Here is a 55,556-nt window from a genome sequence, read left to right on the forward strand (position 1 = left end):
TGGAACCGTTCTTCGGAACGCTCACAGGGTTGACACCGACAGCCGATCACGTAGAATACGCCTTCCTCGCAGGGCGCCGACGAGGCCGCCGCGTCCATTGATGCGGCCGAGCACGACGGCAACAGCGAGAGCTCCGCGCTTCATAAGAGCCCGGAGACGCTCTTTAACAATCGATCAGGTAATTCATGTGGGCGCTTGTCGGGATGTCGGTGACCAGTCACTGAAACATTCAAGGCAAGCGACTCGTCAAGGATCTTCGGATCCTAATTGAGAACGTTTGACCCTTGAGCCAAGTTTGGTGCTCTTAAGGCACTGTATGATTTTAAACTGAAGAGTTTGATCATGGCTCAGATTGAACGCTGGCGGCAGGCCTAACACATGCAAGTCGAGCGGAAACGATGGAGCTTGCTCCAGGCGTCGAGCGGCGGACGGGTGAGTAATGCATAGGAATCTGCCCGGTAGTGGGGGATAACCTGGGGAAACCCAGGCTAATACCGCATACGTCCTACGGGAGAAAGCAGGGGATCTTCGGACCTTGCGCTATCGGATGAGCCTATGTCGGATTAGCTAGTTGGTGAGGTAATGGCTCACCAAGGCGACGATCCGTAGCTGGTCTGAGAGGATGATCAGCCACATCGGGACTGAGACACGGCCCGAACTCCTACGGGAGGCAGCAGTGGGGAATATTGGACAATGGGGGCAACCCTGATCCAGCCATGCCGCGTGTGTGAAGAAGGCTTTCGGGTTGTAAAGCACTTTCAGTGAGGAAGAACGCCTTGGGGCCAATACCCCTGAGGAAGGACATCACTCACAGAAGAAGCACCGGCTAACTCCGTGCCAGCAGCCGCGGTAATACGGAGGGTGCAAGCGTTAATCGGAATTACTGGGCGTAAAGCGCGCGTAGGCGGCTTGATAAGCCGGTTGTGAAAGCCCCGGGCTCAACCTGGGAACGGCATCCGGAACTGTCAGGCTAGAGTGCAGGAGAGGAAGGTAGAATTCCCGGTGTAGCGGTGAAATGCGTAGAGATCGGGAGGAATACCAGTGGCGAAGGCGGCCTTCTGGACTGACACTGACGCTGAGGTGCGAAAGCGTGGGTAGCAAACAGGATTAGATACCCTGGTAGTCCACGCCGTAAACGATGTCGACTAGCCGTTGGGGTCCTAGAGACCTTTGTGGCGCAGTTAACGCGATAAGTCGACCGCCTGGGGAGTACGGCCGCAAGGTTAAAACTCAAATGAATTGACGGGGGCCCGCACAAGCGGTGGAGCATGTGGTTTAATTCGATGCAACGCGAAGAACCTTACCTACCCTTGACATCTGCAGAAGCCGGAAGAGATTCTGGTGTGCCTTCGGGAACTGCAAGACAGGTGCTGCATGGCTGTCGTCAGCTCGTGTTGTGAAATGTTGGGTTAAGTCCCGTAACGAGCGCAACCCTTGTCCTTATTTGCCAGCGGGTAATGCCGGGAACTCTAGGGAGACTGCCGGTGACAAACCGGAGGAAGGTGGGGACGACGTCAAGTCATCATGGCCCTTACGGGTAGGGCTACACACGTGCTACAATGGCCGGTACAAAGGGATGCGAAGCCGCGAGGTGGAGCGAATCCCGAAAAGCCGGTCTCAGTCCGGATCGGAGTCTGCAACTCGACTCCGTGAAGTCGGAATCGCTAGTAATCGTGAATCAGAATGTCACGGTGAATACGTTCCCGGGCCTTGTACACACCGCCCGTCACACCATGGGAGTGGACTGCACCAGAAGTGGTTAGCTTAACCTTCGGGAGAGCGATCACCACGGTGTGGTTCATGACTGGGGTGAAGTCGTAACAAGGTAGCCGTAGGGGAACCTGCGGCTGGATCACCTCCTTAAACGACCCGTCATCGCACCCGGCAAGTGTCCACAATGAATTACCTGATCGAACGAGCAAAGACTGTTTGGGTCTGTAGCTCAGTTGGTTAGAGCGCACCCCTGATAAGGGTGAGGTCGGCAGTTCAAGTCTGCCCAGACCCACCAAATTTGGGGCCATAGCTCAGCTGCGTTACGCCTGCCTTGCACGCAGGCTATCAGCGGTCGATCAAGCGCCTTGGCTCGACCATAATTCCAGATGTGTTGAGAAGGGGCCTTAGCTCAGCTGGGAGAGCGCCTGCCTTGCACGCAGGAGGTCAGCGGTTCGATCCCGCTAGGCTCCACCATTTATGGCAGGAGGTCAGCGAATCGAGCGAATCGTCGCACCGCCCGCTAGGCTCCACCATCCAACAGTCCACGACCTGATCGAGTCTGCAGTCACAGTCATCGTCACAGCTGTACGCTGTTCAGCTTCGAACAGTCTGCTCTTTAACAATGTGAATCATGCTGACAAGTTTCTTCCGAGAGGAAGAGACACGAGATACGTTTCAAGCGTATCCGGCAATTGTCGATCGTCATCGCGGACCAGACCTCTTGGGGTTATATGGTCAAGCGATGAAGCGCATACGGTGGATGCCTAGGCAGCCAGAGGCGATGAAAGACGTGGAAGCCTGCGATAAGGCTCGGCGAGGTGGCAAACAACCTGTGACCCGGGCATGTCTGAATGGGGAAACCCACCCACGGTAACGTGGGTATCCTGCACTGAATCCATAGGTGTCAGGAGGCGAACCGGGGGAACTGAAACATCTCAGTACCCCGAGGAAAAGAAATCAACCGAGATTCCCCCAGTAGCGGCGAGCGAACGGGGACCAGCCCTTAAGCGTGTGACTGATTAGGCGAATGGCCTGGGAAGGCCGGCCATAGCGGGTGATAGCCCCGTAGCCGAAAATCTGATCACGTGAAATCGAGTAGGTCGGGGCACGAGAAACCTTGACTGAAGACGGGGGGACCATCCTCCAAGGCTAAATACTCCTGGCTGACCGATAGTGAACCAGTACCGTGAGGGAAAGGCGAAAAGAACCCCGGAGAGGGGAGTGAAATAGATCCTGAAACCGTATGCGTACAAGCAGTCGGAGCATGCACTTGTCATGTGACCGCGTACCTTTTGTATAATGGGTCAGCGACTTATATTCCGTGGCGAGGTTAACCGAATAGGGGAGCCGTAGCGAAAGCGAGTCTTAACTGGGCGACCAGTCGCTGGATATAGACCCGAAACCGAGCGATCTATCCATGAGCAGGGTGAAGGTTGAGTAACATCAATTGGAGGCCCGAACCAGGATCTGTTGAAAAAGATTTGGATGACTTGTGGATCGGAGTGAAAGGCTAATCAAGCTCGGAGATAGCTGGTTCTCCTCGAAAGCTATTTAGGTAGCGCCTCACGTAGCACCGCCGGGGGTAGAGCACTGTTTCGGCTAGGGGGTCATCCCGACTTACCAACCCGAGGCAAACTCCGAATACCGGTGAGTGACGCGTGGGAGACACACAGCGGGTGCTAACGTCCGTTGTGAAAAGGGAAACAACCCAGACCGTCAGCTAAGGTCCCGAAATCCTGGTTAAGTGGGAAACGATGTGGGAAGGCTCAGACAGCTAGGAGGTTGGCTTAGAAGCAGCCATCCTTTAAAGAAAGCGTAATAGCTCACTAGTCGAGTCGGCCTGCGCGGAAGATGTAACGGGGCTCAAACCAGGTACCGAAGCTACGGGTTCATCCTCTGGATGAGCGGTAGAGGAGCGTCGTGTACGCCGATGAAGGTGGATCGAGAGGTCTGCTGGAGGTATCACGAGTGCGAATGCTGACATGAGTAACGACAAGGGGCGTGAAAAACGCCCCCGCCGGAAGACCAAGGGTTTCTGTTCGACGCTAATCGGAGCAGAGTGAGTCGGCCCCTAAGGCGAGGCCGAAAGGCGTAGTCGATGGGAAACGGGTCAATATTCCCGTACCTCACTGTATTGCGATGGGGGGACGAAGAAGGCTAGGTGAGCCAGGCGTTGGTAGTCCTGGTGAAAGTCAGTAGGCTGGGGATTCAGGCAAATCCGGTTCCCCAAGGCCGAGAGACGAGACGAACAGCACCACGGTCTGGAAGTCATCGATGCCACGCTTCCAGGAAAAGCCTCTAAGCTTCAGATACAGTGGGACCGTACCCCAAACCGACACAGGTGGTCAGGTAGAGAATACCCAGGCGCTTGAGAGAACTCGGGTGAAGGAACTAGGCAAAATGGTGCCGTAACTTCGGGAGAAGGCACGCCGGCGTAGGGTGACGGGCCTCGCGCCTCGAGCCTGAACCGGTCGAAGATACCAGGTGGCTGCAACTGTTTATTAAAAACACAGCACTCTGCTAACGCGCAAGCGGACGTATAGGGTGTGACGCCTGCCCGGTGCCGGAAGGTTAAGTGATGGTGTTAGCCGCAAGGCGAAGCTCTTGATCGAAGCCCCGGTAAACGGCGGCCGTAACTATAACGGTCCTAAGGTAGCGAAATTCCTTGTCGGGTAAGTTCCGACCTGCACGAATGGCGTAATGATGGCCACGCTGTCTCCACCCGAGACTCAGTGAAATTGAAATCGCCGTGAAGATGCGGTGTACCCGCGGCTAGACGGAAAGACCCCGTGAACCTTTACTATAGCTTCACACTGGACGCTGATGTTGCCTGTGTAGGATAGCTGGGAGGCTTTGAACCCGTGACGCCAGTTGCGGTGGAGCCATCCTTGAAATACCAGCCTGGCATCATTGGCGTTCTCACTCAGGTCCGTTATCCGGATCGAGGACAGTGTGTGGTGGGTAGTTTGACTGGGGCGGTCTCCTCCCAAAGCGTAACGGAGGAGCACGAAGGTACCCTCAGCACGGTTGGAAATCGTGCATTGAGTGCAAGAGCATAAGGGTGCTTAACTGCGAGACAGACACGTCGAGCAGGTACGAAAGTAGGTTCTAGTGATCCGGTGGTTCTGTATGGAAGGGCCATCGCTCAACGGATAAAAGGTACTCCGGGGATAACAGGCTGATACCGCCCAAGAGTTCACATCGACGGCGGTGTTTGGCACCTCGATGTCGGCTCATCACATCCTGGGGCTGAAGTCGGTCCCAAGGGTATGGCTGTTCGCCATTTAAAGTGGTACGCGAGCTGGGTTTAGAACGTCGTGAGACAGTTCGGTCCCTATCTGCCGTGGGCGTTGGATGTTTGAGAAGGGCTGCTCCTAGTACGAGAGGACCGGAGTGGACGCACCTCTGGTGTTCCGGTTGTCACGCCAGTGGCATTGCCGGGTAGCTATGTGCGGACGGGATAACCGCTGAAAGCATCTAAGCGGGAAGCCCCCTTCAAGATGAGACATCCCTGAGGCCTTGAGCCTCCTGAAGGGCCCAGCGAGACCAGCTGGTTGATAGGCCGGGTGTGGAAGCGCTGCAAGGCGTTGAGCTAACCGGTACTAATGGCCCGTGAGGCTTGACCATATAACACCCAAGCGGTCTGCCGATGGCGACCGACAGCCGGATACGACGAAACGTATCAGCTCAGCATGATTCACCGCTTTTCGCCTGACGACCATAGCGTGCGGGAACCACCTGATCCCTTGCCGAACTCAGCAGTGAAACCGCTCAGCGCCGATGGTAGTGTGGGGTCTCCCCATGCGAGAGTAGGTCATCGTCAGGCATTTATTCAGAAACCCCGGCCATTGGTCGGGGTTTTGTCGTTCCGGGGGTCTCCCCATGGAGAATAGCGGAGCGCCGCCCCCCGGACGCCCGGCGCAGCCATCGTCAGGCACCTATCCCGAAAAAACCCCGAGTTCACCAGAGCTCGGGGTTTTTTATTTGGTACTTCGCTTCCTCACGCGAAAACGCGATGATGCTTGTGCTTCAGGATCCCGGTTTCATCGCGCACGGCAGCGACTTTCTTTCAGCACTGGGACTTTCGTCGGTGGCGTTCCCGGGAGCTGGCCGCATCCGCTAGAATGTCACATTTCCCGTCAGGGGCATGAGCATGACCATCGGTGACCTGATTCGCCTGTTAAGTGATGGCGAGTTCCACTCTGGCGAGCAGCTGGGCGAACGGCTGGGTGTGTCGCGGGCCGCCGTGTGGAAGCAGTTGCGCAAGCTGGAGACCCTGGGCATCTCCATGGAAGCGGTGAAGGGTCAGGGGTATCGTCTGGTCGAGCGCCTGGAGCTGCTGGATGGTAGTGCCATCGTGGCCGGCCTTTCACCAGAAGCGCGTCCTCATCTGACGCGACTGTTCGTCGAGGAGAGCCTGCCGTCCAGCAACGCCTACCTGCGGGAGCGTTTCTCGCAGGAGGCGGGGCACGGGGAGGTCTGCCTGGTGGAACAGCAGAGTGAAGGGCGCGGACGCCGAGGACGCCCTTGGGTGACTCCTTGGGGACGTACCCTCATGCTCTCGATCGGCTGGCGAGTCGAGGCGGGAGTAACGTCCCTTGAGGGGTTGAGCCTGGCACTGGGTGTGGCCCTCGCCAGGGTGCTCGAACGGCATGGCGTCAGACCTCGCCTCAAGTGGCCCAATGATGTGTTGTTGGAGGCCGAGGACGGGACGCTCGGCAAGCTGGCGGGCATTCTGGTGGAAATCAGCGGTGATGCCGCGGGCCCTTGTGAGGTGGTGGTGGGGATGGGCATCAATGTTGACCTACCGGCGACATTCCGTGAGGGTATCGATCAGGCCGTCGCGGCGGTTCATGATCAGGCGCCGGGACTCTCTCGCAATGCATTGGCCATCGAGCTGCTGGACGAGCTGCTTCCCCTGCTGGCGGATTTCGAGCGGCAGGGCTTTTCTGCTTGGCGTAACGACTGGAATGCCCGACATGCCTACTCTGGCTGCGAGGTGGAGGTCCTGCAGCGGGGAGCCAGTGAGCCGGCGATTGCCGGGGATGTGGACGATGGTGGGAATCTCTGGGTGCATCAGCAGGGGCGTCCGGTGAGACTTGCCGGTGGCGAGATCAGCGTGCGGAGTCGCGCATGATCCTGGACCTCGATATCGGTAATACCCTGTCTAAATGGCGCCTAAAGGATGCTGACAGCAGTGAGATTCGCTCTCGCGGTGCGGTCTGGACCCGGGAGGAGTGGCGCCCGGGGGCGGATATCCCAGACCTAGACGTGGTCGAGGCGGTGCGCATCTCCAGCGTCGCGCGCAAGGCGGTGCTGGAGGAGACGGTGGGGCTGTTGCGCCGCCGCGTCGGTACCGTCCACGTGGCGCGCTCGACGGCCGAAGCCCTGGGGGTTACCAACGGCTACGAGGAGCCCGGTAAGCTTGGGGTCGATCGCTGGATGGGGGCCTTGGCGGGCTACCAGCTGGCCGGTGGCTGCTGTGCCGTGGACTGCGGAAGCGCCATCACTGTCGACTTCGTGTTACCTGGCGGTCGCCACCTGGGGGGGTATATCCTGCCCGGGTTGCGACTGATGAAGGAAAGCTTAAAGCTCGGCACTCGCAATGTGGCCATCGATCCAGACAGCGAGGCCGAAGAGCTGCTGGAGCCTGGAAGGCGTACCGTCGAGGCGGTCAATCACGGCATCTATATGGCGGCGGTGAGCGCAGTAAATCGCATCTACAGCGAGGTGTGTGACCAGCATGGCGTAGCGCTGCCGATGATGTTGACCGGTGGTGACGCCCGGGTAGTATCTCGGGGCATCCAGGTACCCCATACGATCTGGCCGGATATGGTTTACGGGGGTCTGGAGGCCTGCTTCCCGTTGACCGCAGCCGAGCGGTCGGGACGCATGTCCGGAGCGCCTCGAGTGCCTGCCCCGGTGGCCCTGGAAAAGATACGGGCCGCGCTTGCATTCTCGATGCTGCTTTGACACAATGCGCCGCGTTCCGGAGAGATGCGGAAGTAAAATCCGTTGCTCCCGATCAAGAGCCAAAGAAAACAGGTACTTGACACCGGAATGAGAAGCGGTAGAATATACCGCCAGTTGGAGGGGTTCCCGAGTGGCCAAAGGGAGCAGACTGTAAATCTGCCGCGAAAGCTTCGAAGGTTCGAATCCTTCCCCCTCCACCAGGTTCAGCTGCACCCGATGTATCGAGTGATAGCAAGCAAGAGTGGGTCGGCGGGCATAGTTCAATGGTAGAACCTCAGCCTTCCAAGCTGATGATGCGGGTTCGATCCCCGCTGCCCGCTCCAGGCACCAGGATATGATGCCGCAAAATTGCGCTCATGTAGCTCAGGGGTAGAGCACACCCTTGGTAAGGGTGAGGTCGACGGTTCAAATCCGTCCATGAGCTCCAATATCGAGAAGGCGAGCTAAGGCTCGCTTTTTCTCTTTCTGTTCCGTATAGAAGTCATGCGGGGTAGGGGTTGCCAATAAAAGCGGAGTTCGCTATCATTGCGCCCGCTGTCGTACAGGTCGCCTGCAAAGGGCGGTCGCATAAGCAGATACAGGCCAGTAGCTCAATTGGCAGAGCAGCGGTCTCCAAAACCGCAGGTTGGGGGTTCGATTCCCTCCTGGCCTGCCAGTCTTCCCCAGGCTGGCGATATCTCATATACTTTAATGTTTCGATTGCCGCACCCTGAGGAGTCTCGTTTTCATGAAGCATAACGCCGAGGTGCAGGAGTCGCGCCACGACGGGCTCAAGTGGGCGGTTGTCGTCACTCTGCTGGTCCTTGCCGTAGTCGGCAATACCTATTTCGCCGACCAGGCGCTTCTCTATCGTGTGCTCGGTGTCGTCGTGCTCAGTGTAGCGGCGGCGCTGGTGGCGCTGACGACGACCAAGGGTCGTGATCTGGTCGAACTCGCCAGGAGTGCGAAGAAGGAAATTCAGCGTGTTGTCTGGCCGACTCGGCCCGAGACCGTGCAGACCACTGCCATCGTGCTGGTGGCAGTACTGGTGGTCGGGTTGATGCTCTGGCTGATCGACACCCTCCTTGGCTGGGCGATGTCCGGCGTCATCGGTTAGGAGTTTTCATGTCCAAGCGTTGGTATGTCGTCCACGCCTACTCCGGCTTCGAGAAGCATGTCATGCGCTCGCTCATCGAGCGCGTGAAGATGTATGGCATGGAGGATCGCTTCGGCGAAATCCTGGTGCCGACCGAAGAAGTCGTCGAGGTGCGTGACGGCAAGCGTCGCAAGAGCGAGCGCAAGTTCTATCCCGGCTATGTGCTGGTCGAGATGGAGATGGATGACGAGACCTGGCACCTGGTGAACGAGACGCCGCGTGTCATGGGTTTCATCGGCGGCACCAAGGAGAAGCCGGCCCCGATTACCCGCAAGGAGGCAGATGCCATCCTCAGCCGGGTCAAGGATGGCACCGACAAGCCGAAGCCCAAGACGCTGTTCGAGCCAGGCCAATCGGTACGTGTTGTCGATGGTCCTTTTGCCGACTTCAACGGGGTCGTCGAGGAGGTCAACTATGACAAGAGCCGAGTGCAGGTCAGCGTGCTGATCTTCGGCCGCTCTACGCCCGTCGAGCTGGAGTTTGCTCAGGTCGAGAAGGAATAACCTTTCGACCCGACTGTTTCATGGCAGCCACCCGAGGGTGGCTGCGTAACCCGGGGAGCCGCAAGGCGCTACTACCCAACTGGAGTCCAACATGGCCAAGAAAGTACAGGCTTACATCAAGCTGCAGGTGGCAGCTGGCAAGGCCAATCCGAGTCCCCCCGTGGGCCCCGCGCTGGGTCAGCACGGTGTCAATATCATGGAGTTCTGCAAGTCGTTCAATGCCGCGACTCAGGACATCGAGCCGGGTCTGCCGACCCCCGTGGTCATTACCGTCTATTCCGACCGCAGCTTTACCTTCATCACCAAGACCCCGCCTGCCGCGGTCCTGCTGAAGAAGGCGGCCGGCATCAAGTCTGGCTCCGGCGAGCCGAACAAGACCAAGGTCGGCACCGTAACCCGCGAGCAGCTCGAAGAAATCGCTCAGACCAAGGAGCCGGATCTGACGGCTGCCGATCTCGACGCAGCGGTGCGTACCATTGCCGGTAGTGCCCGCAGCATGGGCCTGAACGTGGAGGGTCTCTGATCATGGCCAAGCTTACCAAGCGCGCACAGCAGATTCGCGAGAAGGTCGACGCCAACCGGACCTACTCTCTTGACGAGGCCGTGGCTCTGCTTTCTGAGCTGTCTACCGTCAATTTCAAGGAATCTCTGGACGTCGCCGTCAATCTGGGCGTCGATCCGCGGAAATCCGACCAGGTCGTGCGTGGTGCCACTGTCATGCCCAACGGTACCGGCAAGGATGTGCGTGTCGCGGTCTTCACCCAGGGTGCCAACGTCGACGCCGCCAAGGAAGCCGGTGCCGATATCGTCGGCATGGACGACTTGGCCGAGCAGGTCAAGAAGGGCCAGCTGGATTTCGACGTGGTCATCGCCTCGCCCGACGCCATGCGTGTCGTCGGCCAGCTGGGTCAGATCCTCGGTCCTCGCGGCCTGATGCCGAACCCCAAGGTCGGTACCGTGACCCCTGACGTGGCGACTGCCGTCAAGAACGCCAAGGCCGGCCAGGTTCGCTTCCGTACCGACAAGAACGGCATCATCCATACCACTCTTGGCAAGGTCGATTTCGATGCCACTGCCATCCAGGGCAACCTGGAGGCTCTGGTCGCCGACCTGAAAAAGCTCAAGCCGAGCACGTCCAAGGGTATTTATCTCAAGAAGGTCACCCTGTCCAGCACCATGGGCCCTGGGTTGACCATCGATCATTCCGCCCTGGCCTGATCGGGCGGCGATCGAGACGATTGCAAGAACTTTGCGGTCCCCGTGCCGGGCTATCTCGCCGGCGGGGCATCGTCAAAGACCGCAGGCGCCGCGCCTCTTGCGAGCGTGGCTTAATCTTCCCCCGGGAAGGCCTGCGCAGATGGTGTAGCCGCCAGATATCTGGTGAGCACCATCACCTAGGACTCCCGACCTCCGGTCGGGAGAGATGGTAACCACCGGAATCCTCTCGCGAGGTTCCGGCACGAAGGAGTGATCACTGTGCCACTAGCACTCGAAGGCAAGAAGGCAATCGTTGCCGAGGTCAGTGAAGCGGCCAAGGATGCTCTCTCCGTCGTAGTTGCCGACTCTCGCGGCGTCGCGGTTAGCGCGATGACCGACCTGCGCAAGCAGGCCCGCGAGAATGGCGTGCAGATCCGTGTTGTCCGCAACACCCTGGCACGCCGCGCCCTGTCTGGAACTCCCTGGGAGATTCTGGACGAGACCTTCTCCGGTCCGACCATGCTGGCCTTTTCCTACGAGCACCCGGGCGCTGCCGCCCGTCTGTTCAAGGAGTTTGGCAAGAGTCAGAAGGAGTTTGAGGTCAAGGCGCTGGCCTACGAAGGTGAGCTGATCCCGGCTGCCGACATCGACCGTTTGGCTAACCTGCCGACCTACGATGAGGCGATCGCCAAGCTGATGTCCGTCATGAAGGAAGCTTCTGCCGGCAAGCTGGTCCGTACCCTCGCTGCGCTGCGTGACCAGAAGCAGGAAGAGGCCGCCTGACCGGCGAACTCTTGCGCTCAGCCCGAATCGAACATTGAATCCCGAGCCATCGCGATGCCGAGGCTCCCGCAAAGTTAGGAATTTAGACAATGGCACTGACCAAAGAAGACATTATCAACGCCGTCGCCGACATGTCCGTCATGGAAGTGGCCGAGCTGATCGAGGCCATGGAAGAGAAGTTCGGTGTCTCTGCTGCCGCCGCTGTCGTGGCCGGCCCGGGTGGCGGTGAAGCCGCTGTCGAGGAAGAGCAGACCGAGTTCGACGTCGTGCTGACCGGCGCTGGCGACAAGAAGGTCAACGTGATCAAGGCGGTCCGCGAGATCACCGGCCTGGGACTCAAGGAAGCCAAGGGTGCCGTCGACGGTGCACCGGCGACTATCAAGGAAGGCCTGTCCAAGGACGACGCCGAAGAAGCAAAGAAAAAGCTGGAAGACGCCGGCGCGAGTGTGGAGCTCAAGTAACCCTTGTGCCCATGGCTTCACGCGCTGCGTAAGCTTCCACGGCTGGTGGCGGGACACCCGCTGCCGGCCTTTTTCTGTTGTCACTAGTCGGTCGCCCTTGGGCAACCGCTAGCCGAATTTCGACGGCGAGCTTCCTGGTGGAGGCTTGCCGTCAGCGCCTGACGGAGCCGCATCCGTCGGGTGGCGCCGACACGCATCGGTCACCCATGGTGAACAAGCTGGGGAATACAGATGGCTTACTCATACACTGAGAAAAAACGCATCCGCAAGGATTTTGGCAAACTGCCCCAAGTGATGGATGTGCCCTACCTGCTGGCCATCCAGCTTGATTCCTACTACGAGTTTCTCCAGCAGGATCGCTCACCCGAAGAACGTCTGGAAATCGGCCTGCACGCCGCCTTCAAGTCGGTCTTCCCGATCGCGAGCTTCTCCGGCAACGCTGCCCTGGAGTATGTCAGCTACCGTTTCGGTACTCCGGCCTTCGACGTCAAGGAGTGCCAACTGCGTGGCGTCACCTATTCGGCTCCCCTGCGCGTCAAGGTCCGCCTGATCATCTACGACAAGGATTCGTCCAACAAGGCGATCAAGGATATCAAGGAGCAGGAAGTCTACATGGGGGAAATCCCCCTGATGACCGAGAACGGTACCTTCGTCATCAATGGTACCGAGCGCGTCATCGTTTCCCAGCTGCACCGCTCGCCCGGCGTATTCTTCGACCACGACAAGGGCAAGAGCCACTCCTCGGGCAAGCTGCTCTATTCTGCCCGGGTTATTCCCTATCGCGGCTCCTGGCTCGACTTCGAGTTCGATCCCAAGGACAGCGTCTTCGTGCGCATCGACCGTCGCCGTAAGCTGCCGGCTACGGTACTGCTGCGTGCCCTGGGCATGAGTGCCGAGGAGATCCTCGATGAGTTCTTCGAGCTCAGTACCTTCCACGTCGAGAAGTCCGGCTTCTCGGTGGAGCTGGTGCCGTCGCGCCTGCGCGGCGAGACCGCCACCTTCGACATCAAGGACGGCGACGGTAACGTCATCGTCGAGGAAGGTCGCCGGATCACCCAGAAGCACATCCGCCAGCTGGAAAAGGCCGGTCTCGAGCGCCTCGACGTGCCGATGGACTACCTGTTCGGCAAGACCCTGGCCAAGGATCAGGTCGACCCGAACACCGGCGAGCTGATCTGCCCCTGCAATACCGAGGTCACTCCCGAGCTGCTAGAGAAGATTGGCCAGGCGGGCATCACCACCCTCGAGACGCTCTACACCAACGATCTCGACTGTGGCCCCTTCATCTCCGACACCCTCAAGCTGGATACCACCGGGTCCCGTCTCGAGGCGCTGGTCGAGATCTACCGCATGATGCGTCCCGGCGAGCCGCCCACCAAGGAGGCCGCCGAGACGCTGTTCAACAATCTGTTCTTCAGCGAGGATCGCTACGACCTGTCGGGCGTCGGTCGCATGAAGTTCAATCGCCGCCTGCGTCGCGACAGCGACACCGGCTCCGGCGTCCTCGACCAGCAGGACATCCTCGATGTGCTGCGCGAGATGATCGCGATCCGCAACGGCTTCGGTGATGTCGACGATATCGACCACCTGGGCAACCGCCGCATCCGCTGCGTCGGCGAGATGGCCGAGAACCAGTTCCGCGTGGGCCTGGTGCGCGTCGAGCGCGCGGTCAAGGAGCGCCTCTCCATGGCCGAGAGCGAAGGCCTGATGCCTCAGGACCTGATCAACGCCAAGCCGGTGGCGGCAGCGGTCAAGGAGTTCTTCGGTTCCAGCCAGCTCTCGCAGTTCATGGACCAGAACAACCCGCTCTCCGAGGTCACCCACAAGCGTCGTGTCTCCGCGCTCGGTCCGGGCGGCCTGACCCGTGAGCGGGCCGGCTTCGAGGTGCGCGACGTCCACGCCACCCACTACGGCCGCCTGTGTCCGATCGAGACGCCGGAAGGCCCCAACATCGGCCTGATCAACTCCCTGGCCACCTACAGCCACACCAACAGCTACGGTTTCCTCGAGACACCGTATCGCAAGGTCGTGGACGGCCAGGTGACCGACGACGTGGTCCACCTCTCGGCCATCGAGGAGGGTGACTTCGTTATCGCTCAGGCCTCTGCCACCGTGGACGAGTCGAACAAGCTGGTCGACGATCTGGTGCAGGTGCGCCACCGTGGCGAGACGACGTTCATGCGTCCCGAGCAGGTCACGCTGATGGACGTGTCTCCGCGCCAGGTGGTCTCCGTGGCCGCCGCGCTGATCCCCTTCCTCGAGCACGACGATGCCAACCGCGCTCTGATGGGTGCGAACATGCAGCGTCAGGCCGTGCCGACCCTGCGTGCCGACAAGCCGTTGGTGGGTACCGGCATGGAGCGCTTCGTGGCGCGCGATTCCGGCGTCTGCGAGGTGGCTCGCCGTGGCGGGGTGATCGACTCGGTCGATGCCAAGCGCATCGTGGTGCGGGTCAGCGAGGACGAGATCATCGGCGGTGAAGCCGGCGTCGATATCTACAACCTGACCAAGTACCTGCGTTCCAACCAGAACACCTGCATGAACCAGCGGCCGATCGTGCGCCCGGGTGACCAGGTGCGTCGCGGTGATATCCTGGCCGACGGACCCTCCGTCGACATGGGTGATCTGGCGCTGGGCCAGAACATGCGCATCGCCTTCATGCCCTGGAACGGCTACAACTTCGAGGACTCCATCCTGCTCTCGGAGCGGACGGTCCAGGAAGATCGTTTCACCACCATTCATATCCAGGAGCTGACCTGCGTCTCCCGTGATACCAAGCTGGGCTCGGAGGAGATCACCTCCGACATTCCTAACGTTGGCGAGTCGGCGCTGGGTAAGCTGGACGAGGCCGGGGTGGTCTATATCGGTGCCGAGGTTGGTGCCGGCGACATCCTGGTGGGCAAGGTGACGCCCAAGGGCGAGACCCAGCTGACGCCGGAAGAGAAGCTGCTGCGGGCGATCTTCGGCGAGAAGGCGTCCGACGTGAAGGACACCTCGCTGCGCGCTCCGACCGGCATGACCGGTACCGTCATCGACGTACAGGTTTTCACCCGCGACGGCGTGGAGAAGGACTCCCGGGCGCTCTCCATCGAGCAGATGCAGCTCGACGAGGTGCGAAAGGATCTCCAGGAAACCTACCGCATCGCCGAGGACGCCACCTTCGAGCGTCTCAAGCGAACTCTCTCCGGCCAGGTCGTCAACGGTGGCCCCAAGCTGAAGAAGGGCGATTTGCTTTCCGACAGCTACCTCGAGGAGCTGCCGCGTCAGCAGTGGTTCAAGCTGCGCCTGCATGACGAGACGCTCAACGAGCTGCTGGCCCAGGCCGACGAGCAACTGGAGAACCGTCGCAAGGAAATGGACGAGCGCTTCGAGGACAAGAAGCGCAAGCTCACTCAGGGCGACGACCTGGCACCGGGCGTCCTGAAAATCGTCAAGGTCTATCTGGCGATCAAGCGTCGCCTCCAGCCGGGCGACAAGATGGCCGGCCGTCACGGCAACAAGGGTGTCATCTCGGCGATCATGCCGATCGAAGACATGCCTTTCGATGACAATGGCGAGCCCATCGATGTGGTGCTCAACCCGTTGGGCGTGCCCTCGCGGATGAACGTGGGCCAGATCCTCGAGACCCACCTGGGCATGGCGGCGCGCGGCCTCGGGGTCAAGATCGAGGGGTTGCTTCGCGATGCCCGCGAGCAACAGGTGGCCGAGATCCGCGACTTCCTGGGGCAGGTCTACAACAGCACCCTGGGGACCCACGTCGAAGATATCGACTCGCTTTCCGATGAGGAGGTCATCGCGCTGGCGAAGAACCTCAAGGGCGGCGTACCCATGTCAACACCGGTGTTCGACGGCGCCCAGGAGAACGAGATCAAGCACCTGCTGCGACTGGCCGACTTGCCGGATTCGGGCCAGATGACGCTCTATGACGGTCGCACCGGCGATGCCTTCGATCGCTCCGTGACCGTGGGTTACATGTACATGCTCAAGCTCAACCACCTGGTGGATGACAAGATGCACGCGCGCTCCACCGGCTCCTACTCCCTGGTGACCCAGCAGCCGCTGGGCGGCAAGGCGCAGTTCGGTGGTCAGCGCTTCGGCGAGATGGAGGTCTGGGCCCTGGAAGCCTATGGCGCAGCCTACACCCTCCAGGAGATGCTCACCGTCAAGTCCGACGACGTGGAGGGGCGCACCAAGATGTACAAGAGCATCGTGGACGGCGATCACTCCATGCAGGCGGGCATGCCGGAATCCTTCAACGTGCTGGTGAAGGAAATCCGCTCGCTTGGCATCGATATCGAACTGGAAAGCTGAGGCTGCACCGCCTGCGCTTCACAGAATGACGGTCCGCGGGGGTGGCAACGCCCCCGCCCATGACAACTCCGCAACGGAGCCGACCCCATGAAAGATTTGGTGAAAGTCCTCAAATCGCAGTCTCAGTCCGAAGAGTTCGATGCGATCAAGATCACGCTGGCGTCGCCGGACATGATTCGTTCCTGGTCCTTCGGCGAGGTCAAGAAGCCGGAGACCATCAACTACCGCACCTTCAAGCCGGAGCGTGATGGCCTGTTCTGTGCCAAGATCTTCGGCCCGGTAAAGGATTACGAGTGCCTGTGCGGCAAGTACAAGCGCATGAAGCACCGCGGCATCATCTGCGAGAAGTGTGGCGTCGAGGTCACCAAGGCGGCGGTGCGCCGCGAGCGCATGGGCCACATCGAGCTGGCAAGCCCGGTCGCCCACATCTGGTTCCTCAAGTCGCTGCCGTCGCGCATCGGCATGTTCCTGGACATGACCCTGCGTGATATCGAGCGTGTGCTCTACTTCGAGAGCTTCATGGTCATCGATCCGGGCATGACCACCCTCGAGCGTGGCCAGCTACTCAACGACGAGCAGTATTTCGAGGCCCTCGAGGAGTTCGGTGACGACTTCGATGCCCGCATGGGCGCTGAGGCCGTTCAGGCGCTGCTCAAGGACATCGATCTGGGCGAGGAGATTGACCGCCTGCGCGAGGAGATCCCGCAGACCAACTCCGAGACCAAGATCAAGAAGCTTTCCAAGCGGCTCAAGCTGCTGGAGGCCTTCCAGGGTTCCGGCAATGATCCGGCGTGGATGGTCATGGAAGTGTTGCCGGTGCTGCCGCCGGACCTGCGCCCGCTGGTACCGCTGGACGGTGGCCGCTTCGCGACCTCGGATCTGAACGACCTCTACCGTCGCGTGATCAACCGCAACAATCGACTCAAGCGGCTGCTCGACCTCAATGCGCCGGACATCATCGTGCGCAACGAGAAGCGCATGCTGCAGGAGTCGGTGGATGCTCTGCTCGACAACGGTCGCCGCGGCCGGGCCATCACCGGGTCCAACAAGCGTCCGCTGAAGTCATTGGCCGACATGATCAAGGGCAAGCAGGGTCGCTTCCGCCAGAACCTGCTGGGCAAGCGCGTCGACTACTCCGGCCGTTCGGTGATCACCGTGGGCCCGACCCTGCGCCTGCACCAGTGTGGCCTGCCGAAGAAGATGGCGCTGGAGCTGTTCAAGCCGTTCATCTACTCCAAGCTGCAGAGCCTTGGCTACGCCTCCACCATCAAGGCCGCCAAGAAGATGGTCGAGCGTGAGACGGCGGAGGTGTGGGATATCCTTGCCGACGTCATCCGCGAGCACCCGGTACTGCTCAACCGCGCTCCGACCCTGCACCGCCTCGGCATCCAGGCCTTCGAGCCGCTGCTGATCGAGGGCAAGGCGATCCAGCTGCACCCCCTGGTATGCGCCGCCTACAACGCTGACTTCGACGGTGACCAGATGGCGGTTCACGTGCCGCTGACCCTGGAAGCACAGCTCGAGGCCCGTGCGCTGATGATGGCCACCAACAACGTGCTGTCACCGGCCAACGGCGAGCCGATCATCGTACCGTCTCAGGACGTGGTGCTGGGTCTTTACTACATGACCCGTGAGCGCATCAACGACAAGGGCGAGGGCATGGTGTTCTCCGGCCTTGACGAGGTTGAGCGCGCCTTCGGCACCCAGAGCGTGTCGATGCATGCCCGCGTCAAGGTGCGCCTCGACGAGATGGACATCGACGAGGAAACCGGCGAGAAGAGCCATCATCGCCGGATCTATAACACCACCGTAGGCCGCGCGCTGCTGTTCCGTATCCTGCCGGAGGGCGTGCCCTTCGAGCTGGTCGACCAGCCGATGAAGAAGAAGGCCATCTCGAAGCTGATCAACGAGGTCTATCGTCGCGCCGGTCTCAAGCCGACGGTGATCTTCGCCGACCAGCTGATGTACACGGGCTTCCGTCTGGCTACCTGGTCCGGCGCCTCCATCGGCGTCAACGACTTCGTCATCCCGGACGCCAAGGCCGAGATCGTCGACGCTGCCGAGGACGAGGTTAAAGAGATCGAGGACCAGTTCTCCTCCGGTCTCGTCACCGCCGGCGAGAAGTACAACAAGGTCATCGACATCTGGGCCCGGGCCAACGATCAGGTGGCCAAGGCGATGATGGCCGGGATCTCCAAGGAGACCGTGGTGAACCGCGAAGGCAAGGAGGTCGAGCAGGACTCCTTCAACAGCGTCTTCATCATGGCCGACTCCGGTGCCCGGGGTAGTGCCGCCCAGATCCGCCAGCTGGCGGGCATGCGCGGGCTGATGGCTAAGCCGGACGGCTCGATCATCGAGACCCCGATCGTGGCCAACTTCCGCGAGGGCCTCAATGTTCTCCAGTACTTCATCTCGACCCACGGGGCACGCAAGGGTCTGGCGGATACGGCACTCAAGACGGCCAACTCCGGTTACCTGACACGTCGCCTGGTCGATGTGGCCCAGGATATGGTGATCACCGAGCCGGATTGCGGCACCGAGCGCGGCTTGACGTTGCACCCCGTTATCGAGGGCGGCGATATCATCGTCTCCCTGGCCCAGCGCGTGCTGGGTCGTGTGGTTGCCCAGGACGTCATCGACCCGGCCAGCGACGACGTGCTGATCCCGCGCGGTACCCTGCTCGACGAGAAGTGGTGTGCCGAGCTCGACACCATGGGCGTCGACGAGATCGTGGTGCGCTCTACCATCTCCTGCCAGACGCCCCACGGCGTCTGCTCGTCCTGTTATGGCCGCGATCTGGCACGCGGTCACCAGGTCAACATCGGCGAGTCCGTGGGCGTCATCGCCGCCCAGTCGATCGGCGAGCCAGGCACCCAGCTGACCATGCGGACCTTCCACATCGGTGGCGCGGCCTCCCGGGCCTCCGCGGTGGACAGCGTTCAGGTCAAGCACGGCGGCAAGGTGCGCCTGCACAACATCAAGTACGTTGAGCGCAGCGATGGCAAGCTGGTGGTGGTGTCTCGCTCCAGTGCCCTGGCCGTGGCTGACGATCACGGCCGCGAGCGCGAATACTACAAGCTGCCCTACGGGGCGGAGCTGGACGTGCGCGACGGCGACAGCGTCGAGGCCGGCCAGGCCGTTGCCAAGTGGGACCCGCACACCCACCCGATCATTGCCGAGGGCGAAGGGCAGGTGCAGTACAGCGACCTCGACGAGGGCGTTACCATGCACCGCAGCGTCGACGAGATGACCGGTCTCTCCTCCATTGAGGTGATCGAGTCGGCGGCGCGCCCCATGGCCGGGCGCGACAAGCGACCGTTGGTCATGTTGACCGACGAAGCCGGCAATCCGGTCACCGTCTCCGGCTCCGACACACCGGTGCAATATCCGCTGCCCGGCAAGGCGATCATCACCGTCGACAATGGCTCGTACATCGGTGTCGGCGAGGTGGTGGCGCGTATTCCGGTGGAAGCCACCGGCAACAAGGACATCACCGGCGGCCTGCCGCGCGTCGCCGACCTGTTCGAGGCGCGCAAGCCGAAAGAGCCATCCATCCTCGCCGAGGTCAGTGGCGTGATCAGCTTCGGCAAGGAGACCAAGGGCAAGCGGCGCCTGACCATCACCCCGGAAGATGGTGATCCCTTCGAGATGCTGATCCCGAAGTGGCGTCAGATTGCCGTCTTCGAGGGCGAGTCAGTCGAGAAGGGTGAAGTGATCTCAGACGGACCGAGCAATCCGCACGATATCCTGCGGCTTCTGGGCATCTCAGAGTTGGCCAAGTACATCACCACCGAGGTGCAGGACGTCTACCGCCTGCAGGGCGTGGGCATCAACGACAAGCACATCGAGGTGATCGTGCGTCAGATGCTGCGCAAGGTGGAGATCACCGATGCCGGTGACAGCGACTTCATCACCGGCGATCAGGCCGAACTGGTCCGCGTGCTCGAGCAGAACGCGCGGCTGGAGAAAGAGGATAAGTTCCCGGCCAAGTACCAGCGGTTGCTGCTGGGGATCACCAAGGCCAGCCTGGCCACCGAGTCGTTCATCTCCGCGGCCTCCTTCCAGGAGACCACGCGGGTATTGACCGAAGCGGCGGTAACCGGCAAGCGCGACTATCTGCGTGGCCTGAAAGAGAACGTAGTGGTGGGACGCCTGATCCCGGCCGGCACCGGTCTGACCCACCACGCGGAGCGTCGCCGTAAGCGTGAAGACGCCGAGCGGCTGCTCCACCCGTCGGCCTACGATGTCGAGCAGGAGTTGGGCGCCCAGCTCACTGCGCTGGACTCGGACGACGACGAGATCTGACGCGCGTGTCCTAGCACTGCGCCTCCCCCGAGGCGCAGTGCTTGACGACGTGTCGTGTCAGCCATTAGAATGCGCAGCCTTTAACAGTGGGGCGGGTACGCCCGCACCCGTTGACCAAGGCAAGGCAACCCATTGGAGTCAGCTACACACCATGGCAACGATCAATCAGCTCGTGCGCAAGCCGCGTAAGCGCCAGGCCGCCAAGAGCGACGTGCCTGCGCTGCAGGCCTGCCCGCAGAAGCGCGGCGTCTGCACCCGCGTCTATACCACCACCCCGAAGAAGCCGAACTCTGCACTGCGCAAGGTGTGCCGCGTTCGTCTGACCAACGGCTACGAGGTCTCCTCGTATATCGGCGGTGAAGGCCACAACCTTCAGGAGCACTCTGTGGTCCTGATCCGCGGCGGCCGCGTCAAGGACCTTCCCGGCGTGCGCTATCACACCGTGCGTGGCGCCCTGGACACCTCCGGCGTGCAGAACCGCAAGCAGGGCCGTTCCAAGTACGGCACCAAGCGTCCCAAGGTCTGACCGGCCTCGGAGCGCAGCAGCTACACCATTTTGACCACGGTCTGATAAGAGTAAGGTCGAGCGCTGCCACTGGCAGGAGTCTCGGGTTTACCTGAAGGATCCTTTAATGAGGGCTTATCATGCCTAGAAGAAGAGTTGCGGCCAAGCGCGAGATCCTGCCGGATCCCAAGTTCGGAAGCGAGCGCCTGGCGAAGTTCATGAATCACCTGATGATCGGCGGCAAGAAGTCCGTAGCTGAGCGTATTGTCTATGGTGCGCTGGACAGGGTTGCCGAGCGTAGCAAGGAAGAGCCGCTGGAGATCTTCGACAAGGCGCTGGAAGCCATCCAGCCCATGGTCGAGGTCAAGTCCCGCCGTGTCGGCGGTGCGACTTATCAGGTGCCCGTGGAAGTTCGCCCCTCGCGCCGTCATGCGCTGGCCATGCGCTGGCTGGTTGATGCGGCCCGTCGTCGTGGCGAGAAGACCATGGTGCTGCGCCTCGCCGGCGAGATGCTCGATGCTGCTGAAGGTAAGGGCTCGGCCGTCAAGAAGCGGGAAGACGTGCATCGCATGGCAGAAGCCAACAAGGCCTTCTCTCACTATCGCTTCTAAGTGCACCGCTTCTGAGCGTAGCACTGTGCTACGCATCGCCAACCAACGGGGAGTTCCAACGTGGCTCGCAAGACTCCGCTAAAGCGCTACCGCAACATCGGCATCGTTGCGCACGTAGACGCCGGCAAGACCACCACGACCGAGCGTGTCCTGTTCTACACCGGCCTGTCTCACAAGGTCGGCGAGGTTCATGATGGTGCCGCCACCATGGACTGGATGGAGCAGGAACAGGAGCGTGGCATCACCATTACCTCCGCGGCGACCACCTGCTTCTGGCAGGGCATGGACAAGCAGTTCGATGAGCACCGCATCAACATCATCGACACCCCGGGGCACGTCGACTTCACCATCGAGGTGGAGCGTTCCTTGCGCGTGCTCGATGGTGCCGTCGTGGTGCTGTGCGGCTCGTCCGGTGTCCAGCCCCAGACGGAGACCGTCTGGCGCCAGGCCAACAAGTACGAAGTTCCGCGCATGGTGTTCGTCAACAAGATGGACCGTACCGGCGCCGACTTCTTCATGGTGGTCGACCAGCTCAAGTCGCGTCTCGGCGCCAACGCCGTGCCGATCCAGATCAACTGGGGCACCGAGGAAGAGTTCAAGGGCATCATCGACCTCATCCAGATGAAGGCCATCCTGTGGGATGAGGCCAACTTCGGTATGAACTACGAGCTGGTCGATATCCCTGCTGAGCTCCAGGAGACCGCCGAGAAGTTCCGCGAGGAGATGGTTGAGGCAGCCGCCGAAGCCTCCGAGGAGCTGATGGACAAGTACCTCGAGGAGGGTGAGCTCTCGGTCGAAGAGATCAAGGCCGGCTTGCGTCGTCGTACCCTGGACAACGAGATCGTGCTGGTCACCTGCGGCTCCGCGTTCAAGAACAAAGGCGTTCAGGCCGTATTGGACTGCGTCATCGAGTACATGCCGTCACCCACCGAGGTGAAGGCCATCGAAGGTGAGCTGGACGACAAGGATGGCACCATCGCCACCCGTGAGGCCGACGACAAGGCGCCCTTCTCCGCGCTGGCCTTCAAGATTGCCACCGACCCCTTCGTCGGCACCCTGACCTTCATTCGCGTCTATTCGGGCGTGCTGAAGTCGGGCGACAGCATCTACAACTCCGTGAAGGAGAAGAAGGAGCGTGTCGGCCGTATCGTTCAGATGCACGCCAACTCCCGCGAGGAGATCAAGGAAGTGCTGGCGGGCGACATCGCCGCCTGTATCGGCCTGAAGGATGTCACCACGGGTGATACCCTGTGCGACCTGAACGACAAGATCGTGCTGGAGCGCATGGAGTTTCCGGATCCGGTGATCTCCGTGGCCGTGGAGCCGAAGTCCAAGGCCGACCAGGAAAAGATGGGCGTGGCGCTTGGCAAGCTGGCCCAGGAAGATCCCTCCTTCCAGGTGCGCACCGATGAGGAGACGGGGCAGACGATCATCTCCGGCATGGGTGAGCTTCACCTCGACATCCTCGTCGACCGCATGCGTCGCGAGTTCAAGGTCGAGGCCAATATCGGCAAGCCGCAGGTGGCCTATCGCGAGACCATTCGCGCCAAGGTCGAGCAGGAAGGCAAGTTCGTTCGCCAGTCCGGCGGTCGCGGCCAGTACGGTCATGTGCACCTGCGCATCGAGCCGCTCACCGCAGAGGACAAGGGCGAAGACGAGGACATGCACTTCAAGTTCGCCTCGGAGATCGTTGGCGGCGTGGTTCCCAAGGAATACGTGCCGGCCGTCGAGAAAGGGGCCTACGAGCAGCTGCAGAACGGTGTCATCGCGGGCTACCCGATGATTGACGTCAAGGTCACGCTGTTCGACGGTTCCTACCATGACGTGGACTCGAACGAGACCGCGTTCAAGGTTGCCTCTTCCATGGCGGTCAAGGAAGGTGCCAAGAAGGCGAAGGCCGTGCTCCTCGAGCCGGTGATGAAGGTCGAAGTCGTCACCCCCGAGGATTTCATGGGCGACGTCATGGGCGACCTGAACCGCCGTCGTGGCCTTGTCCAGGGCATGGAAGACTCCTCCATGGGCAAGGTCATTCGCGCCACGGTCCCTCTGGCTGAGATGTTCGGTTACGCAACCGATCTGCGCTCTCAGACCCAGGGCCGCGCAAGCTACGTGATGGAGTTTGCGGATTACGAAGAGGCGCCGTCCAGCGTCGTTGAAGCCGTCATCAACCAGAACGGTTAACCGTTAGCTAACGTAAAGAGGTTATAGCAGTGGCTAAGGCAAAATTTGAACGTTCCAAACCGCACGTCAACGTAGGCACCATCGGTCATGTCGACCATGGCAAGACCACGCTGACTGCAGCTCTGACTCGCGTCTCCGCCGAAGTGTTCGGCGGTGACTGGAGCGAGTTCGACGCCATCGACAATGCGCCGGAAGAGCGTGAGCGCGGTATCACCATCGCGACCTCTCACGTCGAGTATCAGTCAGAGACGCGTCACTACGCGCACGTCGACTGCCCGGGGCACGCCGACTACGTCAAGAACATGATCACCGGTGCCGCCCAGATGGATGGCGCTATCCTGGTCTGTTCCGCCGCCGACGGCCCCATGCCGCAGACCCGCGAGCATATCCTGCTGTCGCGTCAGGTCGGCGTGCCGTACATCGTCGTGTTCCTAAACAAGGCCGACATGGTCGACGACGAGGAGCTGCTCGAGCTGGTCGAGATGGAAGTGCGCGAACTTCTCGACGAGTACGATTTCCCGGGTGACGACACTCCGATCGTCACCGGCTCCGCCCTGATGGCCCTGGAAGGCAAGGATGACAACGGCATGGGTACCACCGCCGTTGCCAACCTGATCAAGGCCCTCGACGAGTACATTCCGGAGCCGGAGCGTGCCATCGATCAGCCGTTCCTGATGCCGATCGAAGACGTGTTCTCCATTTCCGGTCGCGGCACCGTGGTTACCGGCCGCGTCGAGCGTGGCGTGGTCAAGGCCGGCGAGGAAGTCGAGATCGTCGGTATCAAGGACACCGTCAAGACCGTCGTGACCGGCGTCGAGATGTTCCGCAAGCTGCTTGACGAAGGTCGTGCCGGTGAGAACGTGGGCGCCCTGCTGCGCGGCACCAAGCGTGACGACGTCGAGCGTGGTCAGGTCCTGGCCAAGCCGGGCACCATCACCCCGCACACCACGTTCGAGGCCGAGGTGTACGTGCTGTCCAAGGACGAGGGTGGTCGTCACACGCCGTTCTTCAAGGGCTACCGTCCGCAGTTCTACTTCCGTACCACCGACATCACCGGTACTTGTGAACTGCCGGAGGGCGTCGAGATGGTCATGCCGGGCGACAACGTCAAGATGGTTGTCACCCTGATCGCCCCGATCGCCATGGATGACGGCCTGCGCTTCGCCATTCGTGAAGGCGGTCGTACCGTCGGCGCCGGCGTCGTGGCCAAGATCCTCAAGTAAGCGTTTCGCCGCTTGATCGATCCAAGGGGGCTCCATCAGGAGCCCCCTTTCTGCGCACCGGAAGCGAGTGTTTGACTCTCGTCTCCGGCGTGCCTATAATGCGCATCCTTTGAATGCGTGGGTTGACGGCTCGCGCCGTCAGAATCCATTGGAGTTAGGGCAAATGCAGAACCAGAAGATTCGCATTAGGTTGAAGGCTTTCGACCATCGCCTGATCGACCAGTCCGCCGCGGAGATCGTAGAAACCGCCAAGCGTACCGGCGCCCAGGTCCGTGGTCCGATTCCCCTGCCGACCAATCGCGAGCGTTATACCGTGCTGATCTCTCCGCACGTCAACAAGGACGCGCGCGACCAGTACGAGATTCGTACCCACAAGCGGGTGCTCGACATCGTCGAGCCCACCGAAAAGACCGTTGATGCCCTGATGAAGCTCGACCTCGCCGCCGGCGTGGACGTGCAGATCAAGCTCGACTGACACCACACTAGACACTCGCGGCCCAGCGCCTGGTCTGTCGACACGAAGGCAGCGCCAAGCAGCAGCCGCCACGCCGGGATGGCGTCATACAACGTGCTAGTGGAATGCTCTGGAAAGGGCAGCCATAGCGGGTGATAGCCCCGTACACTATAGGAGACTGAGAATGACTATCGGTTTAGTCGGTAGAAAGGCCGGGATGACCCGTGTCTTCACCGAAGACGGTGCATCCGTGCCCGTGACCGTTATCGAGGTTGAGCCCAACCGCGTGACGCGTGTGAAGTCTGTCGAGTCTGACGGCTACGCTGCGGTTCAGGTGACAACCGGCTCCCGCAAGGCCAAGCATCTGTCGAAAGCCCAAGCCGGGCAGTTCGCCAAGGCAGGTGTCGAGGCCGGTCGTTCACTGATGGAGTTCCGCCTTCCCGAAGGTGCAGAGGCTCCGGAAGTGGGCGGCGAGCTCACCGTATCCCTCTTTGAAGCTGGTCAGATGATCGACGTGACCGGCACCTCCAAGGGCAAGGGTTTCCAGGGCGCCGTAAAGCGCTGGAATTTCCGCACCCAGGACAATACCCACGGTAATTCCCTGTCGCATCGCGCGCCGGGCTCCATCGGCATGTGTCAGACTCCGGGCCGCGTGTTCAAGGGCAAGAAGATGGCCGGCCAGATGGGCAATGTTCGCTGCACCGTGCAGAGCCTGGAAGTCGTCCGTGTCGACGCCGAACGCAACCTGCTGCTGATCAAGGGCGCCGTACCTGGTGCTACCGGCAGTGATGTCATCGTGCGCAGCGCCGTCAAAGCAGGCTGAAGGGGAACTTACCGATGAATCTGAATCTTGCAGGTGCAGGCGCCGGTACTGTCGAAGTATCCGATGCCACCTTTGGCAAAGAATTCAACGAGGCTCTCGTACACCAGGTCGTCACCGCCTATCTGGCCGGTGGTCGTCAGGGTACTCGTGCGCAGAAGAACCGTTCCGATGTGCGCGGCGGCGGCAAGAAGCCGTGGCGCCAGAAGGGCACCGGACGTGCCCGTGCCGGAACCATCCGTTCGCCGATCTGGCGTGGCGGCGGTGTGACCTTCGCGGCCCGTCCGCAGGACCATTCCCAGAAGGTCAACCGCAAGATGTATCGTGCGGCCATGCGTTCCATTCTCTCCGAGCTGGTTCGCCAGGAGCGTCTGGTGGCGGTCGATGGTTTCGCCGTCGAGGCCCCCAAGACCAAGCAGCTGGTCGCCCAGCTCGAGGCGCTGGGCCTGGAGAAGGTGCTGATCGTCACCGAGGAACTCGACGAGAACCTGTACCTCGCCGCCCGTAACATCCCCAACGTGGATGTGGTGGACGTCGCCGCTGCCGATCCGGTGAGCCTGGTCGCCTTCGACAAGGTGCTGGTTACCGTCTCCGCCCTGCGTAAATTCGAGGAGAAGCTGGCATGAACCAGGAACGTCTATTCAAGGTTCTGCTCGGTCCGCACGTGACCGAGAAGGCCGCCATGGCCGCCGAGCGCAACCAGTACGTGTTCAAGGTGGCAGGCGACGCGACCAAGCCCGAGATCAAGGCCGCCGTGCAGGAGCTGCTCGGCAAGAAGGTCGACCGTGTTCAGGTGCTGAACATGAAGGGCAAGACCAAGCGCACTGCGCAGGGTCTGGGTCATCGCAAGGGTTATCGCAAGGCGTACGTGACACTGGCCGCCGGCGAAACGCTTGAAGACTTCTCTGGCGCCGAATAAGGGCAGGAGTACGGATCATGGCAATCGTCAAGACTAAACCCACATCCGCCGGTCGTCGCCACGTCGTCAAGATTGTTGGTGAAGAACTGTACAAGGGCCGCGCTTACGCGCCGTTGCTCGAGAAACAGTCCAAGTCCGGTGGTCGTAACAACTACGGTCGCATCACCACACGCCACGTGGGCGGTGGTCATCGACACCACTATCGTGTCGTTGACTTCAAGCGCACCAAGGATGGCATTCCGGCCGTCGTCGAGCGCCTGGAGCACGACCCGAACCGCAGCGCGCACATTGCTCTGCTCAAGTACGCTGACGGCGAGCGTCGCTACATCATTGCGCCCAAGGGTGTGAGTGCTGGTGACCGTCTCGAGTCGGGCGTCAACGCGCCCATCAAGAAGGGCAACGCGTTACCGCTGCGCAACATCCCGCTGGGTTCCACTGTGCACTGCATCGAGCTCAAGCCTGGCAAGGGTGCCCAGCTTGTTCGCAGCGCCGGTACCAGCGCCCAGTTGGTCGCCCGTGAAGGCAACTACGCCACCCTGCGTCTTCGCTCCGGCGAGATGCGCAAGGTGCTGGCCGAGTGCCGCGCGACTCTGGGAGAAGTGAGCAACTCAGAGCACAGCCTGCGTCAGCTTGGCAAGGCCGGTGCGAAGCGCTGGAGAGGTGTGCGCCCGACCGTTCGCGGTGTGGCCATGAACCCGGTGGATCACCCGCATGGCGGCGGCGAAGGCCGCAGCAGCGGCGGACGCCACCCGGTGTCTCCGTGGGGCATTCCCACCAAGGGCCACAAGACCCGCAAGAACAAGCGCACCGACAAGCTGATCATCCGTCGCCGCAAGGCCCGGAAATAAGATCCAACGCCAAGACATCAAGAGGTAACGGCTGTGCCACGTTCACTGAAGAAAGGTCCCTTTATTGACCTTCATCTATTGAAGAAGGTCGAGACTGCAGTGGAGAAGAGCGACCGTAAACCGATCAAGACCTGGTCGCGTCGCTCGATGATCCTGCCCAACATGGTCGGGCTCACCATTGCGGTCCACAACGGTCGCCAACACGTCCCGGTGCATGTCTCCGAGGAAATGGTTGGCCACAAGCTGGGCGAATTCGCTACTACCCGCCTTTATCGCGGTCATGTGGCGGACAAGAAAGCCAAACGGTAAGCCAGAGAGGATTGAGAGATGGAAGTCACAGCAAAGCTGCGTGGCGCTCGTTTATCCGCCCAGAAGGCCCGTTTGGTGGCTGACCAGGTGCGCGGTAAACCGGTCGCCGAGGCACTCGACCTGCTGACCTTCTCCCCGAAGAAGGCCGCGAAGCTGGTCAGGAAGGTGCTGCAGTCCGCCATCGCGAACGCGGAAGAAAACGACGGCATGGATATCGACGAGCTGCGTGTTTCGACCATCTGCGTCGATGAGGGCATGACGCTCAAGCGTATCCGTCCACGCGCCAAGGGGCGTGCGGATCGCATCCTGAAGCGCACTTGCCACATCACCGTCAAGGTAGCCGAGAAGTAGGAGTCGACCAGATGGGTCAGAAAGTCAATCCAACAGGCATTCGCCTGGGTATCGTCAAGGACCATACCTCGGTGTGGTATGCCGAGCGCGGTGCTTATGCCGACAAGCTGAATAGCGACCTCGAAGTACGTCGCTTTCTGGAAGAGCGCCTGAAGAATGCGTCCGTGAGTCGCATTCACATCGAGCGCCCGGCCAACAACGCCCGCATCACCATTCACACTGCCCGCCCGGGTATCGTGATCGGCAAGAAAGGCGAAGACGTTGACCGGCTGCGTCGTGACGTCACCGCGATGATGGGTGTGCCCGTGCACGTCAACATCGAGGAAGTCCGCAAGCCGGAGCTCGATGCCCAGCTCGTCGCGCAGAATATCGCCGGCCAGCTCGAGCGTCGTGTGATGTTCCGTCGTGCCATGAAGCGGTCCGTGCAGAACGCCATGCGCCTGGGCGCCGGTGGCATCAAGGTGATGCTTTCCGGCCGACTAGGCGGCGCGGAAATCGCCCGTACCGAATGGTACCGCGAAGGTCGCGTCCCGCTGCATACTCTGCGCGCGGACATCGACTACGCCACCTACGAGGCGCATACCACCTACGGCATCATCGGTGTCAAGGTCTGGGTCTTCAAAGGTGAAATCCTCGGGGGCATCGAGGAGGTCCGCGCCAAGGCGAAACAGCCGCAGGCCGCACCCTCCAAGAAGAAAGGTTCCAGGTAAGGGGAGAGCGAGTCGATGTTACAACCTAAGCGTATGAAGTTCCGCAAGATGCAGAAGGGCCGCAACCGTGGCCTGGCGCATCGCGGAAGCAAGGTGAGCTTCGGCGAGTATGGCCTCAAGGCCACTGGCCGGGGCCGTGTCACCGCCCGTCAGATCGAGGCTGGTCGTCGTGCGATCACGCGTCACGTCAAGCGTGGCGGCAAGATCTGGATCCGTGTCTTCCCGGACAAGCCGATTTCCAAGAAGCCGTTGGAAGTCCGTATGGGTAAGGGCAAGGGCTCCGTCGAGTACTGGGTCGCGCAGATCCAGCCGGGTCGGGTCTTGTACGAGATCGAGGGCGTTTCCGAGGAGCTGGCCCGTGAGGCATTCGCCCTGGCCGCCCAGAAGTTCCCGGTCTCCACCACCTTTGTGAAACGGACGGTGATGTGATGAAAGCCCAGGAAATTCGTGAGAAGTCAGCCGAGCAGCTCCAGGAGCAGCTCTTCGAACTCCTCCGCGAGCAGTTCAACCTGCGCATGCAGAAGGCCACCGGTCAGCTGAGCCAGACTCATCTGCTCAAGCAGGTTCGTCGGGACATTGCCCGCGTGAAGACTGTGCTCAACGAGAAGGCAGGTGACTGAGATGGCCGAAGAAAAGAATGCCCGTACGCTCACCGGCAAGGTGGTGAGCGACAAGATGGACAAGTCCATCGTTGTGATGATCGAGCGTCGTGAGCGCCACCCGATCTACGGAAAATACATGAAGCGCTCCACCAAGCTGCAAGCCCACGACGAGTCGAATCAGGCCAAGTCCGGCGACACGGTGTCCATTCAGGAATGCCGTCCGTTGTCGAAGAACAAGTCCTGGACCCTGGTCGAGGTCGTCGAACAGGCCAAGGGTTGATCGGCTTACGCCGGTCAAGTCAGTGCAGTCAGATTAGGTTTGGAGAAAACCGATGATTCAGACTCAGACAATGCTGGATGTCGCCGACAACAGCGGAGCGCGCCGGGTGCAATGCATCAAGGTGCTGGGCGGTTCCCACCGTCGCTACGCTCGTGTCGGTGACATCATCAAGGTCACGGTGAAGGAAGCCATTCCTCGTGGCAAGGTCAAGAAGGGCCAGGTCCTCAAGGCAGTGGTGGTTCGCACCCGTAGTGGCGTCCGTCGTAACGACGGTTCGCTGATCCGCTTCGATGGAAATGCGGCTGTGCTGTTGAACAACACCAACGATCAGCCGATCGGCACCCGTATCTTCGGGCCGGTGACGCGTGAGCTTCGCAACGAGAAGTTCATGAAGATCATTTCCTTGGCGCCTGAAGTGCTGTAAGGAGCGAGGCGGATATGCAAAAAATCAAACGTGACGACGAAGTCGTCGTCATCGCCGGCAAGGACAAGGGCAAGCGCGGCACCGTCAAGCGGGTTCTCGAAAACCGCTTCGTGGTGTCCGGTGTGAACATGATCAAGCGTCACACCAAGCCCAACCCGATGGCGGGCAATCAGGGCGGTATCGTCGAGCGCGAGGCATCGATTCACGCGTCCAACGTGGCCATCTTCAACCAGGAGACCGGCAAGGCGGATCGCGTCGGCTTCCAGGTGCAGGAAGACGGTACCAAGGTACGTATCTACAAGTCGACGCAGTCGCAGATCGACGCCTAACGCGAGTCGGATAGCAAAATGGCGAACTTGAAAGAACGTTATCAAAACGAGGTGGTGGCTCAGCTCCAAGAGCAGTTCAGCTACGCCAACGTGATGCAGATACCGCGGGTCACCAAGGTGACACTGAACATGGGTATCGGCGAGGCGACCAGCGACAAGAAGCTGATCGACAACGCTATCGGTGACCTGGAGAAGCTCTCCGGTCAGAAGCCGTTGGTGACCAAGGCACGCAAGTCCATCGCGGGCTTCAAGGTGCGCGAAGGCTGGCCGATCGGGATCAAGGTGACTCTGCGCTCCGAGCGCATGTGGGACTTCCTCGATCGCTTGGTGAATATCGCGATCCCCCGTGTTCGTGACTTCCGTGGTCTCAACCCGAAGTCCTTCGACGGTCGTGGCAACTACTCCATGGGGGTGCGTGAGCAGATCATCTTCCCGGAGATCGAATATGATAAGATCGACCGGATTCGTGGTCTGGATGTCACCATCACCACCACCGCCAAAACCGATGAAGAAGGTCGCGCGCTGCTTAGCGCGTTGAACTTCCCGTTCAAGAGATAAGGGTGGGATCATGGCAAAGAAAAGCATGGTAGAGCGCGAGCTCAAGCGCACCAAGATGGTGGCGAAGTATGCCGCCAAGCGTGCCGAGCTGAAGGCGGTCATCCAGGACGTCAATGCTTCTGACGAAGAGCGCTTCGACGCGCAGCTCAAGCTGCAGCAGTTGCCGCGCGACTCCAGCCCGGTGCGTCAGCGCAACCGCTGCCGCATCACTGGTCGTCCGCACGGTTACTACAACAAGTTCGGCCTCGGCCGCAACAAGCTGCGTGAAGCCGCCATGCGTGGCGACGTGCCCGGACTCAAGAAGTCCAGCTGGTAACGCCACGTAGAATCATCAGGAGCGCAACGTAAATGAGCATGCAAGACACTCTGGCGGATATGTTCACTCGTATCCGCAATGCGCAGATGGCCACCAAGGAGACGGTTTCCATGCCGTCCTCCAAGCTCAAGGTTGAGGTGGCCCGCGTGCTGAAGGAAGAGGGCTATATCAGCGACTTCGCCGTCAGCGAAACCGCCAAGCCCGAGCTGACCGTGACCCTCAAGTACTTCGAGGGCAAGCCGGTCATCGAGCACCTGCAGCGGGTTTCCAAGCCGTCCCTGCGCCAGTACAAGGGCAAGGCCGCGCTGCCGAAGGTCGCCGAAGGTCTGGGCGTTGCCATCGTCACCACCTCCAATGGAGTGATGACCGATCGTGCCGCGCGTCAGGCGGGTGTCGGTGGTGAAGTCATCTGCACCGTATTCTAGGAGTTTGGAATGTCCCGCGTAGCCAAATATCCGGTCAAATTGCCCGCAGGCGTCGAGGTAAAGCTCGACGGTGACCAGCTGTCCGTCAAGGGCAGCCAGGGAACCCTGACCCAGACTGTTCACCCCGACGTGGTGATCGGTCAGGAAGAGGGGCAGTTGACCTTCCAGCCGAGCGAGTCCGCCAAGAGCTGGGCAATGGTCGGTACCACCCGTGCCCTGGTACAGAACCTGGTCACCGGTGTCAGCGAGGGCTTTACCAGGAGCCTCGAAATCATCGGCGTCGGTTACCGTGCCCAGGCCAAGGGCAAGACGCTTAATCTTACACTGGGCTTCTCGCACCCGGTCGACTACACGCTGCCTGAAGGTGTTACGGCGGAAACGCCCAAGAACACCGTCATCGTGCTGAAAAGCGCGGACAAGCAGCAGCTCGGTCAGTGTGCTGCGGAAATCCGCGCCTTCCGTCCGCCTGAGCCCTACAAGGGCAAGGGTGTCCGGTACGCCGACGAGCAGGTGCGTCGCAAAGAAGCCAAGAAGAAGTAAGGCAGGGTTATGAACGCGAAGAAAGAATCTCGTCTCCGTCGTGCCCGCCGTGCTCGCGCCAAGATCCGCGAGCTGGGCGTGTATCGCCTGTGCGTCAACCGTACCCCACGCCACATCTATGCGCAGATCATCTCGCCGGATGGTGGCAAGGTCCTCGCCAGCGCTTCCACGCTGGATAAGGCCCTGCGTGAGGGTGCGACCGGCAATTCCGACGCCGCTACCAAGGTAGGCGAACTGATCGCCGAACGCGCCAAGCAGGCTGGCATCACCCAGGTGGCCTTCGATCGTGCCGGCTTCAAGTACCACGGTCGTGTGAAGGCCTTGGCCGACGCCGCTCGTGAAGGCGGCCTGGAATTCTAAAGGGTTTTACGATGGCGAAGAACGAACAGCAAAACGGCGATCTGCAGGAAAAGCTCGTGCAGATCAACCGTGTCGCCAAGGTGGTCAAGGGTGGCCGAATCTTCGGTTTCACCGCCCTGACCGTCGTGGGCGACGGTAACGGTCGTGTGGGTTTTGGTCGCGGCAAGGCACGTGAAGTGCCGGTGGCGATCCAGAAGGCCATGGACCAGGCGCGTCGCAACATGGTCAAGGTGAACCTCACCGGCGGCACTCTGCAGTACCCGGTCAAGGCCCGTCACGGCGCCTCCAAGGTGTACATGCAGCCTGCCTCCGAGGGTACCGGGATCATCGCCGGCGGCGCCATGCGCTCCGTGCTCGAACTGGCCGGCGTGCATAACGTCCTGGCCAAGTGCTACGGCTCCACCAACCCGGTGAACGTGGTGCGGGCGACCGTCAATGGTCTGGCCGCCCTGCAGTCGCCGGAAGACGTGGCCGCCAAGCGCGGTCTGCCTGTCGAAGCGATCACGGGGTAAGGTCAATGTCTGCAACGATCAAGGTTACCCAGACCCGCAGCACCATCGGCGTACTGGCCAAGCACAAGGCCAACATGAAGGGCCTCGGCCTGCGTCGCATCGGTCACACGGTTGAACTGGAAGACACCCCTGCCGTCCGCGGCATGATCCACAAGGTCAACTACCTTGTGCGTGTTGAGGGAGAGTAATCCATGAAACTCAATAGCCTGAGCCCGGCACCGGGTTCCAAGCACGCCGAAAAGCGCGTCGGCCGTGGCATCGGCTCTGGTCTGGGCAAGACCGGTGGCCGTGGCCACAAAGGTCTGAAGTCGCGCAGCGGCGGTAGCGTGAAGCCCGGTTTCGAGGGCGGCCAGATGCCGCTTCAGCGGCGTCTGCCCAAGTTTGGCTTCACGTCCGCGAAGTCTCTGGTTTCCGAGGAAGTCCGCCTGGCCGAGCTGGCACGGGTCGCGGGTGATGAAGTCACCCTGGGCACCCTCAAGGATGCCAACGTGCTGAAGGATGCCACCAAGCATGCCAAGGTGATCCTGTCCGGCGAACTGAACAAGGCGGTCACGGTCCGCGGTATCAAGGTCACCAAGGGTGCCCGCGCCGCGATCGAAGCCGCCGGCGGCAAGGTAGAGGACTAAATGGCCAAGTCAGGAAACATGCCGGCGATGGGCAGCGGTCTGAGTGAACTCTGGGCGCGCCTGCGCTTCGTGCTCCTCGCCATCGTGGTCTACCGTATCGGTGCCCACATCCCCGTTCCCGGTATCAATCCTGACCAGCTTGCTGCCTTGTTCAGGGAGCAGCAGGGCACCATCCTGGGCATGTTCAACATGTTCTCGGGTGGCGCCCTGGAGCGCATGAGTATCATGGCGCTGGGCATCATGCCCTACATCTCAGCGTCGATCATCATGCAGCTGATGACGGCGGTATCACCGCATCTCGAGCAGCTCAAGAAGGAAGGTGAGGCTGGCCGACGCAAGATAAGTCAGTACACGCGCTATGGCACCGTACTGCTGGCCTTGATTCAGGCAACCGGTATGTCGGTGGGCCTGGCCAGTCAGGGTATCGCCTACACGGCCGACTTCAGCTTCTACTTCACTGCTATCGTCAGCTTTGTGACCGGTGCGGTGTTCCTGATGTGGCTGGGCGAGCAGATCACCGAGAAGGGCATAGGCAACGGCATCTCGCTGCTGATATTTGCGGGTATCGTCGCCGGCCTTCCGGGTGCCGTGGGACAAGCGTTCGAGCTGGCCCGCAACGAGGGTGCTTGGAACGTTCTTCCGCTGTTGGCTCTCACCGTGCTGGGCGTTGCCACCGTGGCCTTCGTGGTGTTCATCGAGCGCGGTCAGCGTCGCATCACCGTGAACTATCCGCGTCGGCAGGTCGGCAACAAGATGTATGCCGGCCAGAGCAGCTACCTGCCGCTCAAGGTGAACATGGCGGGCGTGATTCCGGCGATCTTCGCCTCCAGCATCCTCCTGTTTCCCGCTTCGCTGGGACAGTGGGTCGGAGCCGGTGATGGCATGGAGTGGTTGCAGCGTGCATCCCAGGCGCTGGGTCCGGGACAGCCGCTGTACATCTTGCTTTTCGGCGCGGCGGTGATATTCTTCTGCTTCTTTTACACAGCGCTGGTCTTCAACCCCAAGGATGTCGCCGACAACCTCAAGAAGTCGGGGGCCTTCCTGCCGGGTATCCGTCCCGGCGAGCAGACGGCTCGCTATATCGACAAGGTCATGACGCGCCTGACCCTTTTCGGTGCCCTCTACATCACCGGGGTATCCTTGATGCCCCAGTTCCTGATTGTGGCCTGGAATGTGCCGTTCTTCTTCGGCGGCACCTCCTTGCTGATCGTGGTGGTGGTGACCATGGACTTCATGGCCCAGGTGCAGTCGCACCTCATGTCGAACCAGTACGAGTCGGTGATGAAGAAGTCCAACCTGAAAGGCTATGGTAGCGGCGGCATCATGCGCTGAAACACCGCTGACGACTTGGTGCGCCGCGATCGGATTTATCGGCTCGTGGCGCGAGCCAACTTTGGAGATGGAACATGAAAGTTCGAGCTTCCGTGAAGAAAATGTGCCGCAACTGCAAGATTATTCGACGTAATGGCGCCGTGCGCGTCATCTGCATCGAGCCGCGGCACAAGCAGCGCCAGGGTTGATCCCAGCGCTGCACTGAACCGGGTGCCGGCATGCCTCTTGTCCTCGAGCGAGGAAAGAGGTATGCTGTTGCGCCTTTTGTAGATGATTAATCGAGCAAGCCGCTCAAATTTCGGAGTAAGCTGATGGCCCGTATTGCAGGCGTCAATATCCCGGACAACAAGCATGCGGCGATCTCGCTGACCTATATCTTCGGGATTGGCCGTACGCGTGCGCAGGAAATCTGCGCTGCTACCGGCATCGCGCCGACCACAAAGGTCCAGGAACTGTCCAGTGAAGATCTGGACTCCCTGCGGTCTGAAGTCGGCAAGTACACCGTGGAAGGTGACCTGCGCCGTGATGTCACGCTTAATATCAAGCGTCTCATGGACCTGGGTTGCTATCGTGGTCTGCGTCATCGTCGTGGTCTTCCGCTGCGTGGTCAGCGTACCAAGACCAATGCGCGTACCCGCAAGGGCCCGCGCAAGCCGATCCGCAAATAACACGCACGTTCTGGCGTAAAGACAGGAAACGACATCAACATGGCTAACCCGCGTAGCAACCGTAAGAAGGTTAAAAAGCAGGTAGTGGATGCCATTGCGCATATCCACGCCTCTTTTAACAACACGATCATTACGATCACAGACCGCCAGGGCAACGCCCTTTCCTGGGCGACTGCCGGTGGTTCGGGTTTTCGTGGTTCTCGCAAGAGCACCCCGTTCGCTGCTCAAGTGGCAAGCGAGCGTGCAGCGACCGCTGCAGCCGAGTATGGTGTGAAAAACGTCGACGTGCTGGTCAAGGGCCCCGGTCCTGGCCGTGAATCCGCCGTGCGTGCTCTCAATGCCGCCGGCTTCCGCGTGCAGAGCATCACCGACGCGACGCCCATTCCCCATAATGGCTGCCGTCCGCCGAAGAAACGCCGCGTTTAAGGAGACAGATTCATGGCTCGTTACATTGGACCGAAGTGCAAACTGTCTCGTCGTGAGGGGACCGACCTCTTCCTCAAGAGCGGTATCACTCCCTTCGAGAAGAAGTGCAAATCCGAACAGATTCCGGGTGTGCACGGCCAGCGCCGTCAGCGTCTTTCCGACTACGGCTTGCAGCTTCGCGAGAAGCAGAAAGTACGTCGCATGTATGGCGTACTCGAGAAGCAGTTCCGCAACTACTACAAGGAAGCGGCCCGCCTGAAGGGCGCGACCGGCGAGTTGTTGTTGCAGCTTCTCGAATCCCGACTGGACAACGTCGTCTACCGCATGGGCTTCGGCTCCACGCGTTCCGAGGCGCGTCAGCTGGTCAGTCACAAGGCGATCTCTGTCAATGGCAAGACCGTCAACGTGGCGTCCTACCAGGTCAAGCCTGGCGACGTGGTCTCCGTACGTGAGAAGGCGAAGAACCAGGCGCGCATCCAGACTTCCCTGGCCATCGCTGCCAACCGCGGCGACGTGGTCTGGGTCGAGACCGATGCCAAGAAGATGGAAGGCACTTTCAAGGCCCTGCCCGAACGCGGTGACCTGTCTGCCGACATCAACGAAAACCTGATCGTCGAGCTGTACTCGAAGTAAGCGGCGCCCGACGCCATGCCACTCCCCGTTCGCGGGGAGTGGTCGAGAGTACCGACAATCCGTTTGGCAGCCTGAAAGGTGTTCATATGCAGCGTTCAGTGACAGAGTTTCTCCGTCCTCGCGACATCAAGGTCGAAGAGATCAGCGCACATCACGCGAAGATCGTGCTCGAACCCTTCGAGCGTGGCTTCGGCCATACGCTGGGGAATGCCCTGCGTCGTATCCTGCTCTCGTCGATGCCCGGCTGTGCCGTGGTTGAGGTCGAGATCGCCGGTGTCGAGCATGAGTACAGTGCGATCGAAGGCGTCCAGGAGGATGTCATCGAAATTCTCCTGAACCTCAAGGACGTGGCGCTCAGGATGCACAGCCGCGACGAGGCAGTGCTCTCGCTGAACAAGCAGGGGCCGGCCGTCGTGACTGCAGGGGACATCACGCTCGACCATGATGTCGAGATCGTCAACCCCGAGCATGTCATCGCCCACGTCAACGAGGGTTCCGAGCTGAAGATGCAGCTCAAGATCGCTCGTGGCCGCGGCTACGAGCCGGCGGACGTGCGAGGCGATGCCGACGACGAATCGCGTGCCATCGGTCGCCTGCAGCTGGATGCTACCTTCAGCCCCGTGCGTCGGGTTTCCTACAGCGTGGAGGCCGCGCGTGTCGAACAGCGCACCGACCTCGACAAGCTGATCATCGACCTGGAAACCGACGGTACTCTGGATCCAGAAGAGGCGATCCGTCGCAGCGCGACCATCCTGCAGGAGCAGCTGGCCGCCTTCGTCGATCTGGAAGCCGACAAGGAACAGGAAGTGGTGGAGGAAGAGGATCATATCGATCCGATTCTGCTGCGCCCCGTAGACGATCTCGAGTTGACCGTTCGCAGCGCCAACTGCCTCAAGGCCGAGAACATCTACTATATCGGGGATCTGATCCAGCGCACCGAGGTCGAGCTGTTGAAGACCCCGAATCTCGGCAAGAAGTCCCTGAATGAGATCAAGGACGTGTTGGCCGCCCGCGGGCTTTCCCTGGGCATGCGGCTGGAGAATTGGCCGCCGGCAAGCCTGAAGGACGACAAGGCCTCCGCGTGAGCCTCGACTCGAGTCCCAGTTTGGTAAGGAATCACAACCATGCGTCATCGTAAGAGTGGTCGTCACCTGAATCGCACCAGCTCGCACCGCCAGGCCATGTTCAAGAACATGTCCGTCTCGCTGGTCGAGCACGAAGTGATCAAGACAACCCTGCCCAAGGCCAAGGAACTGCGTCGCGTCATCGAGCCGCTGATCACCCTGGCCAAGCAGGACAGCGTCGCAAATCGTCGTCTGGCCTTCAGCCGTACCCGCTCGAAGGAAGCGGTCGGCAAGCTCTTCAATGAGCTGGGTCCGCGTTACGCCGAGCGTCCGGGCGGTTACGTCCGTATCCTCAAGTGCGGCTTCCGCACCGGCGACAACGCGCCCATGGCCTTCGTCGAACTGGTCGACCGTCCGGTCGTCGAGGAAGCCGTCGCCGAGGAGTGATCCTCGACCGGCCTTCCGCCAGTAGCACGCCAAACTGGCTCCTTTCGAGGGGCCGGTTTTTTTCATTGTAGGTTCTGCCTCGGCGACCTAAATCGCAGCTTCCCCGGCGCCAGGTCTACGCGGGGGCGCTGTGAACCCTTCCCTGGGCGCTACCGATGCCATCCCTGGCATAGGACCCCTGCTCTGACCTGTCCCCGGCGCTGCTCTCCATCTTGACGGCTTCTAGCGTAAAGCACTCGGCTCGCCGTCAGGCGGTGGTCTCCGGCTCTGCCTTGCTGGCCTTGGTCCGCTCGAGCAGGGGCTTGAGGAAGCGGCCGGTGTGCGACGCCTCGATGCGTGCCACCTGCTCGGGGGTGCCCTCGGCGATGATGCGTCCGCCGCCGGAGCCGCCCTCGGGGCCCAGATCGATCAGCCAGTCGGCGGTCTTGATGACGTCGAGATTGTGCTCGATCACCACGATGGTATTGCCGTGGTCGCGCAGGCGGTGCAGCACGCTGAGCAGCTGGCGAATATCCTCGAAATGCAGGCCGGTGGTCGGCTCATCGAGGATGTAGAGGGTCTTGCCGGTGTCCCGCTTGGCGAGCTCCCTGGCCAGCTTGACCCGCTGTGCTTCCCCGCCCGAGAGGGTGGTGGCGCTCTGGCCCAGGCGGATGTAGGAGAGCCCCACGTCGAGCAGGGTCTGCAGGCGCCGGGCGATGGCCGGTACCGGCGAGAAGAACGCCAGGGCCTCCTCCACGGTCATCTCGAGGACCTCATGGATGTTCTTGCCCTTGTAGGCGATCTCCAGGGTCTCGCGGTTGTAGCGCTTGCCCTTGCAGACGTCACAGGGCACATAGATGTCCGGCAGGAAATGCATCTCCACCTTGATCATGCCCTCGCCCTGGCACGCCTCGCAGCGTCCCCCCTTGACGTTGAAGGAGAAACGGCCCGGCTTGTAGCCCCGGGAGCGCGCCTCCTGGGTGCCGGCGAACAGTTCGCGGATGGGCGTGAAAATGCCGGTGTAGGTTGCCGGGTTGGAGCGCGGCGTGCGGCCGATGGGGCTCTGGTCGATGTCGATCACCTTGTCGAGGTGGTCGAGTCCCTCGATACGCTCATGGACCTCCGGCGTCAGGCTGGTGGCGCGGTTGAGCTCGCGGGCGGCTATGGGCATCAGGGTAGCGTTGATCAGCGTCGACTTGCCGGAGCCCGAGACGCCGGTGATGCACACGAACAGACCCAGCGGCAGCTCGAGAGTGACGTCTAGTAGGTTGTTGCCCCGGGCACCGGTCAGGCGCACCACCTTCTCAGGGTTGCCGGGGATGCGCCACGGCGGGATCTCGATGCGCCGTGAGCCAGCGAGGTACTGTCCGGTGAGTGACTCCGGCGTGGCGATGATCTCCTGCGGGGTCCCCTGGGCGACGATGCGCCCCCCATGGACCCCTGCGCCGGGGCCTATGTCCAGAACGTGGTCGGCGGCGCGGATGGCCTCCTCGTCGTGCTCGACCACGATCACGGTGTTGCCCAGGTCGCGCAGCCGCTCCAGCGTCTGCAGCAGGCGGTCGTTGTCGCGCTGGTGCAGGCCGATGGAGGGTTCGTCGAGGATGTACATCACGCCCACCAGGCCGGCGCCGATCTGGCTGGCCAGGCGAATGCGCTGGGCTTCACCGCCAGAAAGCGTTTCGGCGCTGCGCTCGAGGTTCAGGTAGTCGAGCCCCACATTGACCAGGAATTCCAGGCGGGCGTGGATCTCGTTGATGATCTTGACGGCGATTTCGCCCTTTCGCCCCGGCAGGCTGAGCTCCCCGAAGTAGCTCAGCGCCTCGCCGATGGGCAGGCGGACCAGCTGCGGCAGGGTGCGGTCGTCGATGTAGACATGGCGCGCCTCGCGGCGAAGCCGCGAGCCATGGCAGGTGGGGCAGGGCTGGACGGCGATGTGACGCGCCAGGTCCTCGCGCACCATGCTGGACTCGGTCTCGCGATAGCGGCGCTGCATGTTAGGGAGCACGCCCTCGAAGGGGTGCTCGCGGGTCACCTTGCGGCCCCGGTCGTTGACGTAGCTGAAGGCGATGTCGTCGTTGCCGCTGCCGTGGAGAATGATCTCTCGCTCATGGCGTGCCAGGTCCTGCCAGGGCGTTTCGAGGGTGAAGCGGTAGTGGTCGGCCACGGCCTGCAGCTGGTTGAAGTAGTAGACGCTGCGCCGGTCCCAGCCCTTGATCACCCCCTCGGCCAGCGACAGTTCCGGATGGCTGATCAGCTTGTCGGGGTCGAAGAACTGCTGCACGCCCAGGCCGTCGCAGGTCGGGCAGGCGCCGGCCGGGTTGTTGAAGGAGAACATGCGCGGCTCGAGCTCGGCGATAGAGTAGCCGCACACCGGACAGGCGAAGCGTGCCGAGAAGGGGATGTCCTCGTGCTCGCCGTCCATGAAATGGATCACGGCGGTGCCATCGGCCAGGTTGAGGGCCGTCTCGAAAGACTCCGCCAGTCGTTGCTGCAGTCCCTCGCGCACCTTGAGGCGGTCGACCACTACGCTGATGTCGTGCTTCTTGTTCTTGTCCAGCGGGGCGATGTCGTCGAGCTCCAGCACCTGGCCGTCGACCATGGCGCGCACGAAGCCATGGGCGCGCAGCTCGGCAAGCAGCTGCAGGTGTTCGCCCTTGCGTCCCTTGATCACCGGCGCCATCAGCATCAACTTGCTGCCTTCGGGCAGGGTCAGTACCTGGTCGACCATCTGCGAAACAGTCTGAGCCTCGAGGTCCTCGCCATGCTCCGGACAGCGTGGCGTGCCGGCGCGCGCGAACAGCAGCCGCAAGTAATCGTAGATCTCGGTGATGGTGCCCACGGTGGAGCGCGGGTTGTGGGAGGTCGATTTCTGCTCGATGGAGATCGCCGGGGAAAGGCCTTCGATATGATCGACGTCGGGTTTCTCCATCATCGACAGGAACTGGCGCGCGTAGGTGGAAAGCGACTCCACATAGCGGCGCTGACCCTCGGCGTAGAGAGTGTCGAAGGCCAGCGACGATTTCCCCGAGCCGGAAAGCCCGGTGACCACGATCAGCTTGTCGCGGGGCAGATCGACGTCGATGTTCTTCAGGTTGTGGGTGCGCGCACCTCTGACCAGAATTGTGTCCATTCCCACCTCGCCTGACGCGGCAAAAGGTCGATTATACGTGGCAGGCCGCATCGGCGGCAAAGCACGCGCCGCCATCGACTTTCCCTGCAGGCCGGCGAGCCGCTAGAATATGCGGTCCATCTCCGGACCCGACGGTCCGTCCACGGAAGTTCGAACCGCCATGCGAAAGGTTTCAGGACTGCTGTTAGTCACCGAGCGTCGCGCCATCACCGGGCTGGCGGGGCTCTATGCCACGCGTATGCTGGGCCTGTTCATGGTGCTGCCGGTGCTGGCCCTGTATGCCGATGACCTGAGAGGGTCGACGCCGCTGCTGGTCGGCCTGGCGCTGGGGATCTATGGTCTTACCCAGGCGGTGCTGCAGATCCCCTTTGGCCTGCTCTCCGATCGCCTGGGACGCAAGCCGGTGATCGCCGGGGGTCTGCTGCTGTTCCTGCTGGGCAGCGTGGTGGCCGCCGGTGCCGATTCCATCGGCGGGGTGATCCTGGGCCGTTGCCTGCAGGGCAGCGGCGCCGTGGCCGCGGCCATCATGGCGCTGCTCGCCGACCAGACTCGGGAACAGGTGCGCACCGCCGCCATGGCCACTATCGGGCTCTCCATCGGTGTCGCCTTCGCCGTGGCCATGGTGCTCGGCCCCTGGCTCGCTGCGAGCTTCGGCCTGGCCGGCGTCTTCTGGTTCACCGCAGCCCTGGCGGTGCTGGGCCTGGCGGTGCTGTGGAAGCTGGTGCCGCCGGCGCCGCGTCGGTTGCGCCACCGGGATGTGGGCATCGACCGCGATCAGCTGCGCGGCATCCTCGCGCGTGGCGACCTCTGGCGCCTGGATATCTCGATCTTTGCCCTTCACCTGGTGCTGATGGCGATCTTCGTCGCCGTGCCCTTCCGGCTGCTCGAGGCGGGCATCGCCGTCGAGCGTCATGGCCTCACCTATCTAAGCATCATGCTGTTGGCCTTCGTTGCCATGGTGCCGCTTGTGATCATCGCCGAGAAGCGCCGCCGCATGAAGGCGATGTGCCTCTCGGCCATTACCGGCATCACCCTGAGCCTGTTCGGGCTGGCCGGCCTGGGTGAAGGGGTCCCGGCGCTGTTTGGCTGGCTGCTACTATTCTTCATCGCCTTCAATCTGCTCGAGGCCACGTTGCCCTCGATGCTTAGCAAGCTGGCACCGGCCGGGGCCAAGGGCACCGCCATGGGCATCTATTCGACCAGCCAGTTCCTTGGCGCCTTTCTGGGTGGCGTGTTGGGGGGGGCTCTAGTGCAGCAGTGGGGGCTTTCCGCGGTCTTCATCGGCTGCGGTCTGGTGGGCCTGGCATGGCTGGCGGTAATGGCCGGCATGGCGCCTCCTCGCCATCTGACCAGCGAGGTGGTGGCGCTCGACGACAGCGAGCAGGATGATGCGCTGGATACCCTGATGGCACGTTTCGCCGAGGTGGCCGGGGTGGAGGACGTGCTGGTCGTTCCCGAAGAGCGCGTGGCCTACTTGAAGGTGGACCGTCAGCGCCTCGACGAACAGGCCCTGGCCCGCCTTACCGGTACCGGTTCCAGGAATCACCACAGCGGCGCCTGAGCCGCGTATGATCCTTACAACGTACTTCACGACAGCAAGGAGTCCCTCATGGCTCGCGGCATCAACAAGGTCATCCTCATCGGCAACCTCGGCCAGGATCCGGAGGTACGCTTCACGCCCTCCGGGACCGCCGTTGCCAACCTCAACCTGGCCACCACCGATACCTGGATGGACAAGCAGAGCGGCCAGCGCCAGGAGCGCACCGAATGGCACCGAATCGTGCTGTTCAACAAGACCGCCGAGATCGCTCAGCAATACCTCAAGAAGGGCAGCAAGGTCTATATCGAGGGCCGCCTTCAGACTCGCAAGTGGCAGGACCAGAACGGCCAGGACAAGTACAGCACCGAGATCGTCGCCAACGACATGCAGATGCTGGACTCCCGCGGCGGTGACGGCGGTGGCCAGTACGCAGGCCAACAGGGCGGCCAGTATGGCGGTCAGCACCAGCAGGGTGATCAGCAGCAGGGCGGCTACGGCAATGCTCCGCAACAGGGTGGCCAGCCCCAGCGTCCGGCCCCGCAGCCGGCTCCCCCGCAACAGGGTGGCGGCCAGCAGCAGGGCGGCAACTATGGTGCCCCGGATCCGGGCAGCTTCGACGATTTCGATGACGAGATCCCGTTTTAAGTAGGCACCATCCGAGGAGATGCCGTGAAGCTGCTGATTCTGGAGGCCGGGCACTGCCTGAGCCTGGCGCTGGCGCGCGAAGCCAACCGCCGCAGCGACACCGAGCTGATCATCGAGCCGGGCCTTACGGCCACGCCGCGGCTGCTTGAGGAGCTGCGCCCGGATGCGCTGGTGATCCCGCCGCTGCTGCGGCCGATCACAGCCGAGCCGGCCGCCGTCATGGCCCATGCCGAGGCGGTCGAGGCTTGCATGGAGGCCTGTCGCGAAGCGGAGATCCCGCTGGTGTGGTGCGTCTCCGATCAGCTCTACGAGGACGGCCTCGATGTGCCCATTGACGAGCACGTGATTCCCGAGCCCCGCGACGACAGCCTGAGACGGCTGATCCGTACCGGCGACCGAATCCGTGCGGAATACCCTCGGCACCTGATCGTGCGCCTGGGACCACTGTTCGCCCTGGAAGGTAGCCAAGCCTGGCTGGGCGAGCTGCTCGACACCCTGACGGATGGCGGCGAGGTGCGGGCCGAGTCCGACGTGATCTTCTGCCCCACCTCGGCGGATGCCGTGGCCATCGCGCTGGTCGGCATGCTCCAGCAGCAGCACTGCGGCGCCGAGTCCTGGGGCAGCTACCACCTGGCCGGTCCTGAGCCGGTGAGTGCCTATACCTTCGTCTCTATGGTCCGCACCCAGCTCGCTACTCGGCTCGAGGGGCGTGGCGAACAGGTTACACTGGGCAGCGTCAAGGCGCTGAGCCACCATCACGACCAGCCACTGCGTCGTGTGCTGAATTGCCGGCGGGTACTGGACGTGTTCGGCGTGCACCAGAAGCCCTGGCGCCTGGAGGTCGGGCGCATGCTGGATACCTGGTGCCTGGCCAGAGATGACGGCGAGGCGCAAGAGGAGTCGATGCCACGATGAACGTGATCCGCAGCCTGATCTTCTATGCCGGCTACTTCCTGGCCATGCTGGTCTGCGGCGTGCTTTTTCTGCCGCCGGCACCCTTCCTGCCGCTGCGCTCGCGTTATCGCCTGCTCAACCTCTATAACCATTTCATCATCGCCTGGTTTCGCCTGGTCTGCGGCGTGCGCTACGAGTTTCGCGGCCATGAACGATTGCCCGATGGTCCCTGCGTCATCCTCGCCAACCACCAGTCCGAATGGGAGACCGTCTATCTGCAGTTGCTGCACCCGCCGGTCTGCACGGTGCTAAAGCGTGAGCTACTGAACATCCCGATTTTCGGCTGGGCTCTGCGCTTGCTGCATCCCATTGCTGTGGATCGCAGCAAGCCCGCCCGGGCCATGAAGCAGGTGCTCACCCAGGGCAAGACTCGTCTCGAGGAGGGGCTTTCGGTGCTGATCTTCCCCGAGGGAACCCGGGTGGCGCCGGGAAGTCGGCAGCGCTACAACAAGAGCGGCGCGGTGATCGCTTGTCGCGCCGGGGTGCCCGTGGTGCCGGTGGCCCACAATGCCGGGGAACGCTGGCCGGGGCGCCACTGGGTCAAGCGTCCGGGGCGCTTGTCGCTGGAGGTTGGGGAGCCCATCGAGACCGTCGGTCGCACCTCCGAGGAGGTGTTGGCAGAGGCAGAGGCGTGGATCGAGGCTCGGCTGGCTGAGATATCCGAGGTGCCGCGCCCGGCACCTGCCGCACCGCCGGTCGAGAACCCCCTGGCCTGATACACCGCTCCCGCAACGCAAGAGGCGCCCCATCGGGCGCCTCTTGCGTTGCGGGAGCGGTCGCTACGGAGATCAGTCGCGGTATTTTTCCAGCACCAGACAGGCGTTAGTGCCGCCGAAGCCGAAGCTGTTGGAGAGGACTCGCTCGACCTTCACACCGTCGCGGCGCTGGGTAACGATATCGAAGCCGTCGGCCTGCTCGTCGAGGGTATCGACATTGGCGGAGGCGGCGATGAAGTCGTTCTCCATCATCAGCAGCGAATAGACTGCCTCCTGAACGCCGGTGGCCCCCAGAGAGTGGCCGGTCAGCGACTTGGTGGAGCTCATCGCCGGCGTGGAGTCGCCGAAGACCTCGCGGATCGCCTTGAGTTCAGCGACGTCGCCCACCGGCGTCGAGGTGCCATGGGTATTGATGTAGTCGATCTTGCCATCGACGGTGGCCATGGCCTGGCGCATGCAGCGCATTGCCCCCTCCCCGGAGGGCGCGACCATGTCGTGCCCGTCGGAGGTGGCGCCGTAGCCGGTTACCTCGGCATAGATCTTTGCACCGCGGGCCTTGGCGTGCTCGAGTTCTTCGAGCACCAGCATGCCGCCACCGCCGGCGATGACGAAGCCGTCGCGGGCCTGGTCATAGGGCCGCGAGGCCTTGTCGGGGGTATCGTTGTAGTGGGTCGAGAGCGCCCCCATGGCATCGAACAGGCAGGATAGGGTCCAGTGCTCCTCTTCGCCACCGCCGGCGAAGACCACGTCCTGTTTGCCCATCTGGATCTGCTCCACGCCACTGCCGATGCAGTGGGCCGAGGTGGCGCAGGCGGAGGAGATGGAATAGTTGACGCCCTTGATCTGGAACGGGGTCGCCAGGCAGGCCGAGACGGTACTGCCCATGGTGCGGGTGACCCGGTAGGGGCCCACGCGGCGCAGCCCCTTCTCGCGCATCACGTCGGCAGCCTCGACCTGATTGGCACTCGAGGCCCCGCCCGAGCCGGCGATCAGCCCGGTGCGCTCGCTGGAGACCATCTCCGGGGCGAGCCCCGAGTCCTCGATGGCCTGGGCCATGGAGACGTAGGCATAGGCCGCGGCATCGCCCATGAAGCGGCGCAGCTTGCGGTCGATCAAGGCATCCAGATCGATGTCGACACTGCCGGCCACCTGGCTACGGAAACCCCGCTCGGCATAATCTTCCTTGAACCGAATGCCAGAGCGCCCGTTCTTGAGCGCTTCCAGAACCTGTTGTGCGTCATTGCCAAGGCAGGACACGATGCCCAGGCCGGTGACTACCACTCGTCGCATGGGAGCCTCCTGTTCAGAAATTCGCGGTGGAGGTGAACAGGCCGACGCGCAGGTCGTTGGCCTGATAGATGTCGCGGCCGTCGACGCATACGGTGCCGTCGGCCATGCCCAGGATCAGGCGCCGGGTAATGATGCGCTTGATGTTGATGCGGTAGGTGACCTTCTGGGCGTCGGGCAGGATCTGGCCACTGAACTTGACCTCGCCACAGCCCAGGGCGCGGCCGCGACCCGGGTGGCCGAGCCAGCCCAGGTAGAAACCTACCAGCTGCCACATGGCATCCAGACCCAGGCAGCCGGGCATCACCGGATCTCCGGGAAAGTGGCAGTCGAAGAACCACAGGTCGGGTTTGATATCCAGCTCGGCGATCAGCTCGCCCTTGCCGTGATCCCCGCCTTCCTCGTGGATGTGCATGATGCGATCGAGCATCAGCATGTTGGGGGCGGGCAACTGGGCATTGCCCGGACCGAACAGCTCGCCGCGTGAGCAGGCCAGCAGTTCTTCGCGATCAAAGGAGTGTTGCTTGGTCACTGAATCGTTCCGAGAGTCGAGATTGTTGTGTGCCGAGAGCGGCCTGGGGCCGCCGGGCGGCTGTGCCTAGTCTACTGTCCACACAGGATGAATGCACGCCAACTGCGCTAGGGGCCTTGCCTTTCCCGACACCCTGGCCGGGACGATGCTGCCGCCACAGTCAGAATTCCCGTGGCGCATTGATGAGGTGACGGATGTGGGTTTGGAGGCGACGTGGCGGGAGCAGGCTTCAGCGGGCCTGATTGTTCAAGGCAAGGGAATTGCCCAGTCGCCAGCTTAAGGCAATGCAGATCAGCGCCCAGACGAGCGCTTCGGCGGGCAGCAGCCAGGGGGCAAGGTCGACGCCGGCGAGACGTGCGCCGCCGTAGTAGGAGAGTGGGCCGCTGGTGGCGCCGCCGAGCACGGCCAGCCAAGGGTATTGCCAGAGCCAGGCCAGCGAATGGTGAACCAGAGTGGCGAATAGTGGCCAGAGCAGCCATAGCCACATCGGCATCACGCCGAGAACCCGCGTCTCGTCAGCGAAGCCGAAGCCGCCGGCCAGCGCCATGCCACCATCGACCGCAAGCCCCAGCGCAGCGAAGCCGACCAGCCATCGCCACTCCCCGGAGCGCGCCAGCCAGGTCAGATGCAGGGCTATGATCACCGTGGTGGTCAGAAGGCCGATCCCCGAGCCGCCCAGCACGCAGGCGAACCAGCCGATCTGGAAGGCAGCCAGGTTGGTCAGCATCTTCACGGGGCTGTCGGTTCGGTTGGCCATCGCGAATCATACCGCGCCGGTAAGCGGGGCCGGCCGCGCGCCGGGCTTGGCCAGCAACAACTGGCAGGTACCGATGGTGCGCTCCAGGAAGCCGCCCTCGCAGTAGCAGAGGTAGTAGCGCCACATGCGAATGAAGCGCTCGTCGTAGCCGAGCCGACGCACGGTCTCCAGGTTGGACTCGAAGCGGTGGCGCCACTCGCGCAGGGTGCGGGCGTAGTGCAGGCCGATCTCGTCCAGGTCGATGATGTTGAGTGAGGTGTGTCGTGTCAGGCCGTCAAGGATGGCGTGGTGCGACGGCAGGAAGCCACCCGGGAAGATGTAGCGCTTGATGAAGTCCATCTCGCGCTTGGCGGCCTCGTAGCGCTGGTCGCGGATGGTGATCGCCTGCAGCATTGCCTGGCCATCATCGGTGAGCAGCCGGTCCAGGGTCGCCAGGTAGGTGCCCAGGTACTGGTGACCCACCGCCTCGATCATCTCCACCGAGATCAGCCGGTCGTACTGGCCCTCGAGTTCGCGGTAGTCGCTCTGGAGCAGGCTGATGCGTCCGCCCAGTCCTTCCTCCTCGATGCGCCGTGCCGTGAAGGCGTGCTGTTCCGCGGAGATGGTGGTGGTGGTCACGCGGCAGCCGCGGGTCTTCGCCGCATGGATGGCCAGCCCGCCCCAGCCGGTGCCGATCTCCAGCAGGTGGTGATGGGGCTGGACATCGAGCTTCTCGAGCATCAGGTCGAGCTTGTGGGTCGAGGCTTCTTCCAGGCTTGCCCCGGGGTACGGGAAGACCGCGCTGGAGTACATGCGATGGTCGTCGTCGAGGAAGGTGGCGAACAGCGCATTGCCGATATCGTAGTGGGCGGCGATGTTGCGCTTCGAACCGCGCAGGCTGTTGCGCTGCAGGCCGTAGAGGGCGCCGAGCAGCCAGCGGCCGAAGCGAGCCGTGCCGTTCTCGATCTCGCCGTTTACTCGCTCCAGGTTGGCGGCGAACAGCCGCACCAGTGACACCGGGTCATCGGCATCCCAGTCCCCCTCCATGTAGGCCTCGGCGGCGCCCACGGTTCCGCCCAGTGCCAGGCGCTTCCACGCCCGGCTATGACGTATCACCAGGGTGGCTCGCAGCGGCCCTCCCTGGCCCAACTGGTGGCGCTGGTGGCCGTCGATCAGGGTGATGTCGCCGCCCTCCAGGCGGTCGAGCTGGGCCAGTACCCGTGGCTTGAGCCAGCGGGTCAGTCGGTCGCCCTCGGGGGGCATGGGACGGGCGGTGGCGGAGCGAAGGGTATTCACGACGAACTCTCCTCACGGGAAGGGTGGTCCTGGCCGGGATGGTCATGGATGGGAATGCGTTTGAGCCAGAGGCGCAGCGCCTCGAAGTGGATGCCGGCGAGGGTCTTCAGGCTCATCCAGGGTTGGCGGGCCAGGGTGGTCAGCAGCACACCCCGGGTGGCTGGGCGGGCCTGCAGGCTCAGGGTGGCATCGAAGTGGCGCTTGCCATCCTTCCAGTTCTCCATGTGCATGGAGAGCGTCTCGCCGGGGGTGTCGAAGCGCCAGCGGTAGGTCATGTCCATGGGGTTGAAGGGCGAGACGTGCATGGCCTTGTCGAACTCGGCCACATGGCCATGGTGGCCGGGAGACACGGCGCAGGCATAGCGGGTGCGCTCCCCCCAGGGCGTGTTGCTTACCTCGCCGAGCACGGCGCGCAGTTCGCCGTGGGCATCGTAAGCGTAATAGAGCGACACCGGGTTGAAGCCAAGCCCCAGGGTGCGTAGTTGGGTCAGTACGCAGATGCGCCCGTCTGGGGCGCTGCCCAGCTGGCGTTCCAGCTCTTCGCGCACCGCCTGCTTGAGCGGGCGGTCGTGGGGAGCCAGATAGTCCTCGCGTCGAAAGCGGGCCAGAGCCGGGCGTCGGGCGCTGAAGCCGGGTATGCCATCGAACAGCTCGGGCAGCTCGTCGAGGTCGAGCCAGGCCATCCACAGGCCGTACTCGAAGGCGTGCGGTCGCGGCAGGAAACGGCGGTGGCGCAGGGTCCCACGATAGATGCGCGAGCGTGGCGAGCGGATCATGCCACTCGCTCCTCTGCGGCTGGTAACGGCATGGCCGGCCGGGCCTCGTGGCGGTCATCCTCGTCGCAGCCCAGCGAGCGAGCCACGCGCAGTGCGCTCCAGACACCGTCCTCGTGGAAGCCGTTGCGCCAATAAGCGCCGCAGTAGTGGGTGCGGTGCTCTGGCCCGGAGATCTCGGCATGACGGGCCTGGGCCGCCTGCCCGGCCAGGGTGAACTGGGGGTGGGCATAGGTGAAGCGACCCAGCACCTTGGCGGGGTCGATGGCGGCGCTGTCGTTGAGGGTCACGCAGAACGTATGCGGAGCACTGATGCGCTGCAGGATGTTCATGTCGTAGGTCACCGAGACCCGGGCAGCGTCGCCACGGCCATCGAGCCGGTAATTCCAGCTCGCCCAGGCACGCTGTCGGCGTGGCAGCAGGCGGGTGTCGGTGTGCAGCACCACTTCGTTGTCGGCATAGGGGAGCGCACCGAGTACCTGGCGTTCTGCGGCGCTCGGATCGTCGAGCATTGCCAGGGCTTGGTCGGCGTGGCAGGCCAGTACCACCTGGTCGAAGACCTCGATGCCGCTCGCGGTGCGCACCTCAACCCGGTCGGCATGGCGGCGAACGCCGCGCACCGGGGTGGCCAGATGGATGCGCTCGGCGTAAGGGGCTGTGAGGGCGGGGATATAGCTGCGTGAGCCGCCGACCAGGGTGCGCCACTGGGGGCGGTCGTTGATCGACAGCAGCCCGTGATGGCGAAAGAAGCGCACGAAGAACAGCAGCGGGAAATCACGCAAGTCGCGGATACTGGCGGACCAGATCGCCGCGCCCATGGGCAGCAGGTAGTGGTGCTGGAAATCGACACCGAAGCCGTTGGTGTCCAGCCAGGCACCCAGCGTCATGGCGGAGTCGAGCCGGCCGTCCTCGAGCGCTCGGGTCGCCTCGCGATTGAAGCGCAGGATGTCGCGTAGCAGGCGATGGAAGCCGGGCCGCAGCAAGTTACGCCGCTGGGCGAACAGGCTTCCCAGAGTGTGGCCGTTGTATTCGAAGTCCCGAGCCGTTTCGTGCACCGAGAAGCTCATCTCCGTGGGCTGGCTGGCCACGCCGAGTCGGGCCAGCAGGTGCTGGAAATGTGGGTAGGTCCAGTCGTTGAAGACGATAAAGCCCGTGTCGATCGCGTACTGTTCACCCTCAAGCTCGACGTCGACGGTGGCGGTATGCCCGCCCAGGCGGTCGGCGGCCTCGAACAGCGTCACCTCGTGGCGGCTCGACAGGTACCAGGCGGCCGCCATACCACCGATGCCGCTGCCGATCACGGCAATGCGTCGGGCGGCGCTCTGTTGGGCGCTAACGTGGGGAACGGCATGGCCCGGCGAATGAAGCGGAGTGAACGAGGCGGTCATGGGCGGGTCTCCGGTGCAGTGTCCTGGCGGGCCATTCGCAAGCCCAGGCGGTAGCGCAGACCGGGGGGCAAGATGCCTGCCAGCCGCACCAGCAGCGTAAAGCGTCGCGGGAAGTGGATATCCAGGCGGCGCTTGGCGAGGCCTCCTAGGATCGCCGTGGCGGCCTCGTCTACGCTTACGCGCATGGGCATGGCGAAGTCATTGCGGTCGGTTAGCGGGGTCTTGACGAAGCCTGGGTGGATCAGGCTCACGTCGATGCCTTCGGCGGCCAGGTCGAGGCGCAGCGATTCGAGGAAGTGGCTCAGCGCGGCCTTTGAGGCGCCATAGGCCTCGGACCGGGGCAGCGGCAGATAGGCGGCGGCGCTTGAGGTGGCGGCCAGTAGCGGTCGCCCACCCTCGGCGCGTGAGCGGCGCAGCAGGGGCAGGGCCGCTTCGATGCCGTATACGGCGCCGAAGAAGTTTGGGGCGAAGACGCGTTCGACGAGATCGACATCGAATTCGCGTGCGTCCAGATACTCGCAGGTGCCGGCATTGAGTATCACCAGGTCCAGGCCACCGAATGCCTCGCCCAGCCGCTCGCCGGCCTGGCGCACGGCCTGGCGGTCGGCCACGTCCAAGGGAAGCAACAGGGCGTTATCGCGACCGGCGGCGAGTTCGCGCAGCGCCGACCCGCTGCGTGCGCTGAGGGCCACTCGATGCCCCTCATCGAGCAGTCGTTCGGCCAGGGCGCGGCCGATGCCCGAGGTAGCCCCGGTCAACCAGATACGCTGAGTCTGTGTCGTCGCTGTCATCTGTCTTCCCCTCGCCGGTTCACGGCGCTTGCCGTTATGGCGTTTCTTGGCTCCATGTACGTCGTCGGTGGCGGTCTGGATTCACCCGGTGAGCTGCCTTTTTACCCATCTGACCGCAGGCCCCATTACCGGCAGTCGCTCGTAGAGCAGGTCACCGGCATCGAAGTAGTCGCGATGCCGCGTCACTCGGCCGTCTTCTGCAAAGATGAGGTGCGAGCACCCCTCGACTTCCACGACGCGACCGCCATCGAGGCGGGGGTGTACCAGGTGCATTGTCCAGGTGACGAATGCCGTGTCGTCCTTTTGTAGCGTTGTGTGGAAGACGAAGCGGCACGATGTCACGTTGTCGTACAGGGTGCTGAAGTAGTCTTCCAATGCCTCACGGCCCTTGATGTGGTGCAGCGGGTCGGTGAAGTCAACGTCGTCAGTGTATACCTCGTACAGCTTCTTTGTACAGGTTTTGTCTAGCTTATTAAAAAAGGCGCAGAACGCCTTCACGTCAGGTGACTGGCGCATGGCAAGAGCTCCGATATCAGTTGGCGATCAGTCCCTGTTGAGGGCCTTGAAGGCCTCCAGGGCGCGGGCCCGGGCGGCACGGTGGTCGACGATGGGGGCTGGATAGTCCACGTCACTCAACAGATCCCGCGGGGGGGCGTGGCGCGACTTGGCGGGCAGCTTGGCCAGTTCCGGCAGCCACTCGGCCAAGAAGCGGCCGTCAGGGTCGAAACGCGTCGATTGGGTCGTGGGGTTGAAGATGCGGAAGTAGGGCGAGGCATCGGTGCCGGTGGAGGCGGCCCACTGCCAGCCACCGTTGTTGGCGCAGAACTCGCCGTCCACCAGGTGGCGAAGAAAGAAGGCCTCGCCGCGGCGCCAGTCGATCAGCAGGTGCTTGCTGAGGAACATGGCGGTGACCATGCGCAGCCGGTTATGCATCCAGCCGGTGGCGGCGAGTTGGCGCATGGCGGCATCGACGATGGGGTAGCCGGTGCGTCCTTCGCACCAGGCGGCGAAGCCGGCCTCGTCGTTGCGCCAGGCAAGGGCCTCGGTGTGGCGTTGGAAGGCACGATGACGACATACCCGCGGGAAGCCAACGGCGACGTGACGATAGAACTCACGCCACACCAGTTCGTTGACCCAGGCGGTGAGTCCGGCGTCGCCTTCCGCCAGGGCGCCGTCGTTCTCGGCCATCACCGCCTGCAGGCACTGGCGATGGGAGATCATGCCCAGCGCCAGGTAAGGCGAGAGTTCGCTGGTGCCGCGGATCGCCGGGAAGTTGCGCTGCTCGGCATAGTGGCGGCCCCGAAAACGCAGGAAGCGCTCCAGGCGGTCGGCGGCGGGCCCTTCGCCGGCCGGCCACTGGCGGCCGTCGATGGGCATGTCGTCCATGTCGGGAAGTTCGGGCAACGGGTTGGAGGCGATGTCGAGTCGCGCTTGGGGCGGCGGTGTGTCATGCAGCGCAACTCGCTTCGCCGTCAGCTGGCGGTGCCAGGCCTTGGCGAAGGGGGTGAAGACGCCGTAGTAGTCGCCCTTGCCGGTGAGCAGCTCGCCGGGCGCGAAGGCCACGGCGTCATGATGGCCGGTGGCGGTAAGGCCCGCGTTCGCAAAGGCATCGATTACCGCGGCGTCGCGGGTCAGTTCGTCCACCGGGTATTCGCGGTTGAAGTGCAGGGCGGTCGCGCCGGTCTCCCGGGCAATGGCCAGCAGGGTTGCCGGGGCCTCGGCGAAGTCATCGATGTCACGGTGCACAAGCGGGATTTCTAGGCCATCCAGGCTGTCACGCAGGGCGGTCACGCCACGGCCCCAGAAGTCGAGCTTGTTGGCGCCGTGCCCGTGGCGCTTCCAGTGTGGGAGACTGCGCAGGAAGACGGCGATCACGGGGCCCTGGCGGGCGGCCGCACTCAGGGCGGTATTGTCGTGGGTGCGCAGGTCGCTACGAAACCAGACGATCACGGGACGGGTCATGGATGGCTCCGGTTCAGCGCACGGGAAGGCGGGCCTGGAGGTGCTCCATGGCCTCGCCCAGGTCATCGCCCAGCAGCTCCACCCGGGTTTCCTCCAGGTCGGCCTCGCGAATACGGGCCATGGGGCCGCAGGCCATCAGCGGTACCGCGAGCTGTTCGGCCAGGCGCGGCAGCTGGCGTCGCACCAGTTCCGCCTTTTCAGCCTTGCCGCTGGCCAGCAGCAGAGCCGCCGCCTGGAAACGCTCTACCGCCAATGGCAGTTCGCTGCAGGGCAGCGGGGCATCTAAGAGGTGCACCCGGTAGCCGCGGTCACTGGCGGCCAGCGCCGTGAGCAGCACCCACAGCGGGGCGGGGTCATCAGGCAGGGGCATGACCAGCAACGTCGGGCCCCTGCCCAACTGGTTGGCATGCAGCAGCCGTGTGCCGATGCGGGTCCGCAGAAAGGTCTCGAGGGTACGGCGCTGCAGGGCATCGCCGAGTTGCTCCCCCCAGCCCTCCTCGAGCTGGCGGACCACCGGTTGCCAGAGTTCGGCCAGGCAGGTGGGCACCGGGTAGAGCGCGAGCGACTGGTTGAATAACTCTTCCAGGCGGGTCAGATCCAGGGCCTGCACGGCGCTGACCAGCAGGCGACGCTGGCCCGGCCAGTCGCCGGCCGCCGGTGCCGGGATCTCCGCGGTTTCCGGCTGATCAAGCAATTCCCGAACCTGGCTGACCGGCACCCCGCGATTTAGCCACTGCAAGATGCGCTCGACGCGCTCTATGTCTTCGCGGGCATAAAGGCGGTGCCCCTTGGGGGTGCGCTGGGGTTTGATCAGGCCGTAGCGTCGCTCCCAGGCGCGCAGGGTAACGGAGTTCACCCCGGTCAGCCGAGAGACTTCGCGGATCGGGTAGAGCGGCGTGTCGGCCGGGCGCGTTGCCTGGTCATTCATGAGCGCGCCGACTCCCTTGCCTGCTCGGCGAAGTGGTCGAAGGGA

The 55,556-nt window shown here is 62.4% G+C and carries 57 protein-coding genes, 6 tRNA genes and 3 rRNA genes; 55 read left to right on the plus strand and 11 right to left on the minus strand.

Features of this window, described 5'->3' with window-relative positions:
* Nucleotides 1–324 precede the first annotated feature (324 nt).
* From U5L98_RS16005 to rplQ, 51 genes are all read left to right on the plus strand, one after another.
* Nucleotides 325–1,863: ribosomal RNA gene (locus tag U5L98_RS16005) — 16S ribosomal RNA — on the plus strand.
* Nucleotides 1,864–1,931: 68 nt separating this feature from the next.
* Nucleotides 1,932–2,008, plus strand: a tRNA-Ile gene (locus U5L98_RS16010).
* Nucleotides 2,009–2,111: 103 nt separating this feature from the next.
* Nucleotides 2,112–2,187, plus strand: a tRNA-Ala gene (locus U5L98_RS16015).
* A 259-nt stretch (nt 2,188–2,446) separates the two neighbouring features.
* A 23S ribosomal RNA gene (locus tag U5L98_RS16020) occupies nt 2,447–5,340 on the plus strand.
* A gap of 83 nt (nt 5,341–5,423) precedes the next feature.
* Nucleotides 5,424–5,539 (plus strand): 5S ribosomal RNA (gene rrf / locus U5L98_RS16025).
* The 16S, 23S and 5S rRNA genes sit together here with 2 tRNA genes alongside, the layout of an rRNA operon.
* Before the next feature lie 327 nt (nt 5,540–5,866).
* Complete coding sequence (locus U5L98_RS16030; RefSeq protein WP_322559294.1) at nt 5,867–6,850, plus strand: biotin--[acetyl-CoA-carboxylase] ligase; 984 nt, start codon at nt 5,867–5,869, stop codon at nt 6,848–6,850.
* A complete protein-coding gene (locus U5L98_RS16035; RefSeq protein ID WP_322559295.1) occupies nt 6,847–7,686 on the plus strand; it encodes a type III pantothenate kinase in 840 nt (279 codons plus the stop codon). The genes U5L98_RS16030 and U5L98_RS16035 overlap by 4 nt, the downstream gene beginning before the upstream one ends.
* A 116-nt stretch (nt 7,687–7,802) precedes the next feature.
* Nucleotides 7,803–7,886, plus strand: a tRNA-Tyr gene (locus U5L98_RS16040).
* 49 nt (nt 7,887–7,935) lie between these two features.
* Nucleotides 7,936–8,009: transfer RNA gene (locus tag U5L98_RS16045), tRNA-Gly, on the plus strand.
* A gap of 29 nt (nt 8,010–8,038) precedes the next feature.
* Nucleotides 8,039–8,113, plus strand: a tRNA-Thr gene (locus tag U5L98_RS16050).
* Nucleotides 8,114–8,265: 152 nt separating this feature from the next.
* A tRNA-Trp gene (locus U5L98_RS16055) sits at nt 8,266–8,341 on the plus strand.
* Nucleotides 8,342–8,413: 72 nt separating this feature from the next.
* Entirely contained in the window at nt 8,414–8,782 is a 369-nt protein-coding gene (gene secE, locus U5L98_RS16060; protein ID WP_133636922.1) for a preprotein translocase subunit SecE, read from the plus strand.
* Between the two features lie 8 nt (nt 8,783–8,790).
* On the plus strand, nt 8,791–9,324 hold the full coding sequence (nusG, locus tag U5L98_RS16065) for a transcription termination/antitermination protein NusG (RefSeq protein WP_322559296.1): 534 nt from the start codon (nt 8,791–8,793) through the stop codon (nt 9,322–9,324).
* A gap of 91 nt (nt 9,325–9,415) precedes the next feature.
* Entirely contained in the window at nt 9,416–9,847 is a 432-nt protein-coding gene (gene rplK, locus U5L98_RS16070; protein WP_151442471.1) for a 50S ribosomal protein L11, read from the plus strand.
* Nucleotides 9,848–9,849: 2 nt separating this feature from the next.
* Nucleotides 9,850–10,542 carry a 50S ribosomal protein L1 gene (gene rplA, locus U5L98_RS16075; protein ID WP_322559297.1) on the plus strand — a complete coding sequence of 231 codons (693 nt, stop codon included), beginning with the start codon at nt 9,850–9,852 and terminating at the stop codon, nt 10,540–10,542.
* 258 nt (nt 10,543–10,800) lie between these two features.
* The gene (rplJ, locus tag U5L98_RS16080; RefSeq protein ID WP_322559298.1) at nt 10,801–11,304 is read left to right on the plus strand and encodes a 50S ribosomal protein L10; all 504 of its coding nucleotides are present in this window, start codon (nt 10,801–10,803) and stop codon (nt 11,302–11,304) included.
* A gap of 89 nt (nt 11,305–11,393) precedes the next feature.
* Entirely contained in the window at nt 11,394–11,765 is a 372-nt protein-coding gene (gene rplL, locus U5L98_RS16085; protein ID WP_151442468.1) for a 50S ribosomal protein L7/L12, read from the plus strand.
* Nucleotides 11,766–11,996: 231 nt separating this feature from the next.
* Complete coding sequence (rpoB, locus tag U5L98_RS16090; RefSeq protein ID WP_322559299.1) at nt 11,997–16,076, plus strand: DNA-directed RNA polymerase subunit beta; 4,080 nt, start codon at nt 11,997–11,999, stop codon at nt 16,074–16,076.
* 87 nt (nt 16,077–16,163) lie between these two features.
* Nucleotides 16,164–20,381 carry a DNA-directed RNA polymerase subunit beta' gene (gene rpoC / locus U5L98_RS16095; protein ID WP_322559300.1) on the plus strand — a complete coding sequence of 1,406 codons (4,218 nt, stop codon included), beginning with the start codon at nt 16,164–16,166 and terminating at the stop codon, nt 20,379–20,381.
* 151 nt (nt 20,382–20,532) lie between these two features.
* Nucleotides 20,533–20,907 carry a 30S ribosomal protein S12 gene (rpsL, locus tag U5L98_RS16100; protein WP_071943783.1) on the plus strand — a complete coding sequence of 125 codons (375 nt, stop codon included), beginning with the start codon at nt 20,533–20,535 and terminating at the stop codon, nt 20,905–20,907.
* Between the two features lie 119 nt (nt 20,908–21,026).
* Nucleotides 21,027–21,497, plus strand: coding sequence for a 30S ribosomal protein S7 (gene rpsG / locus U5L98_RS16105; RefSeq protein WP_040183143.1), 471 nt, complete (start codon nt 21,027–21,029; stop codon nt 21,495–21,497).
* 60 nt (nt 21,498–21,557) lie between these two features.
* Nucleotides 21,558–23,678 (plus strand): elongation factor G, encoded by a 2,121-nt coding sequence (fusA, locus tag U5L98_RS16110; protein ID WP_322559301.1) that lies wholly within the window; start codon nt 21,558–21,560, stop codon nt 23,676–23,678.
* A 29-nt stretch (nt 23,679–23,707) separates the two neighbouring features.
* Nucleotides 23,708–24,901 carry an elongation factor Tu gene (tuf, locus tag U5L98_RS16115; RefSeq protein WP_322559302.1) on the plus strand — a complete coding sequence of 398 codons (1,194 nt, stop codon included), beginning with the start codon at nt 23,708–23,710 and terminating at the stop codon, nt 24,899–24,901.
* Nucleotides 24,902–25,064: 163 nt separating this feature from the next.
* Nucleotides 25,065–25,376: a 30S ribosomal protein S10 gene (gene rpsJ, locus U5L98_RS16120; RefSeq protein WP_021819602.1), complete on the plus strand. Its 312-nt coding sequence runs from the start codon at nt 25,065–25,067 to the stop codon at nt 25,374–25,376.
* Between the two features lie 163 nt (nt 25,377–25,539).
* Nucleotides 25,540–26,178: a 50S ribosomal protein L3 gene (gene rplC, locus U5L98_RS16125; protein ID WP_151442462.1), complete on the plus strand. Its 639-nt coding sequence runs from the start codon at nt 25,540–25,542 to the stop codon at nt 26,176–26,178.
* Nucleotides 26,179–26,192: 14 nt separating this feature from the next.
* The gene (rplD, locus tag U5L98_RS16130; protein ID WP_322559303.1) at nt 26,193–26,801 is read left to right on the plus strand and encodes a 50S ribosomal protein L4; all 609 of its coding nucleotides are present in this window, start codon (nt 26,193–26,195) and stop codon (nt 26,799–26,801) included.
* Nucleotides 26,798–27,094, plus strand: coding sequence for a 50S ribosomal protein L23 (gene rplW, locus U5L98_RS16135; protein WP_322559304.1), 297 nt, complete (start codon nt 26,798–26,800; stop codon nt 27,092–27,094). Before rplD ends, rplW begins: the two co-directional genes overlap by 4 nt.
* A 17-nt stretch (nt 27,095–27,111) precedes the next feature.
* On the plus strand, nt 27,112–27,942 hold the full coding sequence (rplB, locus tag U5L98_RS16140; RefSeq protein WP_151442460.1) for a 50S ribosomal protein L2: 831 nt from the start codon (nt 27,112–27,114) through the stop codon (nt 27,940–27,942).
* Nucleotides 27,943–27,975: 33 nt separating this feature from the next.
* Nucleotides 27,976–28,251, plus strand: coding sequence for a 30S ribosomal protein S19 (gene rpsS / locus U5L98_RS16145; RefSeq protein ID WP_151442459.1), 276 nt, complete (start codon nt 27,976–27,978; stop codon nt 28,249–28,251).
* Between the two features lie 18 nt (nt 28,252–28,269).
* Complete coding sequence (gene rplV / locus U5L98_RS16150) at nt 28,270–28,602, plus strand: 50S ribosomal protein L22 (protein WP_089714407.1); 333 nt, start codon at nt 28,270–28,272, stop codon at nt 28,600–28,602.
* A gap of 11 nt (nt 28,603–28,613) precedes the next feature.
* Nucleotides 28,614–29,312 (plus strand): 30S ribosomal protein S3, encoded by a 699-nt coding sequence (rpsC, locus tag U5L98_RS16155; RefSeq protein WP_151442458.1) that lies wholly within the window; start codon nt 28,614–28,616, stop codon nt 29,310–29,312.
* A gap of 15 nt (nt 29,313–29,327) precedes the next feature.
* The gene (rplP, locus tag U5L98_RS16160; protein WP_021819610.1) at nt 29,328–29,741 is read left to right on the plus strand and encodes a 50S ribosomal protein L16; all 414 of its coding nucleotides are present in this window, start codon (nt 29,328–29,330) and stop codon (nt 29,739–29,741) included.
* A complete protein-coding gene (gene rpmC, locus U5L98_RS16165) occupies nt 29,741–29,932 on the plus strand; it encodes a 50S ribosomal protein L29 (protein ID WP_040183129.1) in 192 nt (63 codons plus the stop codon). The genes rplP and rpmC overlap by 1 nt, the downstream gene beginning before the upstream one ends.
* A 1-nt stretch (nt 29,933) precedes the next feature.
* Nucleotides 29,934–30,194, plus strand: a complete 261-nt coding sequence (gene rpsQ / locus U5L98_RS16170; RefSeq protein ID WP_322559305.1) for a 30S ribosomal protein S17 — start codon at nt 29,934–29,936, stop codon at nt 30,192–30,194.
* Between the two features lie 52 nt (nt 30,195–30,246).
* Complete coding sequence (gene rplN, locus U5L98_RS16175) at nt 30,247–30,618, plus strand: 50S ribosomal protein L14 (RefSeq protein ID WP_040183127.1); 372 nt, start codon at nt 30,247–30,249, stop codon at nt 30,616–30,618.
* Nucleotides 30,619–30,632: 14 nt separating this feature from the next.
* Nucleotides 30,633–30,947, plus strand: a complete 315-nt coding sequence (gene rplX, locus U5L98_RS16180) for a 50S ribosomal protein L24 (protein WP_322559306.1) — start codon at nt 30,633–30,635, stop codon at nt 30,945–30,947.
* A gap of 18 nt (nt 30,948–30,965) precedes the next feature.
* Nucleotides 30,966–31,505 carry a 50S ribosomal protein L5 gene (rplE, locus tag U5L98_RS16185; RefSeq protein ID WP_322559307.1) on the plus strand — a complete coding sequence of 180 codons (540 nt, stop codon included), beginning with the start codon at nt 30,966–30,968 and terminating at the stop codon, nt 31,503–31,505.
* A 10-nt stretch (nt 31,506–31,515) separates the two neighbouring features.
* Complete coding sequence (rpsN, locus tag U5L98_RS16190; RefSeq protein ID WP_089714396.1) at nt 31,516–31,821, plus strand: 30S ribosomal protein S14; 306 nt, start codon at nt 31,516–31,518, stop codon at nt 31,819–31,821.
* A 32-nt stretch (nt 31,822–31,853) separates the two neighbouring features.
* Nucleotides 31,854–32,246, plus strand: a complete 393-nt coding sequence (gene rpsH, locus U5L98_RS16195) for a 30S ribosomal protein S8 (RefSeq protein ID WP_322559308.1) — start codon at nt 31,854–31,856, stop codon at nt 32,244–32,246.
* Nucleotides 32,247–32,255: 9 nt separating this feature from the next.
* Complete coding sequence (gene rplF, locus U5L98_RS16200) at nt 32,256–32,786, plus strand: 50S ribosomal protein L6 (protein ID WP_322559309.1); 531 nt, start codon at nt 32,256–32,258, stop codon at nt 32,784–32,786.
* A 9-nt stretch (nt 32,787–32,795) separates the two neighbouring features.
* Nucleotides 32,796–33,146 (plus strand): 50S ribosomal protein L18, encoded by a 351-nt coding sequence (rplR, locus tag U5L98_RS16205; protein WP_322559310.1) that lies wholly within the window; start codon nt 32,796–32,798, stop codon nt 33,144–33,146.
* An 11-nt stretch (nt 33,147–33,157) separates the two neighbouring features.
* Nucleotides 33,158–33,658, plus strand: a complete 501-nt coding sequence (rpsE, locus tag U5L98_RS16210; RefSeq protein WP_089714388.1) for a 30S ribosomal protein S5 — start codon at nt 33,158–33,160, stop codon at nt 33,656–33,658.
* 5 nt (nt 33,659–33,663) lie between these two features.
* Nucleotides 33,664–33,846, plus strand: coding sequence for a 50S ribosomal protein L30 (rpmD, locus tag U5L98_RS16215; RefSeq protein ID WP_089714387.1), 183 nt, complete (start codon nt 33,664–33,666; stop codon nt 33,844–33,846).
* Nucleotides 33,847–33,849: 3 nt separating this feature from the next.
* Nucleotides 33,850–34,284, plus strand: coding sequence for a 50S ribosomal protein L15 (rplO, locus tag U5L98_RS16220; protein WP_322559311.1), 435 nt, complete (start codon nt 33,850–33,852; stop codon nt 34,282–34,284).
* Nucleotides 34,285–35,616, plus strand: a complete 1,332-nt coding sequence (secY, locus tag U5L98_RS16225) for a preprotein translocase subunit SecY (RefSeq protein ID WP_322559312.1) — start codon at nt 34,285–34,287, stop codon at nt 35,614–35,616.
* 74 nt (nt 35,617–35,690) lie between these two features.
* Nucleotides 35,691–35,804: a 50S ribosomal protein L36 gene (rpmJ, locus tag U5L98_RS16230; RefSeq protein WP_009099023.1), complete on the plus strand. Its 114-nt coding sequence runs from the start codon at nt 35,691–35,693 to the stop codon at nt 35,802–35,804.
* Between the two features lie 123 nt (nt 35,805–35,927).
* The gene (gene rpsM, locus U5L98_RS16235) at nt 35,928–36,284 is read left to right on the plus strand and encodes a 30S ribosomal protein S13 (RefSeq protein WP_089714381.1); all 357 of its coding nucleotides are present in this window, start codon (nt 35,928–35,930) and stop codon (nt 36,282–36,284) included.
* Nucleotides 36,285–36,323: 39 nt separating this feature from the next.
* Nucleotides 36,324–36,710, plus strand: a complete 387-nt coding sequence (gene rpsK, locus U5L98_RS16240) for a 30S ribosomal protein S11 (RefSeq protein WP_040183105.1) — start codon at nt 36,324–36,326, stop codon at nt 36,708–36,710.
* Between the two features lie 12 nt (nt 36,711–36,722).
* Complete coding sequence (gene rpsD, locus U5L98_RS16245; RefSeq protein ID WP_089714379.1) at nt 36,723–37,343, plus strand: 30S ribosomal protein S4; 621 nt, start codon at nt 36,723–36,725, stop codon at nt 37,341–37,343.
* An 86-nt stretch (nt 37,344–37,429) separates the two neighbouring features.
* Entirely contained in the window at nt 37,430–38,428 is a 999-nt protein-coding gene (locus U5L98_RS16250; protein ID WP_322559313.1) for a DNA-directed RNA polymerase subunit alpha, read from the plus strand.
* Between the two features lie 39 nt (nt 38,429–38,467).
* Entirely contained in the window at nt 38,468–38,854 is a 387-nt protein-coding gene (gene rplQ / locus U5L98_RS16255) for a 50S ribosomal protein L17 (RefSeq protein ID WP_089714376.1), read from the plus strand.
* A gap of 247 nt (nt 38,855–39,101) precedes the next feature.
* On the opposite strand, the gene uvrA is transcribed toward rplQ, so the two are convergent.
* Nucleotides 39,102–41,963 carry an excinuclease ABC subunit UvrA gene (gene uvrA / locus U5L98_RS16260; RefSeq protein WP_322559314.1) on the minus strand — a complete coding sequence of 954 codons (2,862 nt, stop codon included), beginning with the start codon at nt 41,961–41,963 and terminating at the stop codon, nt 39,102–39,104.
* A gap of 160 nt (nt 41,964–42,123) precedes the next feature.
* Between uvrA and U5L98_RS16265 the strand changes: the two genes are divergently transcribed.
* Genes U5L98_RS16265 through U5L98_RS16280 form a run of 4 tightly spaced genes read left to right on the plus strand, consistent with a single transcriptional unit; the run spans nt 42,124 to nt 45,818 of the window.
* Complete coding sequence (locus U5L98_RS16265) at nt 42,124–43,524, plus strand: MFS transporter (protein WP_322559315.1); 1,401 nt, start codon at nt 42,124–42,126, stop codon at nt 43,522–43,524.
* 48 nt (nt 43,525–43,572) lie between these two features.
* Nucleotides 43,573–44,148 carry a single-stranded DNA-binding protein gene (locus tag U5L98_RS16270; protein WP_322559316.1) on the plus strand — a complete coding sequence of 192 codons (576 nt, stop codon included), beginning with the start codon at nt 43,573–43,575 and terminating at the stop codon, nt 44,146–44,148.
* A gap of 24 nt (nt 44,149–44,172) precedes the next feature.
* Complete coding sequence (locus tag U5L98_RS16275) at nt 44,173–45,063, plus strand: sugar nucleotide-binding protein (protein ID WP_322559317.1); 891 nt, start codon at nt 44,173–44,175, stop codon at nt 45,061–45,063.
* Nucleotides 45,060–45,818 (plus strand): lysophospholipid acyltransferase family protein, encoded by a 759-nt coding sequence (locus U5L98_RS16280; protein WP_322559318.1) that lies wholly within the window; start codon nt 45,060–45,062, stop codon nt 45,816–45,818. Before U5L98_RS16275 ends, U5L98_RS16280 begins: the two co-directional genes overlap by 4 nt.
* 72 nt (nt 45,819–45,890) lie before the next feature.
* Here U5L98_RS16280 and fabB read toward each other — a convergent pair whose 3' ends face one another.
* From fabB to U5L98_RS16330, 10 genes are all read right to left on the minus strand, one after another.
* Nucleotides 45,891–47,108 (minus strand): beta-ketoacyl-ACP synthase I, encoded by a 1,218-nt coding sequence (gene fabB / locus U5L98_RS16285; RefSeq protein ID WP_322559319.1) that lies wholly within the window; start codon nt 47,106–47,108, stop codon nt 45,891–45,893.
* Between the two features lie 13 nt (nt 47,109–47,121).
* Nucleotides 47,122–47,637, minus strand: a complete 516-nt coding sequence (gene fabA / locus U5L98_RS16290) for a 3-hydroxyacyl-[acyl-carrier-protein] dehydratase FabA (protein WP_322559320.1) — start codon at nt 47,635–47,637, stop codon at nt 47,122–47,124.
* Between the two features lie 229 nt (nt 47,638–47,866).
* Complete coding sequence (locus U5L98_RS16295) at nt 47,867–48,394, minus strand: DUF2878 domain-containing protein (protein WP_322559321.1); 528 nt, start codon at nt 48,392–48,394, stop codon at nt 47,867–47,869.
* Between the two features lie 6 nt (nt 48,395–48,400).
* Nucleotides 48,401–49,636: a cyclopropane-fatty-acyl-phospholipid synthase family protein gene (locus tag U5L98_RS16300; RefSeq protein WP_322559458.1), complete on the minus strand. Its 1,236-nt coding sequence runs from the start codon at nt 49,634–49,636 to the stop codon at nt 48,401–48,403.
* 29 nt (nt 49,637–49,665) lie between these two features.
* Complete coding sequence (locus U5L98_RS16305; RefSeq protein ID WP_322559322.1) at nt 49,666–50,445, minus strand: DUF1365 domain-containing protein; 780 nt, start codon at nt 50,443–50,445, stop codon at nt 49,666–49,668.
* The gene (locus U5L98_RS16310) at nt 50,442–51,830 is read right to left on the minus strand and encodes an NAD(P)/FAD-dependent oxidoreductase (protein ID WP_322559323.1); all 1,389 of its coding nucleotides are present in this window, start codon (nt 51,828–51,830) and stop codon (nt 50,442–50,444) included. Before U5L98_RS16310 ends, U5L98_RS16305 begins: the two co-directional genes overlap by 4 nt.
* Nucleotides 51,827–52,621, minus strand: a complete 795-nt coding sequence (locus U5L98_RS16315) for an SDR family NAD(P)-dependent oxidoreductase (RefSeq protein ID WP_322559324.1) — start codon at nt 52,619–52,621, stop codon at nt 51,827–51,829. Before U5L98_RS16315 ends, U5L98_RS16310 begins: the two co-directional genes overlap by 4 nt.
* An 81-nt stretch (nt 52,622–52,702) precedes the next feature.
* A complete protein-coding gene (locus tag U5L98_RS16320; RefSeq protein ID WP_322559325.1) occupies nt 52,703–53,137 on the minus strand; it encodes a nuclear transport factor 2 family protein in 435 nt (144 codons plus the stop codon).
* Between the two features lie 27 nt (nt 53,138–53,164).
* Nucleotides 53,165–54,583 (minus strand): deoxyribodipyrimidine photo-lyase, encoded by a 1,419-nt coding sequence (gene phrB / locus U5L98_RS16325; RefSeq protein WP_322559326.1) that lies wholly within the window; start codon nt 54,581–54,583, stop codon nt 53,165–53,167.
* Between the two features lie 13 nt (nt 54,584–54,596).
* Nucleotides 54,597–55,511 (minus strand): MerR family transcriptional regulator, encoded by a 915-nt coding sequence (locus tag U5L98_RS16330; protein WP_322559327.1) that lies wholly within the window; start codon nt 55,509–55,511, stop codon nt 54,597–54,599.
* Nucleotides 55,512–55,556: the final 45 nt, after the last annotated feature.

This window comes from Halomonas sp., from assembly GCF_034520545.1.
GTDB lineage: Bacteria > Pseudomonadota > Gammaproteobacteria > Pseudomonadales > Halomonadaceae > Halomonas.

Coding starts and splice junctions, on each gene's coding strand:
- U5L98_RS16030 (WP_322559294.1), top strand. CDS start 5,867: ATGACCATCGGTGACCTGATTCGCCTGTTAAGTGATGGCGAGTTCCAC.
- U5L98_RS16035 (WP_322559295.1), top strand. CDS start 6,847: ATGATCCTGGACCTCGATATCGGTAATACCCTGTCTAAATGGCGCCTA.
- secE (WP_133636922.1), top strand. CDS start 8,414: ATGAAGCATAACGCCGAGGTGCAGGAGTCGCGCCACGACGGGCTCAAG.
- nusG (WP_322559296.1), top strand. CDS start 8,791: ATGTCCAAGCGTTGGTATGTCGTCCACGCCTACTCCGGCTTCGAGAAG.
- rplK (WP_151442471.1), top strand. CDS start 9,416: ATGGCCAAGAAAGTACAGGCTTACATCAAGCTGCAGGTGGCAGCTGGC.
- rplA (WP_322559297.1), top strand. CDS start 9,850: ATGGCCAAGCTTACCAAGCGCGCACAGCAGATTCGCGAGAAGGTCGAC.
- rplL (WP_151442468.1), top strand. CDS start 11,394: ATGGCACTGACCAAAGAAGACATTATCAACGCCGTCGCCGACATGTCC.
- rpoB (WP_322559299.1), top strand. CDS start 11,997: ATGGCTTACTCATACACTGAGAAAAAACGCATCCGCAAGGATTTTGGC.
- rpoC (WP_322559300.1), top strand. CDS start 16,164: ATGAAAGATTTGGTGAAAGTCCTCAAATCGCAGTCTCAGTCCGAAGAG.
- rpsL (WP_071943783.1), top strand. CDS start 20,533: ATGGCAACGATCAATCAGCTCGTGCGCAAGCCGCGTAAGCGCCAGGCC.
- rpsG (WP_040183143.1), top strand. CDS start 21,027: ATGCCTAGAAGAAGAGTTGCGGCCAAGCGCGAGATCCTGCCGGATCCC.
- rpsJ (WP_021819602.1), top strand. CDS start 25,065: ATGCAGAACCAGAAGATTCGCATTAGGTTGAAGGCTTTCGACCATCGC.
- rplC (WP_151442462.1), top strand. CDS start 25,540: ATGACTATCGGTTTAGTCGGTAGAAAGGCCGGGATGACCCGTGTCTTC.
- rplD (WP_322559303.1), top strand. CDS start 26,193: ATGAATCTGAATCTTGCAGGTGCAGGCGCCGGTACTGTCGAAGTATCC.
- rplW (WP_322559304.1), top strand. CDS start 26,798: ATGAACCAGGAACGTCTATTCAAGGTTCTGCTCGGTCCGCACGTGACC.
- rplB (WP_151442460.1), top strand. CDS start 27,112: ATGGCAATCGTCAAGACTAAACCCACATCCGCCGGTCGTCGCCACGTC.
- rplV (WP_089714407.1), top strand. CDS start 28,270: ATGGAAGTCACAGCAAAGCTGCGTGGCGCTCGTTTATCCGCCCAGAAG.
- rpsC (WP_151442458.1), top strand. CDS start 28,614: ATGGGTCAGAAAGTCAATCCAACAGGCATTCGCCTGGGTATCGTCAAG.
- rplP (WP_021819610.1), top strand. CDS start 29,328: ATGTTACAACCTAAGCGTATGAAGTTCCGCAAGATGCAGAAGGGCCGC.
- rpmC (WP_040183129.1), top strand. CDS start 29,741: ATGAAAGCCCAGGAAATTCGTGAGAAGTCAGCCGAGCAGCTCCAGGAG.
- rpsQ (WP_322559305.1), top strand. CDS start 29,934: ATGGCCGAAGAAAAGAATGCCCGTACGCTCACCGGCAAGGTGGTGAGC.
- rplN (WP_040183127.1), top strand. CDS start 30,247: ATGATTCAGACTCAGACAATGCTGGATGTCGCCGACAACAGCGGAGCG.
- rplX (WP_322559306.1), top strand. CDS start 30,633: ATGCAAAAAATCAAACGTGACGACGAAGTCGTCGTCATCGCCGGCAAG.
- rplE (WP_322559307.1), top strand. CDS start 30,966: ATGGCGAACTTGAAAGAACGTTATCAAAACGAGGTGGTGGCTCAGCTC.
- rpsN (WP_089714396.1), top strand. CDS start 31,516: ATGGCAAAGAAAAGCATGGTAGAGCGCGAGCTCAAGCGCACCAAGATG.
- rpsH (WP_322559308.1), top strand. CDS start 31,854: ATGAGCATGCAAGACACTCTGGCGGATATGTTCACTCGTATCCGCAAT.
- rplF (WP_322559309.1), top strand. CDS start 32,256: ATGTCCCGCGTAGCCAAATATCCGGTCAAATTGCCCGCAGGCGTCGAG.
- rplR (WP_322559310.1), top strand. CDS start 32,796: ATGAACGCGAAGAAAGAATCTCGTCTCCGTCGTGCCCGCCGTGCTCGC.
- rpsE (WP_089714388.1), top strand. CDS start 33,158: ATGGCGAAGAACGAACAGCAAAACGGCGATCTGCAGGAAAAGCTCGTG.
- rpmD (WP_089714387.1), top strand. CDS start 33,664: ATGTCTGCAACGATCAAGGTTACCCAGACCCGCAGCACCATCGGCGTA.
- rplO (WP_322559311.1), top strand. CDS start 33,850: ATGAAACTCAATAGCCTGAGCCCGGCACCGGGTTCCAAGCACGCCGAA.
- secY (WP_322559312.1), top strand. CDS start 34,285: ATGGCCAAGTCAGGAAACATGCCGGCGATGGGCAGCGGTCTGAGTGAA.
- rpmJ (WP_009099023.1), top strand. CDS start 35,691: ATGAAAGTTCGAGCTTCCGTGAAGAAAATGTGCCGCAACTGCAAGATT.
- rpsM (WP_089714381.1), top strand. CDS start 35,928: ATGGCCCGTATTGCAGGCGTCAATATCCCGGACAACAAGCATGCGGCG.
- rpsK (WP_040183105.1), top strand. CDS start 36,324: ATGGCTAACCCGCGTAGCAACCGTAAGAAGGTTAAAAAGCAGGTAGTG.
- rpsD (WP_089714379.1), top strand. CDS start 36,723: ATGGCTCGTTACATTGGACCGAAGTGCAAACTGTCTCGTCGTGAGGGG.
- U5L98_RS16250 (WP_322559313.1), top strand. CDS start 37,430: ATGCAGCGTTCAGTGACAGAGTTTCTCCGTCCTCGCGACATCAAGGTC.
- rplQ (WP_089714376.1), top strand. CDS start 38,468: ATGCGTCATCGTAAGAGTGGTCGTCACCTGAATCGCACCAGCTCGCAC.
- uvrA (WP_322559314.1), bottom strand. CDS start 41,963: ATGGACACAATTCTGGTCAGAGGTGCGCGCACCCACAACCTGAAGAAC.
- U5L98_RS16265 (WP_322559315.1), top strand. CDS start 42,124: ATGCGAAAGGTTTCAGGACTGCTGTTAGTCACCGAGCGTCGCGCCATC.
- U5L98_RS16270 (WP_322559316.1), top strand. CDS start 43,573: ATGGCTCGCGGCATCAACAAGGTCATCCTCATCGGCAACCTCGGCCAG.
- U5L98_RS16280 (WP_322559318.1), top strand. CDS start 45,060: ATGAACGTGATCCGCAGCCTGATCTTCTATGCCGGCTACTTCCTGGCC.
- fabB (WP_322559319.1), bottom strand. CDS start 47,108: ATGCGACGAGTGGTAGTCACCGGCCTGGGCATCGTGTCCTGCCTTGGC.
- U5L98_RS16295 (WP_322559321.1), bottom strand. CDS start 48,394: ATGGCCAACCGAACCGACAGCCCCGTGAAGATGCTGACCAACCTGGCT.
- U5L98_RS16300 (WP_322559458.1), bottom strand. CDS start 49,636: ATGCCCCCCGAGGGCGACCGACTGACCCGCTGGCTCAAGCCACGGGTA.
- U5L98_RS16305 (WP_322559322.1), bottom strand. CDS start 50,445: ATGATCCGCTCGCCACGCTCGCGCATCTATCGTGGGACCCTGCGCCAC.
- U5L98_RS16310 (WP_322559323.1), bottom strand. CDS start 51,830: ATGACCGCCTCGTTCACTCCGCTTCATTCGCCGGGCCATGCCGTTCCC.
- U5L98_RS16315 (WP_322559324.1), bottom strand. CDS start 52,621: ATGACAGCGACGACACAGACTCAGCGTATCTGGTTGACCGGGGCTACC.
- U5L98_RS16320 (WP_322559325.1), bottom strand. CDS start 53,137: ATGCGCCAGTCACCTGACGTGAAGGCGTTCTGCGCCTTTTTTAATAAG.
- phrB (WP_322559326.1), bottom strand. CDS start 54,583: ATGACCCGTCCCGTGATCGTCTGGTTTCGTAGCGACCTGCGCACCCAC.
- U5L98_RS16330 (WP_322559327.1), bottom strand. CDS start 55,511: ATGAATGACCAGGCAACGCGCCCGGCCGACACGCCGCTCTACCCGATC.